General features: G+C 69.5%; 58 protein-coding genes and 3 pseudogenes (2 of these 61 running past the window's edge). 29 read left to right on the top strand and 32 right to left on the bottom strand.

All coding sequences use genetic code 11. From position 1 onward, the window contains the following. Positions 1-388 carry the 3' portion of a hypothetical protein gene (locus ACZ3TS_RS01485; protein WP_431033385.1) on the top strand. Its footprint begins 125 nt before the window's first position, so only the last 388 of its 513 coding nucleotides appear in the window; the start codon falls outside the window, past its left edge; the stop codon is at positions 386-388. 167 nt (positions 389-555) lie between these two features. Here ACZ3TS_RS01485 and ACZ3TS_RS01480 read toward each other — a convergent pair whose 3' ends face one another. Then, complete coding sequence (locus ACZ3TS_RS01480; protein ID WP_431033387.1) at positions 556-1,473, bottom strand: LysR family transcriptional regulator; 918 nt, start codon at positions 1,471-1,473, stop codon at positions 556-558. 268 nt (positions 1,474-1,741) lie between these two features. Between ACZ3TS_RS01480 and ACZ3TS_RS01475 the strand changes: the two genes are divergently transcribed. From ACZ3TS_RS01475 to ACZ3TS_RS01465, 3 genes are all read left to right on the top strand, one after another. Next, a complete protein-coding gene (locus ACZ3TS_RS01475) occupies positions 1,742-2,374 on the top strand; it encodes an NADPH-dependent F420 reductase (RefSeq protein WP_467612421.1) in 633 nt (210 codons plus the stop codon). Between the two features lie 91 nt (positions 2,375-2,465). After that, positions 2,466-3,401, top strand: a complete 936-nt coding sequence (locus ACZ3TS_RS01470) for an SDR family oxidoreductase (RefSeq protein ID WP_467612418.1) — start codon at positions 2,466-2,468, stop codon at positions 3,399-3,401. Positions 3,402-3,479: 78 nt separating this feature from the next. Next, on the top strand, positions 3,480-4,139 hold the full coding sequence (locus ACZ3TS_RS01465; RefSeq protein ID WP_467612617.1) for an NADPH-dependent F420 reductase: 660 nt from the start codon (positions 3,480-3,482) through the stop codon (positions 4,137-4,139). Between the two features lie 494 nt (positions 4,140-4,633). Here the strand turns inward: ACZ3TS_RS01465 and ACZ3TS_RS01460 are convergent, their stop codons facing one another. Then, positions 4,634-5,242 (bottom strand): TetR/AcrR family transcriptional regulator, encoded by a 609-nt coding sequence (locus ACZ3TS_RS01460; RefSeq protein ID WP_467612415.1) that lies wholly within the window; start codon positions 5,240-5,242, stop codon positions 4,634-4,636. A gap of 43 nt (positions 5,243-5,285) precedes the next feature. Between ACZ3TS_RS01460 and ACZ3TS_RS01455 the strand changes: the two genes are divergently transcribed. Then, on the top strand, positions 5,286-5,717 hold the full coding sequence (locus ACZ3TS_RS01455; protein WP_467612411.1) for a VOC family protein: 432 nt from the start codon (positions 5,286-5,288) through the stop codon (positions 5,715-5,717). A 25-nt stretch (positions 5,718-5,742) separates the two neighbouring features. Here the strand turns inward: ACZ3TS_RS01455 and ACZ3TS_RS01450 are convergent, their stop codons facing one another. Next, a complete protein-coding gene (locus ACZ3TS_RS01450; protein ID WP_467612408.1) occupies positions 5,743-6,672 on the bottom strand; it encodes a LysR family transcriptional regulator in 930 nt (309 codons plus the stop codon). A 71-nt stretch (positions 6,673-6,743) separates the two neighbouring features. Between ACZ3TS_RS01450 and ACZ3TS_RS01445 the strand changes: the two genes are divergently transcribed. After that, positions 6,744-7,631 carry an SDR family NAD(P)-dependent oxidoreductase gene (locus ACZ3TS_RS01445; protein ID WP_467612405.1) on the top strand — a complete coding sequence of 296 codons (888 nt, stop codon included), beginning with the start codon at positions 6,744-6,746 and terminating at the stop codon, positions 7,629-7,631. A gap of 62 nt (positions 7,632-7,693) precedes the next feature. Beyond that, the gene (locus ACZ3TS_RS01440; RefSeq protein WP_467612402.1) at positions 7,694-8,623 is read left to right on the top strand and encodes an SDR family NAD(P)-dependent oxidoreductase; all 930 of its coding nucleotides are present in this window, start codon (positions 7,694-7,696) and stop codon (positions 8,621-8,623) included. A 24-nt stretch (positions 8,624-8,647) separates the two neighbouring features. Here the strand turns inward: ACZ3TS_RS01440 and ACZ3TS_RS01435 are convergent, their stop codons facing one another. Beyond that, positions 8,648-8,980 (bottom strand): EthD domain-containing protein, encoded by a 333-nt coding sequence (locus ACZ3TS_RS01435; protein WP_467612399.1) that lies wholly within the window; start codon positions 8,978-8,980, stop codon positions 8,648-8,650. Positions 8,981-9,051: 71 nt separating this feature from the next. On the opposite strand from ACZ3TS_RS01435, the gene ACZ3TS_RS01430 reads away from it, so the two are divergent. Together ACZ3TS_RS01430 and ACZ3TS_RS01425 are read left to right on the top strand one after the other, a co-directional pair. Beyond that, entirely contained in the window at positions 9,052-9,675 is a 624-nt protein-coding gene (locus tag ACZ3TS_RS01430) for a TetR/AcrR family transcriptional regulator (protein WP_467612396.1), read from the top strand. 1 nt (position 9,676) lies between these two features. Further along, the gene (locus ACZ3TS_RS01425) at positions 9,677-10,030 is read left to right on the top strand and encodes a winged helix-turn-helix transcriptional regulator (protein ID WP_467612393.1); all 354 of its coding nucleotides are present in this window, start codon (positions 9,677-9,679) and stop codon (positions 10,028-10,030) included. Between the two features lie 40 nt (positions 10,031-10,070). Here ACZ3TS_RS01425 and ACZ3TS_RS01420 read toward each other — a convergent pair whose 3' ends face one another. Together ACZ3TS_RS01420 and ACZ3TS_RS01415 are read right to left on the bottom strand one after the other, a co-directional pair. Next, a complete protein-coding gene (locus tag ACZ3TS_RS01420) occupies positions 10,071-10,580 on the bottom strand; it encodes a nuclear transport factor 2 family protein (RefSeq protein WP_467612390.1) in 510 nt (169 codons plus the stop codon). Between the two features lie 69 nt (positions 10,581-10,649). Beyond that, on the bottom strand, positions 10,650-11,276 hold the full coding sequence (locus tag ACZ3TS_RS01415) for a TetR/AcrR family transcriptional regulator (RefSeq protein ID WP_069868099.1): 627 nt from the start codon (positions 11,274-11,276) through the stop codon (positions 10,650-10,652). Positions 11,277-11,345: 69 nt separating this feature from the next. Between ACZ3TS_RS01415 and ACZ3TS_RS01410 the strand changes: the two genes are divergently transcribed. After that, positions 11,346-12,329 (top strand): quinone oxidoreductase family protein, encoded by a 984-nt coding sequence (locus tag ACZ3TS_RS01410; protein WP_467612387.1) that lies wholly within the window; start codon positions 11,346-11,348, stop codon positions 12,327-12,329. A 684-nt stretch (positions 12,330-13,013) separates the two neighbouring features. Here the strand turns inward: ACZ3TS_RS01410 and ACZ3TS_RS01405 are convergent. Both ACZ3TS_RS01405 and ACZ3TS_RS01400 read right to left on the bottom strand, forming a co-directional pair. Beyond that, the gene (locus ACZ3TS_RS01405) at positions 13,014-14,516 is read right to left on the bottom strand and encodes a UbiD family decarboxylase (protein WP_467612384.1); all 1,503 of its coding nucleotides are present in this window, start codon (positions 14,514-14,516) and stop codon (positions 13,014-13,016) included. Then, a complete protein-coding gene (locus ACZ3TS_RS01400; RefSeq protein ID WP_467612381.1) occupies positions 14,516-15,115 on the bottom strand; it encodes a non-oxidative hydroxyarylic acid decarboxylases subunit B in 600 nt (199 codons plus the stop codon). Before ACZ3TS_RS01400 ends, ACZ3TS_RS01405 begins: the two co-directional genes overlap by 1 nt. 114 nt (positions 15,116-15,229) lie before the next feature. Between ACZ3TS_RS01400 and ACZ3TS_RS01395 the strand changes: the two genes are divergently transcribed. After that, positions 15,230-15,679: a MarR family winged helix-turn-helix transcriptional regulator gene (locus ACZ3TS_RS01395; RefSeq protein ID WP_467612378.1), complete on the top strand. Its 450-nt coding sequence runs from the start codon at positions 15,230-15,232 to the stop codon at positions 15,677-15,679. A gap of 783 nt (positions 15,680-16,462) precedes the next feature. Here ACZ3TS_RS01395 and ACZ3TS_RS01390 read toward each other — a convergent pair. Then, positions 16,463-17,497 (bottom strand): Lrp/AsnC family transcriptional regulator, encoded by a 1,035-nt coding sequence (locus ACZ3TS_RS01390; protein ID WP_467612375.1) that lies wholly within the window; start codon positions 17,495-17,497, stop codon positions 16,463-16,465. Positions 17,498-17,605: 108 nt separating this feature from the next. On the opposite strand from ACZ3TS_RS01390, the gene ACZ3TS_RS01385 reads away from it, so the two are divergent. The 4 genes from ACZ3TS_RS01385 to ACZ3TS_RS01370 all read left to right on the top strand — a co-directional run bounded on the left by ACZ3TS_RS01385 (position 17,606) and on the right by ACZ3TS_RS01370 (position 21,495). Then, entirely contained in the window at positions 17,606-18,766 is a 1,161-nt protein-coding gene (locus tag ACZ3TS_RS01385; protein ID WP_467612372.1) for an alpha-hydroxy-acid oxidizing protein, read from the top strand. A gap of 291 nt (positions 18,767-19,057) precedes the next feature. Next, the gene (locus ACZ3TS_RS01380; protein WP_467612369.1) at positions 19,058-19,984 is read left to right on the top strand and encodes a thiamine pyrophosphate-binding protein; all 927 of its coding nucleotides are present in this window, start codon (positions 19,058-19,060) and stop codon (positions 19,982-19,984) included. A gap of 97 nt (positions 19,985-20,081) precedes the next feature. Next, positions 20,082-20,843 carry an SDR family oxidoreductase gene (locus tag ACZ3TS_RS01375; RefSeq protein ID WP_467612366.1) on the top strand — a complete coding sequence of 254 codons (762 nt, stop codon included), beginning with the start codon at positions 20,082-20,084 and terminating at the stop codon, positions 20,841-20,843. Positions 20,844-21,093: 250 nt separating this feature from the next. Continuing rightward, entirely contained in the window at positions 21,094-21,495 is a 402-nt protein-coding gene (locus ACZ3TS_RS01370; protein ID WP_467612363.1) for a tautomerase family protein, read from the top strand. A 186-nt stretch (positions 21,496-21,681) separates the two neighbouring features. Here the strand turns inward: ACZ3TS_RS01370 and ACZ3TS_RS01365 are convergent, their stop codons facing one another. The 4 genes from ACZ3TS_RS01365 to ACZ3TS_RS01350 form a co-directional block, all read right to left on the bottom strand. Then, complete coding sequence (locus ACZ3TS_RS01365) at positions 21,682-21,912, bottom strand: hypothetical protein (protein WP_467612360.1); 231 nt, start codon at positions 21,910-21,912, stop codon at positions 21,682-21,684. Between the two features lie 234 nt (positions 21,913-22,146). Beyond that, positions 22,147-22,419 (bottom strand): DUF6510 family protein, encoded by a 273-nt coding sequence (locus ACZ3TS_RS01360; protein WP_467612357.1) that lies wholly within the window; start codon positions 22,417-22,419, stop codon positions 22,147-22,149. A gap of 31 nt (positions 22,420-22,450) precedes the next feature. After that, entirely contained in the window at positions 22,451-23,161 is a 711-nt protein-coding gene (locus ACZ3TS_RS01355; RefSeq protein WP_467612354.1) for a ferredoxin reductase, read from the bottom strand. 2 nt (positions 23,162-23,163) lie between these two features. After that, the gene (locus ACZ3TS_RS01350) at positions 23,164-23,763 is read right to left on the bottom strand and encodes a sulfite oxidase-like oxidoreductase (RefSeq protein WP_467612351.1); all 600 of its coding nucleotides are present in this window, start codon (positions 23,761-23,763) and stop codon (positions 23,164-23,166) included. A 246-nt stretch (positions 23,764-24,009) separates the two neighbouring features. Here ACZ3TS_RS01350 and ACZ3TS_RS01345 point away from each other — a divergent pair, with 246 nt between their 5' ends. Both ACZ3TS_RS01345 and ACZ3TS_RS01340 read left to right on the top strand, forming a co-directional pair. After that, positions 24,010-24,429, top strand: a complete 420-nt coding sequence (locus ACZ3TS_RS01345) for a hypothetical protein (protein WP_467612348.1) — start codon at positions 24,010-24,012, stop codon at positions 24,427-24,429. 91 nt (positions 24,430-24,520) lie between these two features. Continuing rightward, entirely contained in the window at positions 24,521-25,057 is a 537-nt protein-coding gene (locus ACZ3TS_RS01340; protein WP_467612345.1) for an NUDIX hydrolase family protein, read from the top strand. 22 nt (positions 25,058-25,079) lie between these two features. On the opposite strand, the gene ACZ3TS_RS01335 is transcribed toward ACZ3TS_RS01340, so the two are convergent. The 4 genes and pseudogenes from ACZ3TS_RS01335 to ACZ3TS_RS01320 form a co-directional block, all read right to left on the bottom strand. Beyond that, the gene (locus tag ACZ3TS_RS01335) at positions 25,080-25,922 is read right to left on the bottom strand and encodes a DUF427 domain-containing protein (RefSeq protein ID WP_467612343.1); all 843 of its coding nucleotides are present in this window, start codon (positions 25,920-25,922) and stop codon (positions 25,080-25,082) included. Between the two features lie 71 nt (positions 25,923-25,993). Next, the gene (locus tag ACZ3TS_RS01330) at positions 25,994-26,980 is read right to left on the bottom strand and encodes an aldo/keto reductase (protein ID WP_467612340.1); all 987 of its coding nucleotides are present in this window, start codon (positions 26,978-26,980) and stop codon (positions 25,994-25,996) included. A gap of 71 nt (positions 26,981-27,051) precedes the next feature. Next, positions 27,052-28,254: an SGNH/GDSL hydrolase family protein gene (locus ACZ3TS_RS01325; RefSeq protein WP_467612337.1), complete on the bottom strand. Its 1,203-nt coding sequence runs from the start codon at positions 28,252-28,254 to the stop codon at positions 27,052-27,054. Then, a pseudogene (locus ACZ3TS_RS01320) lies at positions 28,251-28,987 on the bottom strand (glycosyl hydrolase family 95 catalytic domain-containing protein); the annotation flags it as partial. The gene ACZ3TS_RS01325 and the pseudogene ACZ3TS_RS01320, both read right to left, overlap by 4 nt. A 1-nt stretch (position 28,988) precedes the next feature. Between ACZ3TS_RS01320 and ACZ3TS_RS01315 the strand changes: the two are divergent. Further along, a pseudogene (locus ACZ3TS_RS01315) lies at positions 28,989-29,529 on the top strand (GntR family transcriptional regulator); the annotation flags it as partial. A 28-nt stretch (positions 29,530-29,557) separates the two neighbouring features. On the opposite strand, the gene ACZ3TS_RS01310 reads toward ACZ3TS_RS01315, so the two are convergent. Further along, a complete protein-coding gene (locus ACZ3TS_RS01310; protein WP_467612334.1) occupies positions 29,558-30,127 on the bottom strand; it encodes an ester cyclase in 570 nt (189 codons plus the stop codon). 148 nt (positions 30,128-30,275) lie between these two features. Between ACZ3TS_RS01310 and ACZ3TS_RS01305 the strand changes: the two genes are divergently transcribed. Beyond that, complete coding sequence (locus tag ACZ3TS_RS01305) at positions 30,276-30,887, top strand: TetR/AcrR family transcriptional regulator (protein ID WP_467612331.1); 612 nt, start codon at positions 30,276-30,278, stop codon at positions 30,885-30,887. Positions 30,888-30,915: 28 nt separating this feature from the next. Continuing rightward, a complete protein-coding gene (locus tag ACZ3TS_RS01300; protein WP_467612328.1) occupies positions 30,916-31,365 on the top strand; it encodes a hypothetical protein in 450 nt (149 codons plus the stop codon). Between the two features lie 41 nt (positions 31,366-31,406). On the opposite strand, the gene ACZ3TS_RS01295 is transcribed toward ACZ3TS_RS01300, so the two are convergent. Both ACZ3TS_RS01295 and ACZ3TS_RS01290 read right to left on the bottom strand, forming a co-directional pair. Then, on the bottom strand, positions 31,407-32,144 hold the full coding sequence (locus tag ACZ3TS_RS01295) for an SDR family oxidoreductase (protein WP_467612325.1): 738 nt from the start codon (positions 32,142-32,144) through the stop codon (positions 31,407-31,409). 72 nt (positions 32,145-32,216) lie between these two features. Next, a complete protein-coding gene (locus tag ACZ3TS_RS01290) occupies positions 32,217-32,915 on the bottom strand; it encodes a TetR/AcrR family transcriptional regulator (protein WP_467612322.1) in 699 nt (232 codons plus the stop codon). 241 nt (positions 32,916-33,156) lie between these two features. Here ACZ3TS_RS01290 and ACZ3TS_RS01285 point away from each other — a divergent pair, with 241 nt between their 5' ends. From ACZ3TS_RS01285 to ACZ3TS_RS01275, 3 genes are all read left to right on the top strand, one after another. Then, the gene (locus ACZ3TS_RS01285; protein ID WP_467612319.1) at positions 33,157-36,927 is read left to right on the top strand and encodes a S8 family peptidase; all 3,771 of its coding nucleotides are present in this window, start codon (positions 33,157-33,159) and stop codon (positions 36,925-36,927) included. 122 nt (positions 36,928-37,049) lie between these two features. Then, positions 37,050-38,054, top strand: a complete 1,005-nt coding sequence (locus ACZ3TS_RS01280) for a helix-turn-helix domain-containing protein (RefSeq protein WP_467612316.1) — start codon at positions 37,050-37,052, stop codon at positions 38,052-38,054. Positions 38,055-38,359: 305 nt separating this feature from the next. Then, on the top strand, positions 38,360-38,770 hold the full coding sequence (locus ACZ3TS_RS01275) for a carboxypeptidase-like regulatory domain-containing protein (RefSeq protein ID WP_467612313.1): 411 nt from the start codon (positions 38,360-38,362) through the stop codon (positions 38,768-38,770). Here the strand turns inward: ACZ3TS_RS01275 and ACZ3TS_RS01270 are convergent. Genes ACZ3TS_RS01270 through ACZ3TS_RS01255 form a run of 4 tightly spaced genes read right to left on the bottom strand, consistent with a single transcriptional unit; the run spans position 38,754 to position 42,087 of the window. Continuing rightward, positions 38,754-39,551: an ABC transporter ATP-binding protein gene (locus ACZ3TS_RS01270; protein WP_467612310.1), complete on the bottom strand. Its 798-nt coding sequence runs from the start codon at positions 39,549-39,551 to the stop codon at positions 38,754-38,756. The two genes, ACZ3TS_RS01275 and ACZ3TS_RS01270, sit on opposite strands and share 17 nt — an antisense overlap. A 24-nt stretch (positions 39,552-39,575) precedes the next feature. Further along, on the bottom strand, positions 39,576-40,352 hold the full coding sequence (locus ACZ3TS_RS01265) for an ABC transporter permease (RefSeq protein WP_467612307.1): 777 nt from the start codon (positions 40,350-40,352) through the stop codon (positions 39,576-39,578). Beyond that, positions 40,349-41,122 carry an ABC transporter permease gene (locus ACZ3TS_RS01260; RefSeq protein ID WP_467612304.1) on the bottom strand — a complete coding sequence of 258 codons (774 nt, stop codon included), beginning with the start codon at positions 41,120-41,122 and terminating at the stop codon, positions 40,349-40,351. The genes ACZ3TS_RS01265 and ACZ3TS_RS01260 overlap by 4 nt, the downstream gene beginning before the upstream one ends. After that, positions 41,119-42,087, bottom strand: a complete 969-nt coding sequence (locus ACZ3TS_RS01255) for an ABC transporter substrate-binding protein (RefSeq protein WP_467612301.1) — start codon at positions 42,085-42,087, stop codon at positions 41,119-41,121. The genes ACZ3TS_RS01260 and ACZ3TS_RS01255 overlap by 4 nt, the downstream gene beginning before the upstream one ends. Positions 42,088-42,278: 191 nt before the next feature. Here ACZ3TS_RS01255 and ACZ3TS_RS01250 point away from each other — a divergent pair, with 191 nt between their 5' ends. Next, positions 42,279-43,121, top strand: a complete 843-nt coding sequence (locus tag ACZ3TS_RS01250) for an IclR family transcriptional regulator domain-containing protein (protein ID WP_467612298.1) — start codon at positions 42,279-42,281, stop codon at positions 43,119-43,121. Between the two features lie 232 nt (positions 43,122-43,353). On the opposite strand, the gene ACZ3TS_RS01245 is transcribed toward ACZ3TS_RS01250, so the two are convergent. From ACZ3TS_RS01245 to ACZ3TS_RS01220, 6 genes are all read right to left on the bottom strand, one after another. Beyond that, complete coding sequence (locus ACZ3TS_RS01245) at positions 43,354-44,274, bottom strand: lysylphosphatidylglycerol synthase transmembrane domain-containing protein (protein WP_467612295.1); 921 nt, start codon at positions 44,272-44,274, stop codon at positions 43,354-43,356. Between the two features lie 34 nt (positions 44,275-44,308). Continuing rightward, a complete protein-coding gene (locus tag ACZ3TS_RS01240; protein ID WP_467612614.1) occupies positions 44,309-45,796 on the bottom strand; it encodes a hypothetical protein in 1,488 nt (495 codons plus the stop codon). A gap of 190 nt (positions 45,797-45,986) precedes the next feature. Beyond that, positions 45,987-46,655 carry a response regulator gene (locus tag ACZ3TS_RS01235; RefSeq protein ID WP_467612292.1) on the bottom strand — a complete coding sequence of 223 codons (669 nt, stop codon included), beginning with the start codon at positions 46,653-46,655 and terminating at the stop codon, positions 45,987-45,989. After that, entirely contained in the window at positions 46,652-47,920 is a 1,269-nt protein-coding gene (locus tag ACZ3TS_RS01230) for a sensor histidine kinase (RefSeq protein ID WP_467612611.1), read from the bottom strand. The genes ACZ3TS_RS01235 and ACZ3TS_RS01230 overlap by 4 nt, the downstream gene beginning before the upstream one ends. A gap of 64 nt (positions 47,921-47,984) precedes the next feature. Next, complete coding sequence (locus ACZ3TS_RS01225; protein ID WP_467612288.1) at positions 47,985-48,824, bottom strand: ABC transporter permease; 840 nt, start codon at positions 48,822-48,824, stop codon at positions 47,985-47,987. Beyond that, complete coding sequence (locus ACZ3TS_RS01220) at positions 48,821-49,765, bottom strand: ABC transporter ATP-binding protein (protein ID WP_467612285.1); 945 nt, start codon at positions 49,763-49,765, stop codon at positions 48,821-48,823. Before ACZ3TS_RS01220 ends, ACZ3TS_RS01225 begins: the two co-directional genes overlap by 4 nt. 201 nt (positions 49,766-49,966) lie before the next feature. On the opposite strand from ACZ3TS_RS01220, the gene ACZ3TS_RS01215 reads away from it, so the two are divergent. The 5 genes and pseudogenes from ACZ3TS_RS01215 to ACZ3TS_RS01195 all read left to right on the top strand — a co-directional run. Then, positions 49,967-50,215, top strand: a complete 249-nt coding sequence (locus ACZ3TS_RS01215; protein ID WP_467612282.1) for a hypothetical protein — start codon at positions 49,967-49,969, stop codon at positions 50,213-50,215. Positions 50,216-50,301: 86 nt separating this feature from the next. After that, a complete protein-coding gene (locus tag ACZ3TS_RS01210) occupies positions 50,302-51,000 on the top strand; it encodes a response regulator (RefSeq protein WP_467612279.1) in 699 nt (232 codons plus the stop codon). Positions 51,001-51,012: 12 nt separating this feature from the next. After that, on the top strand, positions 51,013-51,861 hold the full coding sequence (locus ACZ3TS_RS01205) for an ABC transporter permease (protein ID WP_467612276.1): 849 nt from the start codon (positions 51,013-51,015) through the stop codon (positions 51,859-51,861). Positions 51,862-52,023: 162 nt separating this feature from the next. Continuing rightward, positions 52,024-52,308, top strand: a complete 285-nt coding sequence (locus ACZ3TS_RS01200; protein ID WP_467612273.1) for a hypothetical protein — start codon at positions 52,024-52,026, stop codon at positions 52,306-52,308. 250 nt (positions 52,309-52,558) lie between these two features. Beyond that, positions 52,559-52,757 (top strand): annotated as a pseudogene (locus ACZ3TS_RS01195) (sensor histidine kinase); the annotation flags it as partial. 323 nt (positions 52,758-53,080) lie between these two features. Here ACZ3TS_RS01195 and ACZ3TS_RS01190 read toward each other — a convergent pair. Both ACZ3TS_RS01190 and ACZ3TS_RS01185 read right to left on the bottom strand, forming a co-directional pair. After that, a complete protein-coding gene (locus tag ACZ3TS_RS01190; protein WP_467612270.1) occupies positions 53,081-54,358 on the bottom strand; it encodes a COG4705 family protein in 1,278 nt (425 codons plus the stop codon). 50 nt (positions 54,359-54,408) lie between these two features. Continuing rightward, positions 54,409-54,455, bottom strand: the final stretch of a protein-coding gene (locus ACZ3TS_RS01185) for a sensor histidine kinase (RefSeq protein ID WP_467612267.1). Its footprint extends 1,210 nt past the window's final position; the window shows 47 of its 1,257 coding nt (coding positions 1,211-1,257); its start codon lies beyond the right edge, outside the window; it ends in the stop codon at positions 54,409-54,411.

The following is a 54,455-nucleotide window of genomic DNA, read 5'->3' as shown; positions in this document are numbered from 1 at the left end:
CCAAGACGGGCCGCGGGCGGCGGCAGCAGCGACCGCCCGCAAAGAGGCGGCCCTCGAAGTCGAGAACCGCATGCTCCTGGAACAGAACGCCGCCCTGCAACGGACCCTTCACGAAGTCCAGAACGAGCTGCGCACGCTACGCGCCCACGAACTGGGCGCCCGCCTCCGCGACGGCCTGGACGCCCGCTCGCTGCGCGACACGGAGATGGAGGAACTGCGCGAGCAACGAGACGCCGCACTCGCAGCCAGCCGCCAAGCAGAGACCGCCATGCAGGCACTCCGCAACGTCAACCAGCGGCTGATGATCGAGAACAGCCGGCTGATCGCCGCAGATGCTCCAGAACCAACCCGAACAGCCGCAACTGCCCGCAAGCCGCCGGGCCCTTGAGAAGCCTGCAGCCGACCGACCTCTGACCCGCACCGCCGGCAGCCTCGAACCTGGCGGACGGAGTCGGTACGGATCTGACCGTATGACCAGGTGAGGCCCCTCCAACGCTCCGGAGAGGCCTCACCGGTACTCCCCAGCGCCTGATGAACGGGGGACAGTCGAACTACTCAAGCGTGCCTTGACCTTGAGACGACGTCGCCTCCACGCTGCCACATCTCGTAGTTCCCACATTCTGCCGTGATCTCGGCCGTCGACCGAGCCGCAGTGACGAAGTCATCTACTACCGGCGAGGTGTGAGACGCCGCCACCGCGAGGCACACCTGGTCGGGCACCAGATCCGGGATGGGCACATAGACGACGTCCGGATGCGAGTAGAACACGGACGCCGAACGGGCCAGGAACGAGATGCCCCGTCCGGCCGCGACATGCTCGAGCGTCTCGTCCACCCCGCGCACCCGGTACCCGGCATTGGGGAACGGGCGCTTGGTGGGCTGCGTGCTCCGGTCACCGAGCCAGATCAGCGGTTCCCCGGCCAGGTCGGCCTCGGTGACCTCCTCCTTGCCAGCAAACCGGTGTCCGGCGGGCAGTACCGCTACCCGAGGCTCGGTATACAGCGGGGTGACGCGCAGGCCGGCCTCGTCGATGGGCAGCCGCACGTAGCCGACATCGATACGGCCTTCGAGTAGCATCGCAGCCTGGTCGACCCCCTCGATCCGCTGCACGTCCACGACCACGTCCGGGTGCCGGTCTTCGAACGCACGGGCCGCCGGGGTAACGGCAACGCCGGCCCGGAAACCGACCACCAGCCGCCGCTTGCCGCCGGCGGCCGCGGACACCCGGCGGCGGACCGCACGGGTTGAGGCGAGCAGCGGACCGGCGTCGGCCAGCAGTTGCCGGCCCGCATCTGTCAGCTCCACGCCGTGGCGATCCCTGCTGAACAGCGAGGCGCCGAGATCCTGCTCAAGCGCACGGATCTGCCGGCTGAGCACGGGCTGCGCGATGTGCAGCTCATCGGCGGCGCGGCCGAAGTGCAACTGGTCGGCCACAGCGACGAAGTAACGCAGTTTGCGCAGGTCCAGATCCATGGCGCCTCCAGCCGGTGATGCCTCCAAGGTATCACCATGCCTAAAAGAAGTCTTGGACACCCACTCAGGCCAATGGCAACCTGAATAGGTACCTAATGGTCCGAGCGAATTCGGCACAAGAATTCGACATCGGAGGACCCAGGCCCAGAATGAGTACATCCGGAATTTAACGCCCCCCATCGCGTCATTCGACGGCGTCGACGACACAACCGTTAACAACGACGGGGTGGGCATGGCGTTCTATCCAGCTCCAGAAAGCAGGAACTCCATGAGCAGCATCAGCATTATCGGCCTGGGGAACGTAGCCCACGCCCTGGCCGCCCGGGCGCTCGCCGGAGGCAACGCAGTCGAGATCATCGGCCGCGACCCGGCCAAGGCCAAGGAATTGGCCGCTGCGCTCGGCGGCGCCACGGTCGGGACGGCCGGCACCGCCCCGGCCGGGGACATCGTTGTCCTCGCCGTGCCGTACGCCGGCGCGGCGGCGGTGGTGAGGGAGTACGGGGACACACTGCGCGGCAAGGTCATCGTCGACCTCACTAACCCCGTAGCCCCCGACCTGCAGGGCTTCGTCGTCCCCGACGACAGTTCCGGCGCACAGGAGATCGCCAAGACGGCTCCCGGCGACGCGCATGTTGTCAAGGCGTTCAACACTGTGTTCTCCCACGTTTTGGCGGTCGGCCCAGCCGAGGATCGCCCTCTGGACGTGTTCATCGCCGGCGACGACGCACAGGCGAAGGCACGCGTGTCGGCGTTCGTCGAGAGCCTGGGGCTGCGCCCCTGGGACACCGGGGAACTGTCCATGGCGCGGGCACTGGAGAACGTCGGCCTGCTGGAGCTGGGCCTCATGAACCACTCCGTCAAGCACGCCAATTTCTCCCTAGGCATCGCCCTTCTCGGCTGAGCACACCCCTTACCCCTACTTTTCGTGCCGCGTCACGCCAGTTCACTCGCGGCACGAAAAGACCCTGCACCTACCTCACAAGGACAGATAGATGCGCGTATTCGTCGCTGGAGGGACCGGCCATTCCGGTTCGTATATCATTCCCGAGCTCATCGCCGCCGGGCACGAGGTCACCGGCCTGGCCCGGTCGGACGCTTCCGCGGCGGCCCTGTCCGCGCTCGGCGCGAAGGTGCGTCGCGGCGACGTCCAGGATCTCGACGGGCTCAAGGAGGCAGCCTCGGACTCCGACGGCGTCATCCACGTCGCGCACAGGCAGGATCTGCTTCCCTCCGGCGGGATGGACGCCGTGGCCGCTGCGGAGGTCCCGATCATGCTCGCCTACGGCGAGGCACTGGCGGGAACCGGAAAGCCGCTGGTCACGGCGGGAAGCATCGGCTCGCCCGGGAACCTGGAGCGGCCGGTCACCGAGGAGGACCCGGCCCTCCCCGCCGGCGAGGAGCACAAAGGCACTCTGCGGATCCGCAACGTCGTGGAAAGGGCCGTTGTCGACCTCGCCGAGCAGGGGGTGCGGTCTTCGGTCGTGCGGATCGCCAACATCGCGCACGGCACGACCGATCGTGCAGGCTTCCTCCCCACGCTGATCGCGCTCGCGAAGCAGAAGGGGTTCGTCGGCTACCCCGGCGACGGCGCGAACCTGTGGAACGCCGTGCACATCCGCGATGCCGCCACCTTGTTCCGCCTGGCGCTGGAGAAGGGGTCAGCTGGCAGATACTGGCACGCGGTTGGGGACGGGGCCATCGCGTTCCGCGAGATCGCCGAGGGCATCGCCAGCCGTCTGGGCCTGCCCGCCGTGAGCGTTCCCAACGATGCCCTGATGACGCCAGGGTACTTCGGGTTCCTCACGAATATCGTCACGCAGAGCTACCCAGCGTCCAACCTCATCACCCGCCGGACCCTCGGCTGGGAACCCGCCCAGCCCGGCCTGCTCGCCGATATGGACAACGGCCACTATTTCCCCGCCGACTGACGGCTGGGACCCGGATCCTAGCGAGCCCGGCAACCGGCAAGTTCAACTCTTCTGAAGGACGTTGAGATTATGACGACTGTGGGATTCATCGGGAGTGGAAGCATCGGCAGGTCCCTCGCGCGACTCGCTGTCGGGGCCGGGCACCAGGTGGTGCTCAGCAACTCGCGCGGTCCCGAAACGCTCGTGGACACGGCCGCGGAACTGGGGCCGCGGGCGTCCGCCGCGGCGAGCGAAGAGGCCGCGGCGGCCGGTGACATTGTCGTGGTCACAGTACCGGTCAGCGCCTTCCCCCACGTGCCCGCCGCGCCACTGGCCGGGAAGACGGTCATCGACACCTGCAACTACGGCCCCGAGCGTGACGGGCGCATCCCCGAGCTCGACAGCAAATCCCTAACCTCAAGCGAGCTGCTCCTGCGGTACGTCCCCGACGCCCTGCTCGTAAAGGCGTTCAACAACATCTTCTTCAAGCACCTGATGTCACTCGCCCGCCCGGCAGGGGCGGCCGACCGCTCCTGCCTGCCGATCGCCGGAGACTCCGCCTCGGCGAAGGCGGCGGTGACCGAATTCATCGACTCCATCGGCTACAGCGTGGTAGACGCGGGAACGCTGGCCGACAGTTGGCGGCAGGCGACGGGCACGCCGGTGTGGGGAACACCGTACGGGCCGTACTCGAACGAGAAGGGCCAGCCGGTCGGCGAGGACGCCATCCGCGCGGCACTGGCCACTGCAACGCGGTAACCGTCGACGATCGCGGACCGTGATGTGGTCCGGCCGTGCCGTGCCCCTGCCCGGGAGATACCGGGTGGGGGCATATTTCGCACGCAAGGCATCGAATCCAGCGAAGGGCTTGCCCCTGCGTCTCGTCGCGCGGAGTCAGGTTCGACGTCGCTGGGCCAGGTCGCGGACTGCCAACGTGCCAGTGAGTCAGCCCTTACACCCACAGGTTAAGCATGCCGTGAACTGCTGCGACGAGCTGTTCCGGTACGCAGAAGCGCCCGTACGTCGAGTCGCTAGAGTGCTCGCGGTTCGTCCTCACCGACGAGCACCCGGCGTCCAAGAGCTGGTTCCTCTCTCTCGCTGCTTCGTCGAGCTCCTCACCCCGCAGTGTCCCTGAGGTCGTCTCGTTCGCCGATCCTGTGACTGTGCACTCCAGGCTTCGGTCCGAATACCTCGGTCGTGCTGAGGTCCAGTCCCTCGGCACGAACGACAGAAGCATCCGCGCCATGAAGAATTCAGCCGTTGTAACGCTGCGCGATGTCTCGGGCCGTACGGGCAGCCTTCTTCTCCGCGTCGGTGAGGGCTCCGTCGTTCGTGCCGAACAGGCCCTGACGAAGGAACACGGCAAGTCCGTGGGCGGCGCTTGCCACGCGCAGCAGCAAGTCGAAGGCGTTGTCCTGGCCCGGAGCCAGTCGGCCTGACACTGGCAGCAGGAGTCTGGCCACCTCGTCGCCGGCCGCGGCCAGGTCGGCGAACCGGGACTTGTCGAGGCCCGCATGGAAGGTGACGTCGAACAGGGCTGGCTCTTCCGCGGCGAATCGAACGTAGGCGGATGCGAACGCCGCGAGTTGCTCCACTGGGTCCTCGCTGGCGCCGAGGGCGGCGGCGAAACGGTCCTGTTGCTCGCGGTAGCCCTTCGTGGCGAGCTGCGCGAGCAGCGTTTCTCGGTCGGCGAAGTGCTTGTACGGCGCCGCGACACTCACTCCGGCCCGGCGGCTGGCTTCGGCCAGCGTGAAGCCGTGGGGGCCGCGCTCACGGATCAGCTCAAGAGCCGCTTGCAACAGGGCGTTGCGCAGGTCCCCGTGATGGTGGCCGGTGGGACGCCGCTTGACGGGAGAGCTCATAACGCTAAGGTTAACATCGCTTACCAGGTAAAAGGAATTAACCATGGAGGTTGCCATGACCCCCGTTCGTTTCCATCACATCAGCCTCTCGGTCGCCGACCTCTCCGCTCAGGAAGCCTGGTACGGCGATGCTTTCGGGCTCACGCACGTGGAGGAACGTCTGGAAATGCCGGAGGCGGGCGTCCGCACCGTCGTACTGAGCGACGCGGCCGGCCTGCGCGTGGAGTTTGTCGAACGTCCCGGGTCGAGCCCTGTCTCGCACGCCGATCCGTTCACCGCCACTGCCGCGCAGACCTTCACCCACCTCGCTCTGCAAGTTCCGAATCTCGACGCGGCATTCACGCGTCTGACCGCCGAATGTGGTGCAGGCCAGGTCTCGCCGCCCGCGCCAGGCGTGACCGAAGGCATGCGGTTCGCCTACGTCACCGACCCGGAGGGCAATCTCCTCGAACTGATCGAAACGTCACGGGGTTGATCTCTGTGAGTGGTCGGCTCCCGCGTCAGGACGTGGTGGGCGTATCCGAGTCGAGGACCGCCGCGCGCAAGGCGGCCGCCACGCGGGTCATCGACTCGGCCGGCGTCTGGGGGAGGCGAGCCAGCAGCAGTCGCCGCTGTTCCTGGGGGCCGCCGCGGACGGGCAGGACGCGGACGCCCTGAGGTGCGGCGGCAGCAAGCGACGCAGGCACCGTGGTGAGTCCGCAGCCCGCGGCGACCAGTTGAAGCTTGGCGAGCCAGTCGCGGGCGGTGTGCGCAATCTCGGGCCGCTCGTCCAGGCCGGGCCACACCCCCATCAGCCGGTCCTCGCCGGATACGGAACTCGCGATCCAGGTTTGCCCTCGCAGGTCGGCCACGTCGACGAAGTCGCCGCGGGCCAGCGGGTGCGTCGCGGGCACCGCAAGACACAGCGCGCGTTCGGTCAGCGTCTGCAGGGCGAGCGGGGGTGACTCGGCGTCCGGCGGGCGGAACGGCGGCGCCGACGCGAGCAGAGCCAGGTCGAGGCTGCCGGCCCGTAGGGCGCGCACCAGCGCCGGGGTGCCGCCTTCCCGGCCGACGATCCGAAGGCCAGGGTCCGTGCGGCGCAGGGCGGCCAGGGCGCGGGGCACCAGAACGGCGCCGGCGCTGGGCAGCCAGCCCAGTCGCACCGTCCCGGCCGGCTCAGGCAGGCCGGACAGTTCGCGCGCGGCCGTGTCGATCTCATCGAGTACGACAGTCGCGCGGCGCATGACGAGACGGCCGGCCGCGGTGAGCCGTACGCCCTCGCGCCGCCGCTCAAGCAGTTCCGCGCCCGCAGCCCGCTCGATCGCGGCGATCTGCCGAGATACCGCCGACTGCGTGTAACCCAGCGACGCGGCGGCTGCGGTGAAGGTTCCCTGCTCGGCGACGGCGCGGAAGACGCGCAGCGCGGTGAGTGACACGTCAGTGAAGTCCATGATGTTTACGCATACTAGCTGTGCTCAACTTTCGTTGGACTCATGGGCATGCCGTTCTTAGCGTGGGATGCATGAACGGTTCACGTATCGCTCTCGTCACGGGAGCCAACCAAGGACTCGGCCGCGCTCTCGTCGAAGGGCTGGCGGCTCGCATGCAGCCGGACGACCTGGTCCTGCTCACTGGCCGTGACCATCAGCGCGTAACAGTCGCGGCCCAAGAGGTCGGCCTGCTGCCCGGTACGCGCGCTCGCGTCGAGGGGCGCGTCCTGGACGTCACCGACACCGACGCCGTCGTTGGTCTCGCCGATGATCTGCGCACCCGGTACGGCGGGGCCGACGTCGTCATCTCCAACGCGGTCGCCCGGCTGCTGCCCGAGGAGTCGCAGGCCGAACGGGCCGACGAGTTCATCGACGTCTCGAACACGGCCACGCACACGATCCTGCGCGCCTTCGGCCCCGTCCTGCGGCCGGGTGGACGACTGCTCGTCGTGGCCAGCAGCTTGGGCACTCTCGGCCATCTCGACCCCCGCCTGCACCATCTCTTCGACGGCGCGAGCCTGGACCAGGTCGAGTACGCCGTGGAGTCGTGGCGCAGTGCCATCCACCACCGGACCGCGCAGGAGGCGGGTTGGCCGGTCTGGCTGAACGTGCCCTCGAAGGTGGCTCAGGTCGCGGCCGTCCGCGCGGTCGCCGCCGAGCGCCGTGCCCATGACCTCGCCGCCGGCACGCTGATCGCGTCGGTGTGCCCGGGCATGGTGGACACCGCCACCTCGCGCCCCTGGTTCAGCGACTACAGCCAGGCCCAGACGCCGGCCCAGGCCGCCGAAGCCGTACTCGACCTGGTCTTCACCGAACACGTCGATCCCGCTCTCTACGGCGAGCTGGTCCGCTTCGGCAAGGCCCTGGACTGGCACGACGGTACGCCTCCGGTGGAGCAGGACAGCATGGTCACGCCCTGAACCCACAGGACCACCACCACACACCTCAGTACGTGATGCAGTACCCGGCAAGGAGTTCACTCATGAGCACCATCACCACTCCCTTCGGATTCTCCAGCACGGCCGCCGATGTGGCGAAGGGGATCGACCTCACCGGCCGCCGCGCCGTGGTCACCGGCGCCTCGTCCGGTCTTGGCGCCGAAACCGCCCGCGTCCTGGCCGGCACCGGAGCGAGCGTCACGCTCGCCGTCCGGGACATGGCGGCGGGAGAACGCGTCGCCAAGGACATCACCGCATCGACCGGCAACCATGACGTGCAGGTCGCACACCTCGACCTCGCCGATCCGCAGTCCGTCACCGCCTTCACCGCCGCCTGGCAGGGCCCACTGCACATCCTGGTGAACAACGCGGGCGTCATGGCCAGTCCGGAGCAGTACACCGAACAGGACTGGGAGTGGCAGTTCGCCACCAACCACCTGGGCCATTTCGCGCTCGCCACCGGTCTGCACGCCGCGCTGGCCGCCGACGGCAACGCCCGTGTCGTCGTGGTGAGTTCCACCGGCCACCAGCAGTCACCCATCGTCTGGGATGACGTCAACTTCGCCTTCCGCCCCTACGACCCGTGGCTCGCCTACGGCCAGTCGAAGACCGCGAACGTCCTCTTCGCCGTGGAGGCGACCCGCCGCTGGGCCGACGACAACATCACCGCCAACGCCCTGATGCCCGGTGCGATCTACACGAATCTGCAGCGCCACACCGGCGGCCGGGGCAGCGGCAGGGTGCCCGCCGAGCTGATCAAGACGGTCGAGCAGGGCGCCGCGACCTCCGTGCTCCTCGCGACCTCGCCCCTCCTCGAAGGCATCGGCGGCCGGTACTTCGTCGACTGCAACGAGACCGAGGTCGTCGACCGGCGAACCGGCACCCTGCATGGCGTCGCCCGGTACGCCGTCGACGCGGACAACGCCCGGCGCCTGTGGGACCTGTCGGAGGGCCTGCTCGCCCAGGCGGTCTGAAGCGACCCCCTCTCCTCCGGACGTCTAGACCAACCGCACCTGCTTCTCCAGTACGGCCGAGTGAATACCGACGGACGTTTCGCGCATGTACGCCTTCCGCAGCTCGTGCGCCCGGCGGTACTCCTCCGTGCCGAGTGCCTCGCGCATCGTCGCCTCCGAATCGAAGCCGATCCGGACGATGGCGTCGATGGGCTCCTCCGCGTCGTCCTGCCCGGAGTCCGACAGGTAGTACTGCACGTACTCCCTCACCTGGGGCAGCGCCGCGTACGTCGGCCCGTATTCGTGCTCCATGAAGTGGCGGAAGTCCTCCGTGGACACCTCGGGCCGCTTGCGGATCACCGTCATGAGCGTGAGCATCGCCTTCTCCGATCACCTACTGAACACCTGTTCATTGGGAGCCTACAATGAACAGGTGTTCAATAGGGTGGGTGAGCAGAGCCCGAGGAACCGCCGAAACCAGAGACAGCCGCGACCTGCGTGCCGAACTCGTCGCCGCAGCTGTGGCCATGCTGGCGCAGCCCCAGCCCGTCGCGGTGCCGTCCCTGCGGTCCATCGCGCGGGCGTGCCGGGTCGCGCCGTCTGCGGTCTACTGGCACTTCCCCTCAGAGGCCGACCTGCGATCCGCAGTTCTCGACGCCGAGTACACCTCCCTGATCGAGGCCGTTGAAGCGGCGCTGGACAACGCGGCGACAGACGCCGACCGACTGGTGGTCGCCGGCGACGCCTATATCGCCTGGGCGCTGGAGCACCCGGGCGCCTACCAGCTTCTCTTCGAAAGCGGCGACGAACTCCCGGCAACCAGAGCCGAGAGGGGCCCCCGTCTGCAGAGGCGGATCGTCGACCTTGCGCGCCGGGTCGACCCGGACGCCCCCTTCGCCGCCGCCCTCCTGCTGTGGTCGGCTTGGCACGGGGTGGTCTCCCTGCGCCTACACAAGGACGAATGGGACTGGGGCATGACGGCGCAGGAGGCCAACCGCCGACTGGTGGCAGCACTCACCACCCACCCCGCCGAACCGGCGCTCTCGTGCCGTTCCGAGGACGAAAGTCAGTGACATGGAACAACGGGAGACCTCCACCGGGACATCGGCCCCGGACTGCTCCATCAGCCGGGTCGAGCACGCCCTGGGCGTCATCCGGGGCCGGTGGAAGCTGCTGATCATCCACCATCTCCTCGTCCGCCAGCCGCGCCGGTTCTCCGAGCTGGAACGGGCGATCGGGCAGGTGACCCAGAAGATGCTGAGCCAGCAACTGCGCGCGCTGGAGGCCGACGGCGTCGTACGCCGCATCGTCTATAACGAGGTGCCGCCGCACGTCGAGTACGAACTGACCCCGGCCGGACGCGCGCTCGCCTCGGCACTCGACGCCCTGCACGACTGGACGGTCCAGTCGTGCCACGCCGAAACGTAGAAAGGTCGGTGGTTTGGCCCTCCGGCCAGGCCGGGATCGGTCAGGTGGTCGGGAAGGTATCCATCCAGATGATCTCCAGGGTGCGGTGGGCGATCCGCCACCCCTCCGGGCGCCGTACGAGCCGGTCGACGAAGAACCCGGTTTGGATGAGGTTCCAGCCCTGACCGTCGGCGCCGCCCTTGTGGGTATGCAGGTGCTGGGTGCGCGCGAGGGCGGTGTCGCCGTCGATGTCGACGGTCGAAAAGCCTTGGAAGTGCTGCCACTTGAGCAGGCCGCTCATGGACCCGTCGGCGCCGCGCATCACGTCCACGAGGGTGCGGTAACCGATGTCCTTCAGCGCCGAACCGCCGGCTGCGGAGTAGTCGACGGTGGCCTCCGGGGCGAAGACGGTGTCCCACTGTTCGAGGACGTCGTTGTCGCCTCCCTCATGGAGGTCCTGGCCGAGTGCGTACCGCACCATGAGGTCCTGGATCTCGATCCGGTCCGCGAGGTACTGAAGGCGCTGGTCAGAAGCGTAGCCGGTGGCGACGTGTGGGGTGCTGTGCGTCATGCCTTCACGCTAGTTCGGCCGCCTGACCGTTCGTAAGTACGGACAAAAAAGTAAGTATCGGCGCGTGTGTCACCGCATGGTTGCGGCTGTGGTGCGCAGCAGGGCCAGCGTCGTGTCGAGCGCCGCCTCCAGGTGGGAGATGGCGCCAGTGGACATCAGGATGGTCACCCCGCCCTGCACCGCGGCGACGAGCGCAGCCGCGGTCCGGTCGGCGTCCAGATCCCCGCCGATCTCGCCGCTGTCCTGCAGGCGCCGGATCCCGCTACTAAGGGCCGCCTGCCACTGGCCGATGAGCTGGCTCGTGAGCGCCTTCGCCGCCGGGGTTGCGCGGCCCAGCTCGGTGATCAGCATGCCGAGCGGGCAGTTGACGCCCTGCCGCTCGTACCGCTGAACGACCGCGTCCCGCCAGCCCTGCCATGCCGACCACGTGCCCAGGTCGCTCAGGTGCGGTTCCTGGTCTTCGAGGACGCGCTCCGCCTCACGGGCGGCCACCGCAAGCAGCAACTCCTCTTTCCCGCCGGGGAAATAGTGGAAGATCTGGCTCTTGCTGGTCGCGGTGCGGGCGCGGATGTCGTCGAGGGTCGTCCCGGTGACGCCCCGCTCGCGGATCTCCTCGGCCGCCCCTTCCACAATGCGGCGCCGGGTGGCCGCACCCTTGCTGGTCAGGCGCGGCGCGCTTGCTCCTCCAACGGACATGAACCCTCCTCTACCTTTTCTGGACTTGCCGGTCCATTTTATACGAGGAAGAGTCGAGGCAGCAGAACGATGAGAAGGGTGCGCGAAATGCAAGCGATCGTCGTGGAAGAACTGGGCGGACCGGAACAGCTGCGGTTCACCGACCGACCCGTCCCCGAGCCCGGACCGGGCCAGATCCGGGTGGATATCGCCGCAGCCGGGGTCAATTTCATGGACACCGGCGCGCGTCGGCTCGGCGCCGCGACCGGCGTCCTGCCCTTTGTGCCCGGAGTGGAGGGCGCGGGCCGGGTGAGCGCGCTGGGTGAGGGGGTGAGCGATTTCGCTGTCGGTGACCGGGTGGCCTGGGTGTACGCCTACGGCTCGTACGCGGAACAGATCGTGTTGCCCGCCGCCGACGCGGTGCCCGTACCGGACGACATCTCCGACGAGGTCGCCGCGAGCCTGATGATGCACGGCATCACCGCCCACCACTTCGTCACCGAGGCCGCCGACGTCCAGCCCGGCCAGGTCGCCGTGGTGCACGCCGCGGCCGGCGGACTGGGCCAGAAACTGACCCAGCTCATCAAGGCGCGTGGCGGCAAGGTCATCGGCATCGTCTCCAGCGAGCAGAAGGCCAAGACCGCCCAGAGCAGCGGTGCCGATCACACCGTGGTGTCCACAGCTGACGCCTTTGTCGAGCCCGTGCTGGCGCTCACAGACGGTGCGGGCGTGGACGTAGTTTTCGACGGCGGAGGGGAGACCACCTTCCGTGCCTCGATGAAGGTCCTGCGCCGGCATGGGCTGTTGCTGTACTACGGCGCGGTTATCGGGGCGGTACCCGTGGTGAACATGCGCGAACTGCCCCACAGCATCAAGATTTCCTACCCGGTCTTCCGAGACCACATCCCCACCCGCGAGGCACTGCTGCGCCACAGTGCGAACCTTTTCGACCTGGTGCGGCGCAACGTCCTGATCCCGGAGATCGGCCGGCGCTATCCGCTTGAGGACGCCGCCCAGGCACACCGCGATATTGAGTCCCGGACGACCAGCGGCAAGCTCCTGCTCTTCCCGTGACAAGCGCCGACGAGCTGGGCCAGCGCCGCACCGTCACGCGGGCCGGTGGCGGTCGCCGCGGGGGCCCGGCACATTTCTGGTTGGGTGACCGGGCCCGTACGGTCGCGGACGCCGTCAGACCCGGGTACCCCGGGAGGAACCCGCAAGTCGGCCCAGTCCTGTGCGGGGATGCGGTAGTCGGCCTGAGCGAGACGGCGGTTGGCCAAATCCCATTGGTCACTCGACCAGCGGCCTCTCGTCATTTCTCTTTCACCCGGACGGCCTCCACCGCTCAACGAGGTGTTGGAACCCTGAGCCGTCCGCGCCGCCGCCCAGCCGATGAGCATTCTGATGCGGCGGCGGCCGTGAGGGTGGCCTAGAACTCAGCGGCCAGGGGGCTCCGTCGGCATGCTCAGCTACCGCGCCAAGACGGAGCACCTCAACGCCCTGCGGCGCGTACTCACCGAGGCGAGCCGCAAGGTTGCGCCTCATCGCGCCCTCTACGCACCATGCTGTGGCCGATCAGGGGGCGATCTGTGGAGTCGGCGCCGGCTGATATCCGTTGTGTCCAGGACGCTGTCCGGCAACAGCCAGCCTGGCCTTGACGGGAGGTTGAGGGTCCCGGCGAGGCCGGCAGCCGAGCATGACGGTCTTGTAAGGGGCCGCCTGGTCGTTGCGCCCCAGAGGCCAACGGCGCCCCAGGTGCTAGCGCGATGCGGCAGAGCCGGTGTCGCTTGCCGAGTCGGATTCGGCGGCGAGGACCTTGGCGCGCAGCTCTGCCGGGAAGACGCCGTCGAAGGTGGCGGGCGGGACGCGTCCGCTTCCCACCGCCGGGAGCAGGGCGTCGTGCACGACGACGGCTCCCCAGCCATTGTGCAGTTCTTCCTCGAGGAAGCACGGGTACCACGGCATGATCGGCCCGTGCCACTGTTCTTGCCGGAGTGAAGGATGCACCCTGGTGGCCAGCGCCCACAGGAGATCCGAGTCGTTCGATGGATCCACGTCGTCGTCGAGGACGTAGACGACCGGGGAGAGTCGGCCGACCCGGGTGCCTTTCAGTACCTCACCGATGCGGTGCACGAATCGCGCGGTGTCCATCCCCGGCATCAGGTCGCGCCAGTTCTGCGGGACCGTGATCACCGTCCAGAAGCAGGCGGCACCGAGCGGCAGCCAAGTGGTCGTGATCGGCAGCCCCGCCTTCCGCAGGACCGCGACAACCTCCGCGGAGATGCCGGCAGCCGGTGCGACGTGCGAGTCGTCGACAGGCCGCCCCGCAGCGGCAAGCGGCCAGACGGGGTCGTCCCGGTAGGTGATCGCCTCGATACTGAAGAGCGGCTGCGGTGACGTCTCGGGCAGTGCCCAGCCGTGGAACTCAGCGAACGGGCCCTCCACGGCATCGCGCGTTGCGGACAGGCGCCCCTCGATGACGACCTCGGCAGAGGCCGGCACTTCCAGATCGTTTGTCTCGCACTTCACCACGTCGACCGGCTTGCCCAGCACCGCTCCGAGATACGCTCCCTCGTCGACCTCGGCCGGGACGGTCATTCCGCCGACGATGGGAACGCCCGGGTCACCTCCCTGGACGAGGGCGTAAGGCATCGGCTCGCCGATGGCCTCCCACTCGCGCCAGATCATGCCGAGGTGCTGATTCGGTAGCACCAGTCCGGTCATGTGCCGGTCGTCGATCTTCATGATTCGGGAGATGGACCAGTTCGTCCATCGACCGTCCGGTGTCCTGGCGACGATCACACCCCACGTATTGACGTAGGGGCCGCCGTCGCTCTGGTGAACGAACGGGATCGGGAATCGATCGAGACGGGCTTCGGCACCCGTCAGGATGTTCTGCTTGCAGGGCGCCGAGTCGGCTGCCACCCGCCGCGGTGGGAGCAACTCCTTGGTGCCTGCCTCCCTGAGATGTTCGACCAGTTCGGCGGCGGTCGTCGTGTACGGCAGGCCGAGAGAAAGGGAGACCCGCGCCAGCGGATGCCCGGGAACGCTCGACAGGGCGCCCGGGGCTCCGATCATGCGGAACCCCTCATCGACTCCGCTGAGGTGCTCGAAGAACGGGGCGGGCCGGCCGTTCTCGGTGGACCGCCGTGTGACGGCCGATGCTTCCAGGTTCGGATCGATCACCCGTGAGATGCGTTGAATGTCGCCCAGCCCTTCGAGTGCGGAGATGTAGGACCGGAGGTCATTGATTTCGGACATCAGTGGCTTACGCCTTTCAGTTCGGAGGGTCGAGGCATTCCGTCCCAGCGCAGCGCCGATGGCACCTGGATATCCAGTTGATCCAGAACTCGGACGACGACATGCTCGACGAGCTCGTCAATGGTTTTCGGGCGGCTGTAGAAGGCCGGCATCGGCGGAACGATCCTTGCTCCCATGCGGGAGAGCGCCAGCATGTTCTCAAGATGGATTTCACTGAGCGGGGTCTCCCTCGGCACGAGCACCAAGGGACGCCGCTCCTTCAGAGTGACGTCGGCAGCTCGGGGGATGAGGCCGTCGGCATATCCGGTTCTGATTCCGGCAAGGGTCTTCATACTGCACGGCGCGATAATCATTCCGTCCGCCCGGAACGACCCTGACGAAATTGCTGCACCCTGGTCGTTCCACGCATAGGTCACGTCCGCCAGGTCGGTGACTTCACGGACCGACAGGTCGGTCTCCAGATGGATTGTCGCTCTGGCCCATTGAGACAGAACGAGATGAGTCTCCACGTCCGGCTGGTCCCGCAGCCGGCGAAGCAGCTCGACACCGAAGACGGCGCCGGTTGCCCCAGTCATCCCCAAGATCACCCGTCGCGGCACGGGAACCACCTTCCGTACACAGTAAGTCCGTACACGGATCAATGTAGGGTACAAGGATTCCGATTGCAAACAGTCCGTCCACCAACTAACAGTGCACGGATATAACCTGGACTCATGACGACCGGAGCGCGATACGACGGGACGCTGGAAGACGGCATGGCCCACCAGCTACGACGTGCCTCGCAGGCGGTGAACGCCTCGTGGCAGCTTCGCAGCAGCGACCTCACGCCTCCGCAGTTCGCCGTGGTTCAAGTCCTGGACGAGCGCGGAAGCCTCGACCAGAAGACCCTCGGCGCCCTCGCCGCAGTCGACCGGTCGACACTCACACCACTCCTCGACCGACTCTTGGCCCGTGGCCTGATCACCAAGAGCACGGATCCCCGCAATCGCCGCCGGCAACTGGTCACTCTGACTCCTGCCGGGCATGAACGAGCAGCCCTGGGCCGCCAGCAGTCACAGGAAACCAGCCGTTGGATCGAAGAACTGCTCGGGCCCGAGCGACTCGCGACCCTGACTCTGCTGCTCAAAGAGCTCGGCGACGCCGGCCACGATCAGCAGTCGTAGTCAGGGAGCAATCGCACACAAGCAAGCCCGGCGGCGCGAACAATCATCCGCTACGCCCATCTACACCAAGCGCACTGGCGATCTCGGCACCGCGGTCGATCTCGCTGCTGGAACTGGCCGTTGCCCGGGAGTAGTTCTCGAACTCCGCGACACAAGGGGACGGCAACGGGATATGCGGGTGCTGAAGCCGAAGTTTGCAGACCATCCCGGGGTCGGCCGGCGAAACCGGAATGGTCCTCGATGCCCTGTCAGTGCTTGGCCGGGGTCAGGGGGACGTGGCAGTGGCTGCTTAGATCAGTTGCCGGGCGTCCGCGTCGGTGCGGGCGATGCCATGGATGACGAGACGGTCTTGGCACAGTCCGCGCAGGCCAGACACCCAGAAGGGTGGCGCCTGCTCGAGCTTGCTGCGACTGATGGCCCAGCCGGACGTTGGCGGTCTCGACCGGACCGATCAGTGCCCTGTCCTCGCCCTGTGTGCGTGCGTCACGGCGAGTGCCGGACTGCTGGGCCTCGACGCGTAGCGTCATCATCGCGCGGCCACCTGGCAGGGCCGTACCGGGCCAAGGCCCACTTCGGTGCCGGTGCCGACGCTGTTGGGAACCGTTCGCGGCAGTGCCCAGCAGTCGCTGTGCAACTGCTCGACTTCATGGACGGCTACTGGGAGGGCTGGCTCCCCGATGGGGAGATTTCGCTGGTGTGAGGCAGGAGATCAGCTACCAAGTCCGGATTGATCAGACGGACTTCGTTGCCGCAGTACTGACGGCGAAGATGTCGGACACCTCGTCACATCGCCGGCTCCGCCCAGAGGTCGGGCGGGATGACGCCGACGGAGCGGCCGTGGGGGTCCAGGAGGTGTCCGAGCAGCTTGTCCTGGCGCAGGGTGATGACGCGGTCGACGATGTCGAGGCTGGGGTGAGCGATGGCGAGCCGGCTTTCCAGGCGCAGGACGTCGCTGACGGAGTGCAGGCTGGCCTGGAGAATGAGGTTGTGCGGTCCGCTGATGGCGGCGCAGTTGCGGGTTTCGGGCAGGCGGATGAGGGCCTGGCCGATCTCGGGGAGGTCGGCGGGTGGGACTTTGGCCCAGAGGGTGACCGATACGGGCCAGCCGCCGAGGGGGCGGGCGAAGTCGCAGCGGAACCGCAGGAGGCCGCGTCGGGTGAGCTGTTCGAGGCGGCGTTTGGCGGTGGAGAGGCTGACGCCTAGGTCGTTGGCCAGGGTCTGGTAGGGAGCGCGGCCGTCGTGGGCGAGCCGGGTGACCAGGGCGCGGTCGAAGGGGGTGATCTCGCCCGGGGCGACGGGGGTTTGGGCCGGGGGCGGGTCGGTCAGCTGGGCGCGCTGGTCGGGGGCGAGGGCGGCAATGCGCCATCGGCCGCCCTCGGTGAACATGTGGGTGACGATCCGGGCCTGCACGGTGGTGATACCGGGAAGGTGCGGGAGCAGGTCGAGGGTGTAGCGGGAGAGGGCCGGCAGGTCGCGGGTGGCGACGGTGGCGAGGATGTCGTGCCCGGTGGCCGCACGCTCGATCGTGAGCATGTGGGGGTGGACGCGCAGCGCCTGGGCGACCTGAGCGGTGGTCCCCGGAGCGCAGTCGATCACGACGAAGGCCACGCAGACCTGCTCGAACAGCCGTGGGCCGGGTGAGAACCCCACCCAGGCGGCGCCTTGGTCGGCCAGGCGGCTGAAGCGGCGAGCGACGGTGACCGGGTCGACCTCCAGGGCGCGCCCGAGCTTGGTCCATGAGGCCCGCGGCCGCAGCTGCAGGGCATTGACCAGCGCCAGCTCGTCCTCTGTCAGCAGCGTCGGTCCATCATCCTGCACAATCCCGCCTTGTGAGCCAGAATCCTGCGTTTGGCGCCTTTCGTGCATCACTCTCCCATTGTGGACCTCAAGGGTCCGCACCCGGTGAGCGTGAAGGAGGGCCGGATCATGGCTTACGCCGACTACCAGGACGAGATCTACCTCGACGGACTGCGCGGGGTGGTGCCGCGCTTCCCGATGACCTACGACGAGTTGGAGCCGCTGGCTAAGGCCGCGATGCCCGCCTCGGTCCGCTCCTACGTCGCGGGCGGCGCCGGTGACGAGCGCACCCAGCGGGCCAACGTCACCGCGTTCGAACGCTGGGGCCTCATCCCTCGCATGATGGTGGGGGCCACAGACCGGGATCTGTCTGTCGACCTGTTCGGGATGCGCCTGCCCTCGCCTCTGTTCATGGCCCCGGTCGGAGTGATCGGGCTGTGCGCGCAGGACGGCCACGGCGATCTCGCCACTGCCCGCGCCGCCGCCCGCACCGGCGTGCCGATGATCGCCTCCACACTGACCGTCGATCCGCTGGAGCAGGTCGCCGAGGAGTTCGGCGGCACCCCGGGCTTCTTCCAGCTCTACACCCCCACCGACCGGGAGCTGGCCGAGAGCCTGGTCCACCGTGCCGAGAAGGCCGGGTTCAAGGGCATTGTGGTCACCCTTGACACCTGGATCACCGGCTGGCGCCCCCGCGACCTGGCTACCAGCAACTTCCCTCAGCTACGCGGGAACTGCCTGACCAACTACACCAGCGACCCCGTCTTCCGCGCCCGCCTCGCCCGCAGCCCGGAGGACGACCCGAAGGCCGCGGTCGCCGAGTGGGTGAAGATCTTTGGTAACCCGCTCACCTGGGACGACCTGCCTTGGCTGCGCTCGATCACCAACTTGCCGCTGATCCTCAAGGGCATCTGCGACCCCGACGACGTCCGCCGCGCCAAGGACGCCGGCGTGGACGGCATCTACTGCTCCAACCACGGCGGACGCCAGGCCAACGGCGGCCTGCCCGCCCTCGACGTCCTGCCCAGCGTTGTCGAGGCCGCCGACGCCACGCCCGTCCTGTTCGACTCCGGCGTCCGCACGGGAGCCGACATCATCAAGGCCGTCGCCCTGGGCGCCACCGCCGTCGGCGTCGGCCGCCCCTACGCATACGGCCTCGCCTACGGCGGTGAAGCCGGCATCGTCCACGTCCTGCGGTCCCTGCTCGCCGAAGCAGACCTGATCATGGCCGTCGACGGTTACCCCACCCTCGCCGACCTCAGTCCCGAACCCCTCCGCCGCCTCACTTGACACCCGCCAACCAGCCGGGGCCAGATGCGCCGGCGATCCCTCGCTCACCGAGCGGTTCGCCCTGGCCCACTACCTCAGCGAACCGGGCCAAGTCCTCATGCAGGCCTGTCACCGAACGGACCACATTTCGCGACGGGTACCCCCTTGTCCAGCAGGATCAGATTGGCGCACCGGTTCTGGCGTCCCCACGACGCCCAGGAAGGCATTCGAGCCTTCCCCGTGAAGCGCTCACCCCTCTGGCAGGCCCGTTGAGCCCGAAGCCCAGCCCCAGCGAGAAAGTCGATGGCAACCATGACTGAGCAATCCACCGTTCGCAGCGTGACCTACGACCTGCTGCGGACCCTGAAACTCACCACGGTCTTCGGTAACCCCGGCTCCACCGAGCAGCCCTTCCTGCAGGATTTCCCCGAGGACTTCACCTACGTCCTGGCGCTGCAGGAGGCGTCCGTCATCGCCATGGCCGACACCTTCGCCCAGGTGACCGGCCGCCCCGCACTGGTCAACGTGCACTCCTCGGCCGGGCTGGGAAACGCGGTGGGCAACCTGGTGGCGGCCTACCACGGAAACACGCCCCTGATCATCACCTCGGGGCAGCAGCACCGGGAACTGGTGATCGGGGAGCCGTATCTCGGCAACCGCGAGGCCACCACCCTGCCCAAGCCGTGGGTGAAATGGTCCTACGAGCCGGCCCGCGCCGAGGACGTGCCGGAGGCGTTCATGCGGGCCTACGCGGAGGCGTTGCAGCCGCCGACGGGACCGGTCTACCTGTCGATTCCCATGGACGACTGGAAGCGGCCCCTGTCCGGGTTCACCCGGGTGCGGACCGTGAGCGACCGCGTCGCCCCCGACACCGAGCGGCTGCGCGGATTCGCCGATCGCATCTCCGCAAGCCGTCGGCCCGCACTGATCTTCGGGCCGGAGGTCGACCGCAGCGGCGGCTGGGACGGAGCCGTCGCACTGGCGGAGAAGCTGCGCGCTTCCGTCTATGGCGCCCCGCTGCTGGACCGCGCCTCCTTCCCCGAGGACCACCCCCTCTTCGGCGGCCCGCTCGGCATGTCGGTGAAGACCATCAGCGACCGCCTGACCGGACACGACCTGGTGGTCGTGATCGGCTACGATCCGGAACTGACCGTGGGAAGCCATTCGACCTGCTGGGCCACCGCGCCATCGACGTGGAGACCACCGAGGACCTGGAGCGGGAGTTCAAGGCGGCCCTGACCGCCGACACCACCACGGTCATCGTGGTCCCGACGCAACCCCAGAAGGCGATGTTGTAGGCCGTGCGGCCCGCACGATCGGAGAGGCGAAAGAAATCATGGACTTTGGGCTGAAGGACCGGGTGTACATCGTCACCGGTGGCACCCGCGGGCTGGGCAAGGCGGCCGCACGCGAGTTGGTGGCCGACGGTGCGAGGGTGGTCGTCAGCGGCCGCAGCGAGAAATCGGTGGCTGCCGCCGAGGCAGAGCTCGGCGGCCCGGGGCAGACGGTCGGCGTCGTGGCCGACAACGCCGACACGGAGACTCCGGACCGGCTGATCGCCGCGGCCCGCGATGCCTTCAAGCGGTTGGACGGGGTGCTCATCAGCGTCGGCGGGCCGCCGGCGGGTACGTCGGACACCATCGAGGACGACCAGTGGCGCGCCGCCTTCGAATCGGTCTTCCTCGGCGCGGTGCGGCTCTCCCGCGCCGTCGCGGCTGAGCTGGGCGAGGGGGGTGTCATCGGCTTCGTCCTCTCCAGCTCCGTGTACGAGCCGATTCCCGGCCTCGCGATCTCCAATGCCCTGCGGCCGGGCCTGGCCGGTTACGCGAAGAACCTCGCGAACGAGCTGGGCCCAAGGGGCATCCGCGTCGTCGGCCTCGTGCCCGCCCACATCGAAACCGACCGGGTGCGCGAACTCGACGCGCGGGGTGGAGACGCGGACGCCGCCCGCGAGCGCGCGACTGCCGGCGTACCGCTGCGCCGCTACGGAACCCCGGACGAGTTCGGCCGCAGTGCAGCCTTCCTGCTGTCGCCCGCCGCGTCGTATCTGACAGGCGTGATGCTGTCGATCGACGGGGGCGTGCGCAGAGGCTTCTGACCGAGGGCACGGCGAACGACACGACCGAGCGTGTGACTACCGAGGCGGTGCCAGGGAGCCAACGCCTGCATCGTAGCTCTCTGGGGGCCTCCGCGATTCGGACCGGACTGATACCTACACACACCCGAGGGAACGGATCTCTGGCCCGTTTTGAACCGAGAACCCTGGCTCAGGGTACGTCAACAACCACTGTCTGTTCACGGCCCGGCCGTCCTTCAGCCGCGATGCCCCGGACAGTTGAGGAGTCACCATGCCTATCTACACCTGTACTGCGGCCCGGGGATCGCTGACCAGCGAGTCGAAGGCCCTGCTGGCAGCCGAGATCACCCGGATTCACGTGGCCATCAACCACGTGCCACCGGCCTACGTCAACGTGGTCTTCTCCGAGCTGCCTGCGGACAGTGTCTTCGCAGGCGGGCAGCCGGCGACACCGCTGATCCTCACCGGCTGGGTACGGCGAGGCCATCCCCAGGAGGAGGCGACGCGACTGGCCGTGGAGCTGTCTTCAGCGATCGCCCGGGTCTCGGGCGTGGACGAGAGTCAGACCATGGTGGTGCTCCAGGACGGTCCTGCCCGGTCCGCTGTCGAGGGCGGTCGTGTGCTGCCCGAACCGGGCGAGGAAAAGGAGTGGTTGCGCCGGACCGGGGCCTGAACGGTCAACGGCTACGCCAAGAACCCCCTCGCAGAGGGCATCGAATCCGCGGGCTCCCGCCGCATCCGCGGCATCGCAGCACAGACGATCCTGCTCGCCTTCCAGCTGGCCCACGCCAACCGCCGCAAGATCAGAAGGTGGCTGGACACCCTCGCCCTCGGCGGGGGAACGCCCACGGCGCCGTACTCACCACCGCCGCCCGACCAGAGAGCCGCGAACCTGGACCCCGACCGGCCACCTGACACCGGCGGCATAGACCGAGCCGCTGGCGACGGCGGCCGCGAGGAAGGTGGCGGTGACCGCCCAGGCCGTGTCCGAGGCCGAGGCGTTCAGCAGCCGGGGCAGCTCGGGGACGATCGGGATCACCAGGGTCTGCATCAGCGAGACCACGATCCCGCCGAAGGCCAGGACCGCCACGACGAGATTCGTCCGCGGCGCGCCGTCTCGGCGGGCCGGAGTGGTGCGTGGGACATGGGTCGAGCCTCCGTAGGGGCACTCGGGTCTGCACGACTCCGCCTGATGGCAAGTCAGTTGATTGACTTAAGCAAGGAGATTCGGATTCCGTGCCCACGGATTGAAGGTTCGGAGCAGGACACCAGAGCAGGAGATCCCTTCCCCGACGAGACGGAACTCCTGGGCGGTGTGGGCCCCCTAAGCCGTCCGGAAGCGGAACGCGCCGGTGCCGCCGCCCACCGTGAGCCAGATGTGCTCCCCCTCCCTGACCAGCCGCAGAGCGATGTACGCGCAGCCGGGGCAGCGCGCGGTCAGGCCGGGCTCGGGTCCGTAGACGTGGAGCCCGGCGAGCGGACCGGACCGCGCGCATTCGGGACAGCGCCACCAGGCCGTGGTCGGTTCCACGGAGAGGATCTCGGACAGCGGGCCGGCGAGGCAGTTGCCGTCGAGGTGGGCGGTGACGTCTGCCATGAGGACCTCCCGTGCGGTCTGGGTCGTTGGGTCATCCGAAGCGCTCGGTGCGGATGGTGAGGGGGTCTCGGCCCATGTCAATCAGCAGGTCGGCGACGGCCTCGACGAAGCCGGTGGGCCCGCAGACGTAAACCGGGCCGGCCGGTTGCAGCCGGGCCGACAGCTCGTCGAGGTCGGCCGCCGTGACCCGGCCGGTCGGGCGGGTACTGTCCGGCGGGGCCTGCCGCGTGTACACGATGCGCACGTCGAGCCCGGCGTCCCGGTCGGCCAGGTACTCGCGGTACCAGACCTCGTCGGGCGTGCGCACCGAATAGAGCAGGTGGAACGGGCTGCGCGACCGCGCCTCGCGGTGAGCGCGGATCATGGCCGCGAGCGGAACGACACCGGAGCCTCCGGCCACCAGGAGCACCGGCTCGGTCTGCTCGGTGCGCCAGACGAACCAGTTGCCGAGGGGTCCGCGTACTTCCACATCCGCGCCAAGCGGCAGATCGTCTGCCAGGTAGGGCGAGACCTCTCCGTCGAGCACGGCCTGCACACCCAGCTCGATGGTCTCGCCGTCGGCGGGCGCGGCCAGGGAGTAGCTGCGCACCGCCTGATAGCCGTCGTCGGCGGTGAGCCGCACGTCGACGTGCTGGCCGGGCAGATGACCGGGCCAGCCGGGCACGGTGAAATCCAGGGAGCGGGCGGTCGAAGTCTGGGGGCGGCGCTCGACGAGCCGCGCACTGCGCCAGGCGATCCGCATGGTCAGTCGCCCCAGTTGCGCTGCTCGCGCCAGGGATCGCCGTAGTTGTGGTACCCGACCGACTCCCAGAAGCCCGGATCGTCCTCCAGGGTGAGCCGCAGTCCACGCACCCACTTGGCCGACTTCCAGAAGTACAGGTGCGGCACGAGCAGCCGGGCGGGTCCGCCGTGCTCGGGCGACAGGGGATAGCCGTCGTAGGTGTGGGCGATCCAGGCCCTGCCGTCGAGGAGGTCCTCCAGCGGGAGATTCGTCGTGTAACCGCCGTAGCTGCTGACGACGACGTAGTCCGCGGCCGTCTCGACATCCTCGAGGAACGCGTCGAGCGGCACCCCGCGCCAGTGCGTGTCGAACTTCGACCACCGCGTCACGCAGTGAATGTCCTGAACCGTCTCCTGCTGCGGCAGGTCCATCATCTGTTCCCAGGTCCAGCTGCGCGTGTCACCGAGTTCGGTCGTCACGGTGAAGGTCCAGTCCTCGGTGGACACCCGCGGCGTGGGACCGGCGGACAGCACGGGAAACGACTCGGTCGGGTACTGCCCGGGAGGCAGCCGCTCCGCCAGGGAACGGGCACGCCCACGAAAGCCCGGTGAGAAGGAATTCACAGCGTCATCTCCTGAGCCGCGAGGGTTCAGAACTCAGTGTCGGGGGACGGTGGCCGCCTGACCACTCGGAGACTCTAAAGACCCTCCACGCATGCCGGTAGCCCGGCAGCGCACAGGGTCGGCTCCCTCAGCGCACTGTCCGCGGAACAAACGGACGGAACCGTCCACCACGAACTCCAGCACCGTGTACCCCCACCACGACCCGGCCACGGGATCGTGAGGGGAACCGGCGGGTACTCCTCGGATGTGGAGCCCATTCCGCGTGCCGCCCAGCTGGAGGCGCTCACCGGCCTTCTCGACGAGGCGCTCGCGACCCAGGTCGCGACGGACCTCGTGGTGGCTGCCTGCGGCGAGCCGGGACCTGTGTCCGGACAGACCGCCCAGGACTGCGGCCGCCAGAGCGCCGCCCTGCACCGGCTGCTGGGACGCTTGCGGAACCTCCCGGTGACGGACCCCGACCTCGTGGAGGCAAAGCACCGTGCGGGCCGGTTGCTCGCCTATCAGCAGTGGATGGTGCGCCAGGCTCTGGATCTCGCCTTCACCAGCCACCCGGACGCACGGACGGAGGCCGCGCGACTCCGCCTGAACGGCCTGGGACGCCCGGCGGACGACCTGCGCCGCCTGCGCGACGTCCTGCGGAGTGGGACCGACGGTGGCGTGAAGTGAGTGCCGCACGTCTCCGTGCCCGTCCGTGTGAGTTGCGTCTGACCTGGAGTGACACGCGGACAACGCGAGGTGTTGACCGTACGATCGGGCAATGCCTGACACGACCGAAACCACGCCCGGCTGGCTCAGTCCCGACGAACTCGAGCTGGCGCGTGCCCGCATGCCGATCCTGTACGTGGAAGCCGTGCCGGTGCGCGTCGACGACAGCGGTGAAGTCACCAGCATCGGACTGTTGCTGCGGATCGGGCCCGACGGGACCGTCAGCCGCACGCTCGTATCCGGGCGGGTCCTGCACCACGAACGGGTCCGGGACGCCCTCCTGCGCCATCTGGAGAAGGATCTGGGGCCCGTTGCGCTCCCCCGTGTCCCGGCCTCTCTGCAGCCCTTCACCGTCGCCGAGTACTTCCCGACACAGGGGATCACACCGTTCCAGGATCCCCGCCAGCACGCGGTGGCCCTCGCCTACATCGTCCCGGTGGCCGGCGACTGCCGCCCCCGCCAGGACGCACTGGACCTCGTGTGGTTCAGCCCGCAGGAGGCCGCCTCGGCCGTGGTGCAGGACGAGATGCCGGGCGGCCAGGGCGTGCTGCTCAAGCAGGCCCTGGCCCACGTCGGCTGCCTGTCCTGACCGACCGGTCCGGCCCGGTGCCTCAGTCTCGGCGGCGCCGGGCCGACGGGCCCGACGACAGCATCTCGCTGAACGGACTCACCGGCCGTTCCACACGTTCACCGTCCACCGTGATGTCGACCGCCTCGTTGTAGAAGGCGACGAGTCCCACGATGGCGGCGACCGCGGGCAGCGGGGCCGGATAGCTCCAGGCGATGTTTGCCGGGACGTCCGCGCCGGCCCGGTACGACCAGTACTCGGCCATGCCCTTGTACGGGCAGCGGGTGCTGTGCTCCGTGGATGCGAACAGGTCGAGGCGGACGTCCTCGCGCGGGACGTAGTACCGCACCGGAAGGCCCGTCTCGAACAGCAGTACCGGACGGCGCGTGTCCGCGACGACCGTGCCGTCGATCTCGACCCGCACATGACGGCTGCTCGGCAGGGCGTCCACCCGCTTGTACGGGTCCCGCGGGTGGACGAAGACCTCTTCCTCCTCCTCGTACCAGTGGTCCAGGACACCGCCGCGACCCGGGAACCACTCGAAGGCGATGTGTCCTGCCAGGTCGTCGGCGGCGTACGTCCAGGCCGCGTTCCCCAGCAGCTGCCCGTCGACCTCGAGGTCGTAGAAGATCCGCGCTACGGCGTGGGCACCGGTCGGCGGGTTCTTCGCCGGGCGGAGCAGGTCTTCGCGGACCTCCTCGCGGGGGAACGCGTACAGCGGGACGGGCCGTCCGGGCTCCCAGACGAGGACCGGGTGCCGGCTGTCGACAACGGTGGCGTCGCCTTTGCGGCCGCGCACCCATCGCTCGCCGGGCTCCCAGTGAAGGCCCTCGGGGGTGGTCCGGACAGTGCGCGCGGTGGGCAGTCCGAGGGGGAACGCCGTCATGACCCCGCTCTCCTTCACGGTCACGGATGTGGATCGGGTCCCAGCCTAGGCACCCTCGCCGCCCCGGCGCCTCAGTGCGCCGCGTCCAGCCGTGCCCTCTGCTCCGCCGTCAGCTGGAGGTCGACCGCGGCCAGGTTCTCCTCCAGCTGCGCCACCGACGACGCCCCGGCCAGCGGGATCACCGGAAGGTCCGCACCGATCTGCCAGGCCAGCACCACCTGGTTGACCGTCGCCCCCATCTCCCGCGCCACCTCGCGCAGCACCGCCAGCCGGGCCTCGGTGCCGGGGTGGTCGTAGTCCGGCGGCAGGTGCTTGTCCTGGCGTACGTAGGCGCCCGTGAGGAGGGGTGAGTAGGCGACCAGGGTCAGCGCGGGCTCGGCCCGCAGGTAGCTCAGCAGTTCGGGGGTCGTGCCACCCAGGCTGCCGTCCGGGAAGAGGTCGCCGGGCATGTCGGTGCGGGGGCGCAGATGGCTGTGCTGGTACTGCAGTACCTCGTAGCCCGGCAGCCCGGCCTCGGCGGCGAGGGCGCGGGCGCGTTCCACCCGCCAGACGGCGTGGTTGCTCACGCCGAGCAGGCCGACCGTGCCCTCCGCCACCAGTTCGGCGAAGCCTTCCACGGTTTCGCGCAGCGGAACCGTTGGGTCCTCGATGTGCGCGTACAGCAGATCCACCCGGTCCACGCCGAGCCGTTCGCGGCTGCGCTCGGCCGATTCCCGGATGACCTTCGCGGACAGCCCCTCCGGGTTGTCGACGTAACTCGTGCCGGGTGCCAGCGGCCGTGCGCCGAGTTTGGTGGCGATGACGATCTCGTCGCCGACGCCGCGGCTGCGGCGCCAGCGGCCGAGCAGTTCCTCGCTTTGCCCGCCCTGGCTCCCGTCGACCCAGAAGGCGTAGTTGTCGGACGTGTCGATGAAGGTCCCGCCGGCCTCGACATAGCGGTCGAGCACGGCGAAGGACGTCTTCTCGTCCGTCCGGGAGCCGAACAGCATCGCGCCGAGCGCGAGCACGCTCACCTCACGGCGGGTCCTCGGATCGGTGCCGATCGTGCGGTACTTCATGGTGGTCCCTCCCGTTCGGACCCGCGGCTACGGGCCCGAACGGGAGTCTTCAACTTGGAGCGCGCTTCAAGTCAAGCGCGGCAGTCGAGGCTCTTGAGGTCGACCGCGTCGGCCATGGCCTGCATGCCCTTGTCATTGGGGTGCAGATGGTCGCCGCCGTCGAAGAAGGGCAGGATCCGTTCGTGGTCGTAGGGGCTGCGGAGGATTTGGTCGAAGTCGGTGACCGCGTCGAACTCCCCGCTGACCCTGATGAACGTGTTGACTTCCTGTCGTACGGCCTCGGCGGCCGTGTCCCACTCGGACCAGCCCTTGAACGGCGCGACGGTGGCGCCGACGACGCACTTCCCGGTGGCGTGGGCGCGGTCGATAATCTGCCGGTAGCCCGCGATCATGTCCTGGGCCGTGACGCCGGTGTGGGCCTTGATGTCGTTGACGCCCTCGAAGAGGAAGACCGTGCGGACTCCGGGATGCGAGAGGACGTCGCGCTGTAGCCGGTTCAGGGCGCTCTGGCCCGCGCCGTCCGCCAAGACCTTGTTGCCGGAGATCCCCTCGTCGGCGACCCCCTTGACCGCTGTGTTCGCCTTCCCGAGCCGGCGGGCGAGGTAGTCGGGCCAGCGGCGGTCGGTGTCGGACGTGGACGCCCAGCCGTCCGTGATGGAGTCGCCGAGCGCGACCACGGCGCCGGTGGCAGCGTCCGTCCGTACGGTGACGGCGTCGAGGTAGAACCAGGAACCGGTCGTCTCCGTCCAGTTGGCCGCGTTCTCCTCGGCGGTGTGGTCGCCGGAGGTCGCGTACGACGTCTGCATCGCCATCCCGTGCCCGGTCGCCGGACCCCCCGCGTCCGGGGAGTGGAGGCTGATGACCAGTTCGGTCGCTGCGGGCAGCCTGCCGAGCAGCGGGTCGCTGTACGCCGTGGCGCCCGCGGGCACCGTCACGGAGCGCGCGCCGCCGAAGGTCAGCCGCCGGTTGCTGCCGGGCACCAGTCCGGCGCCCTGCCGCCGACGCCCGGCGTAGACGCCGTCGAACGTCACCGGCCGGTCGCCGAAGGCGTTGGACAGCCGGATGCGCAGGTCGTCCCCGGCCACGCTGGTGTGCACGACCAGCCGATAGCTCCGGTCGGCGACGGCGTCCCCCATGCGGTCTGCGCTCGCTCCCCAGGTGATCACGTCGTGCCGGCCGCCGGACGCGTCCGCCGCCGCGGGCGCGACCTGGACGCAGGCTGCGAGCAGCAGCAGTACGAGCAGGCGGCGCGCCTGTGCGAACCGGGCCCTCACCGGGTGAAGTCCTTCAGCGTGACGGACTCGCCGGGCTTCAGGGTGAGCGTGCGGGACCTGCCCGCGTACGCCACGGTGGTGCTGCGGCCGCCGATGCTGCGGATCCGGGCCTCGCTTGGTGTCCCGTCCCGCCACCGCAGGTCGACGCCGAATCCGCCGCGCGCGCCGACTCCGGTGATCGAGCCGGACGACGCCCAGGCGTCGGGGAGCGCGGGGAGCAGCTCCAGATGGCCCGGGCGCGAGTAGAGCAGCATCTCGTTCATCGCCGGGTTGCCGAAGTTGGCATCGATCTGGAAGATGCCGTGGCCCTGCTCCACCTCGTAGATGTCGAAGAGGTTGAAGGCCGTACCGTTGCTGCCGTTCGTGGACGGGTGGAGGTTGGTCACGATCAGCTGGTACGCCTTCTCGGCGTTCTTCAGCCGGGCCCAGCACAGGCTGCGCCAGGCGTTGGCCCAGCCGAAGCTGTTCATGCCGCGGGCGGTGAGCAGGGCGATGGCACCGTCCACGATGTCGGCCGGAGTGGAGCCGTCGGGACGGATCCGGTCCCCGGGAAGAGTCCGACGAGCGGGGACCGGTGCCGGTGAGTGGCCTCGCCGAGGTTGTCGGGTGACATCCATTCCTCCAGCCAGCCCGTCTTCGGGCTCACCTCTGGGAGGTACAGCCGCTGCTGGAGCGCGGTGATCGTGTCCGCGCACCCGGTGTCCTTCTTCAATTCTGCCGCCGCTGTGCGGAAACCGGCGCTCGCCGCCTGCTTCGGTGTCTCGGCGACCCCCGTACGCGAAGCCATGCTCGATCTGGTCAAGGAGGGCCTGGTCGACACCGTCCCCAACAAGGGCTTCCGGGTCACCGCCGTCTCCGAGAAGCAGCTCGACGAGTACACCCATATCCGCTCGCTCATCGAGATCGCCACCACCGTGGAGCTGGCGGGGACGGCCGACCGGGTCTCGCTGGAGGCCCTGCGGCCGACGGCCCGGGAGATCGTCAGCGCCGCCGCGACAGGGGACCTCATCGCGTACGTCGAGGCCGACACCCGCTTCCACCTCGGCCTGCTCGCCCTCGGGGGCAACGCGCACCTCGCGAGGTCGTCGAAGATCTGCGCAAGCGGTCCCGCCTCTACGGGCTGACCGCCCTGGCCGAGGCCGGCCGACTGCTCGCCTCCGCCCAGGAGCACCTCGAACTCCTCGACGCACTGCTGGGCCGCGACGAGGAGGCGTACGGAAGGTGATGACCCGTCACCTCGGTCATGTGCGCGGACTGTGGGCCGCCCACGACTGAGCACCTCACACGCGCTGACCGCGCCGCGTCACGCCTGGACTTGGGCCGCCGCCTCGGCCGCCTGCGCCGTGACCTGGGCCGCCGCGCGGGCGGCCCGTCCGGTCACCCGCCAGGCGAGCATGCGCAGGGCGGTGGGCGGAGCCGGGGGAAAGACACCGAGCTGGCCGAGCATGGTGATGTCGTCGCGCACCGCCTCGTGCCCGACCACCTTGCCGTCACGGAGGTCGAGCACATGGATCTGCTCGAAGTCGATCTCGCGGCCGGTGGGCGGTATGGCCTGGTCGAGGGCGCCGTCCCGGAATCGGACGAACGCACCGGTGTGGCGGCCCTGCATGCGCAGCCGTACCCAGACCTGGTCGTCGTTGCGGGCGACGCCCAGGACGGGGAAGCGCAGATCGGTGAAGGCGAACCGCATCCACGCCCCCGACGCGAGGGTCCCGGCCGGCCCCGGGAGCGCGCAGGCCGAGGGAGCCACAGCCGCTTCGCGGTTGTGGAAGTCCTCGTGCACCACCTCGAGGGCCAGTTCCGGATCCCCGGTCGCAAGGACCCGGAAGAGCCCGTCGGCCAGGTCCGTGGCGTCCATACCCATGGCGTTCATGCCTTTCACCGGTCGTCCGCTGTACGCGGTGGGTCGCTGCGGCGGACAGGGCGGCCCTCAACCGCTGGGCTCGTCTGTTCGCGGAATTGAGGTTATAGCTCACCTAATCAATAGGGCAACCACGGACCACATTCATTAGGATGACCGCATGCCCTCACGTCGCCCCTACGTCTCCCCCCTGCGCGAGCAGGCGGCCGCGCGGACGCGTGCCCTGATCCTCGAGCGGGCCACGGAACTGTTCGCCGACCGGGGGTACGGCCGGGTGACCGTCGCGGACATCGCGTCGGCGGCCGGCGTCGCGCCCAAGACCGTCTTCGCGAGCGTCGGGAGCAAGGGCGACATCCTGGACCGAATCGTCGAAGAGGGCGAGACGGCCTCCGACTACGAGCGGACCCTGGCAGACCTGCTCGCCCTGCGGACACCGAAGTCGGTACTCGAGCGGCTGGCCCGGGGCACGCGCTATGGCAACGAGAGCCAGTTCACGGTGCACGAGGCGATCCACAAGGCGCTGCCCGTCCACGAGAACGGCGAGGCGCTCTGGGAGCGTTACACCGCTGCGTACCGCGACGCGCTGCACACCGCCGCCCGCCACCTGCACACCCTGGACCCGCCGCCCCCCTGTACCGTTGAGGAGACGGCGGGCCTGCTGTGGTTCTGGTTCGGCCCGTCGGGCTGGCGCACGCTCGTGGTCGAGAACGGCTCGTCGTGGGACCACGCCGAGGACCTCCTCCACCGAACGGCGGTCGCCACGTTGTGCTGAGGGAACGGCAGACCTCGGGGAGGGCTCGATGCGCATCGACTCGTTGCCTTACGTCGACGAGCAGGTGACGGACATCGCGGCCGGGCCCTACGAGGTCTGGCGGAGTCTCGGCGAGACGCTGGAGGGCTCCTTCTCCCGCCCCGGTGCCTTGGGCTACGCGCGCCTGGTGGGATGCGCCGACCGCGAGGCGTCCGGACCACGGCCCCTTGCCGAAGGCTCGGCGCTTCCCGGTTTCCGGGTCGCGGCCGTGCTTCCCGGACGAGAGTTGGTCCTCGTGGGGAGGCATCGCTTCTCGTCCTACGCACTCGTCTTCCGCCTCGAACGGGTCGGTCCGGCTCGATCACGTTTGCGTGCCGAAAGCCGCGCCGCCTTTCCCGGCCCGGCCGGCGGTCTCTACCGCGGGCTGGTCATAGGGACGGGTGGGCACGTGATGGGTATGCGGCGGCTGCTCTCCGCGGTCCGCCGTCGTGCCGAGTGACGCAGGCCCGGTGACGGTGCAGCGCACCGGCGACAAGGAGGTCAGGCCGCCCCGCCGTTGGCGAAGAGGACCTGACCGTTGATCCAGCGCGCCGGTCCGGCGAGGAAGGCGACGGCCTCGGCGATGTCCTCGGGAGTGCCCAGGCGTTCGAGCGGGGTGACCTTGGACAGGTTGTCGATCGTGGCCTGGTCCTTGCCCTCGAGGAACAGGGGCGTGGCAGTGGGTCCGGGGGCCACGGCGTTGACCGTGATGTCCTTGCCGCGCAGTTCGCGGGCGAGCACCAGGGTCATGGCCTCGACCGCTCCCTTGCTCGCGGCGTAGGCGCCGTAGGTCGGGAACTGGAGCCGGGTGACGGAGGTGGAGAAGTTGATGATCGCTCCGCCGCCGCGCACCCGGCGCGCCGCCTGCTGGGAGACCACGAAGGTGCCACGGATGTTGGTGCGGTGCATCCGGTCCAGGTCGTCCAGGTCCAGCGTCGCGATCGGGGACAGAAGCATGATGCCCGCCGTGTTGACGACGACGTCGATGCCGCCGAACTCCTGCTCCACGGCGTCGAATGCGGCTGACATCGCGTCCTCGTCGGCGACGTCCCCGCCGACGGCGACGGCCCTGCCGCCGGCCGCGGTGACCGCCGCTACCACCTCGTCGGCCCTGGCCTTGTTGCCGGCGTAATGCACGCCGACGGCGATGCCGTCCCGGGCCAGGCGCTCCACGACCACGCGGCCGATGCCGCCGGAGCCGCCGGTGACCAGGGCCACGCGCGTGTTGTCGTCCGTCATGGTGCTCTGTCCTTCGGTGAGGTGAGGGAAGGGGGGTTCGGTGCGCCCGCCGCGCCGGGGCGCCGGCGGATCTCAACCGGCCTTGCCGGAGGCGGGAATCCGCTCCAGCCACTGTCCGAGCAGGGCCGATTCGGCGGGGGTGAAGGGTTCCGGGGTGAGTTCGTCCAGTGAGGCGAGCAGGGTGGTGGCGGCGGCCGCCCGTGTGTCGTGGGCCGTGGTGTCCGCGCCGGGGTCGACCAGGACGGCCCGGTGGATCGCGTCGCGGACGAGGGTCGACAAGCCGGTGTCCGGATACAGCGCGGGCCGGGTGATCAGCGCGAGCGCCACTCCGATGTTGGCCGACATGACCATGCGGGCCGCGACGTCCGTCGGGACACGGAGGCGGCCCTGCGCGGCGAGCCGCTGGAGGACCTCGCGCAGGATGCGCATCGCCTCCTGCGCCGCCTCGGGCGCGGAGCGGAGAGCCGGGGAGAACATCAGCTTGTAAGCGTTGGGGTGGGCCAGCGCGAAGGCCGTGTGACTGTCCCAGCCGGCTCGCAGGTCCTCCAGCGGGTCGTCGGACTTCTCGGCGGCCCGTTTGGCTCCGAGGTACTGGTCCCAGACGTGGTCGACCGTGGCCGTCAGCAGTCCGTCCTTGTCGCCGAACAGCCGGTACAGCACCGGCTGTTGCACGCCGGCCGCCTCGCAGACCGCGCGGGTGGACACGTCACCGGTCGATGACTGCGCCAGCAGGGATGCCGTGGCTTCGATTATCGCCTGTCTCGTATCCATGTAGTCAACGATAACACCTGCTTGAAGCGTTGACAACAGATCCACCATATCGACGCTACGAGACGGGTGTCGGGCGGCACGCCGCAGCAGAACCCCGCCCGCGCCGAACGGTCGGGCCCCGTGTCGCCCTTGGGACATGTCCCACCTGTGCCACGGGAATCGAGTGACAGTCTCTTCGCCGCCACCGGATTCTTTCCAGCGCATGAACAACTCACCGCGTACAAGGGAAGGCACGGGACTGATGAGACCGATCCGCCTGATGGCGGCGATATCGGCGGGGCTCGCGCTGACTGCCGGTGCCGTGGTGCCGGTGTCCGCCGGGACCGGCGACGCAAGGGCCGTGGCAGACGCGCCCGCGGGGACGAAGGGCGCCACCGTGCGCCTGATCACCGGTGACCGGGTGACGGTCACCACGACCGCGGACGGTCGCCGGATCGCCTCGGTACGACCGGGAGCGGGACGGCAGGACATCCTCTTCCGCACCATCGAACAGGACGGGCATCTGACGGTCCTTCCCTCCGATGCGAGCGATCTGATCGCGGCCGGACGGCTGGACCGGAAACTGTTCGACGTGACCGCACTCGTCGACCAGCGGTACGACGAGGCCCACACCGACGCGCTGCCGCTCATCGTGGGACAGCCGCAGAGCGTGAAGGCGTCCGCCGCACGGGGTCTGACCGCCCTCGCCGAGGACGGCTCCCCCGTCCGCAGACTCAAAAGCGTCGACGCGACGTCCATGCGTGTGGCCGACGACGACCTCGGCCGGTTCTGGAAGCAACTAGCTCCCGACGACGGGGAGATGAAGGCGACCGGGCTGTCCACCACGCCCCGGGTGTGGCTCGACGGCCGTGTGGACGCGGCTCTGGACCGCAGCACCGCCCAGATCGGTGCGCCGGACGTGTGGCAGGCCGGCTACCAGGGAGAGGGCGTCAAGGTCGCCGTCCTGGACACCGGGGTCGACCAGTCGCATCCCGACCTGGCCGGGCGGATCGCGGAGGCCAAGGACTTCTCCGGCAGTTCGGGTACCGGGGACGTCTTCGGTCACGGCACACATGTCGCCTCCATAGTCGGCGGCACCGGCGCGGCGTCCGGCGGCAGCCGCAAGGGCGTCGCGCCCGCCGCCGAGTTGCTGGTCGGCAAGGTCCTGGGGGACGACGGCTACGGCAGCCAGTCCCAGGTGATCGCCGGCATGGAGTGGGCGGCGTCGGAGGGCGCCAAGGTCGTCAACATGAGCCTGGGGTCGGAACAGCCGTCGGACGGCACGGACCCGATGAGCCTGGCGCTGAACGAACTCAGCCGGAGCACCGGCACCTTGTTCGTCGTGGCGGCAGGCAACAGCGGCGAGCAGGGTGCGGGCTCCCTGGGCTCCCCCGGTGCGGCGGACGCGGCCCTGACGGTGGGTGCGGTGGACCGGGACGACTCGCTCGCCTCGTTCTCCAGTCGCGGTCCACGCATCGGCGACGACGCCGTCAAGCCCGATGTGACGGCGCCCGGCGTCGGGATCGTGGCGGCGAGGGCCGCGGGGACCACGATGGGTGACCCGGTCGACGCGAACTACGTGGCGGCGTCGGGTACCTCGATGGCCACCCCGCATGTGGCGGGAGCCGTCGCGCTGCTCGCCCAGCGCCACCCCGACTGGAGCGGCGTCCAGTTGAAGGACGCGCTGATCAGTACGGCCCGTACGATCGCCGGTCAGACGGTCAACGAGCAGGGCGGCGGCCGCATCGACGTGGCCGCGGCGGCGCTGGGACCGGTCACCGCCACCGGCACCGTCGCCCTCGGCCCGTTCTCGACGGGAACCGGAGACCCTCGTACGACGACCCTGGGGTACACGAACAGCTCCGACAAGGACCTCACCCTCGCGCTCACCCTCAAGCTGTCCACAGCCGGCGGCCGGACGCCCCCGCCAGGGGCAGTGGGGCTCGGCTCCGGCTCCGTACGCGTCCCGGCGGGTGGCACGGCCGAGGTCCCGCTCACGGTCGACCCGGCCCGTGTCCAACAGGGCAAGTACTACGGCTACGTGACCGCCGCCTCCGCCGACGGGAAGGTCTCCGTGCACACCACGGTGAGCCTGGTCGTGCGGGGCCCCACGCACCGGATCACCGTCAGGACCTACGACCGCAATGGCGAGCGCGTCCAGGCGCTGCCTACCATCTGGGGAGCCGACGGTTTCGTGGGCTACACCAGCACCGACCCGGCGGTCGCCGAGGTCGAGGAGGGCACCTACCAGCTGGACAACTCATGGCTGGACACGGTGAGCGACGGTCAGGAACTCCGCCAGGTGGTGCTCCCGGAGGTCAAGGTCACCAAGGACATGACCGTGACCCTGGACGCACGCAGGACCACCCAGGTGAACATCCGCACGCCCCGGCCCGCCGAACAGCGCGGCATCCTCAGCTACCAGACGTACCGGGAGCTCGACGGACACAGCGTGCTCCAGGGCACGATGTACTTCGACAGCGCCAAACGGCTGTACGTCAGCCCCACCACCAAGGTCACCGAGGGCACCTTCGAGTTCGCCTCACGCTGGCAGCTCGTCGCGCCCCTCCTGAAGGCGGCCGTGGCGAGCACCGGATCGGACCTCAACGCCTACTACATGCCCTCCTCGCCCCTCTTCGACCAACACGGCGCACGCCTGACCGCCGTCGACGCGGGTGACGCGGCCGCTCCTGACTTCAGCCGTGCCCGCGGCAAACTCGCAGTCGTCAACGACCCGACGGGCGCCTACGAACGGGACCTGGTGGCGCGGGCGGCCGCGGCCGGCGCACGCGCCGTCATGCTGATCCACTTCGCCGACAGCGGCTGGACGCGTTGGAGTCCCGACGGCGAACGCTGGGCCGTACCGACGGTACGGATCGGTGCTCGCACGGGAGCCGAACTGCTGGCACGCATCGGCCGCCGGGCCACCACGGTGACGTTCACGGGCACCGCACGCAGCCCCTACCTGTACGACGTCATGCAGGTCTCCGCGCAGCGGATTCCGCAGCACGTCGTGTACACCGTGTCCGAGCGCGACAGCGCGGTCGTCCGCACGACGTACGCCGACAACGGCGGCGCCGGGTGGGCGGGTGAACAGCGTTTCGGCTGGCGCCCGTACCAGAGCACCGCCTGGCTGCAGTACACCCGTGACGTACCGACCGGCTTCGAGCGCACCGAGTACATCAGCGCGGGTGACACCAGATGGCAGCACCTGGTGCACCGCACGACCACCTTCGACATCGACATGCCGCTGGCCGTCGGCATGCGGGACACACCACGGACCTACCGGGCGGGCGAACACACGCAAGAGGCCTGGCAGGGCGCGGTCGTCCGGCCGTCGATCCCCCGCGGCACCACGAGCCCGTCGGTGCGCAACGGAGACGTACTGCGGCTGCGGATCCCGGAGTTCACCGACTCGTCGGCGGGCCACTGGTCGCGGCTGGAAGTGGGCGGCGGTGGCGGTATCGGCACCTCCAGCGCGGCGCAGAACGGCGACACGGCCACCGCCGTGTTGTACCGCAACGGGACGAAGACCGCCGAGGCGGACAGTGCCTGGACGGACTTCGAGGTGCCCGCAGGCGCCGCCGACTACCGGCTCGACCTGACCACGTCCCGTGTCTCGGACGACTGGAAGTACGCGACCGCGACCGACACGTCCTGGTCGTTCCGCTCCACGACGACCACCGAGGCGACCGCTCTGCCGTTGCTCCAACTCGACTACGACATACCGGTGGACGCCCACAACGCCGTGCGCGCTGCACGGTCGCACTCCGTCGGCGTGACGGTCCGCGCCCCGGACGGTCTTCCGGCGCCGCGCGGTGTGACCGTACGGGTCGAGGCCTCGTACGACGACGGGCGCAGCTGGAGCCCTGCGGCGGTGAGCGAGCGCGGCCGGGACGCATTCCGAGCGGTCGTCACCAGGGCGTCGCGGATGCACGGCGACGCCTATGTGACGCTGCGCGTCACGGCGCGTGACGCCGCGGGCGACACCGTCCGGCAGACGGTGCGGCGGGCTTACCTGCAGCGGGGTTAGCCGCAGGTAGGACAGGCACGGTGGGTGAGTGGGCGGCGGTCGCGCCCGCTCACCCACCGCCTTGTCCGCCCCCATGCAGTACGGTGTTCAACCACCAAGCTGCCGGACTCGGGGAGGGCGCCGTGGCGCTGGAGCCCGCTGGGGTCTCGGATGTGGAGGAGTCCGTCTACCGACTGCTCGTGATGTCGGGCCGGGCCTCGGCCGCCGATGTCGCCCGCAGGACCGGGCTGGACGAGGCGAAGGCCGCCCGCATCCTGTACACGCTGACCTCCAAGGGCATGGCGAGCCATACGGACGGACTGCCACGGTACTTCCGGGCCACTCCCCCCGACGTGGCGCTCCTGCCGAGGCTGAAGCGCAACGCCGATGCGCTGGATCTCGCCCGGGCCGAGGCGACCAGTCTGCTCGAGGCCTACCGGGACACCATGCGCAGGCAGGACGCCGGTCAGCTGATCGAGGTCATCACCGGCGCCGAGGCGCTGCGCCAGCATCTGCGCCAGATCCAGGCGAGCGCCCACGACGAGCTGCTCTGGTTCTGCAAGGCCCAGTACGTGGCCATGCCCTCGGGCAGCAACACGGCGGAGTTCGAGGCCCTGGCCCGCGGGGTGCGCTACCGCGTCGTGTACGAAAAGGCGTTTTTCGACGACGAGGGTGCCGTCGACAACGTGGTGGCGGGGGTTCGCGCGGGGGAGATCGCCCGCGCCGTGCCGCATCTGCCGTTGCGCCTCGCGATCGCGGACCGCTCCATCGCCGTCTGTCCGCTGGTGCCCGGCGGCCCGCACGGCAGCCCGGAGGAGCCCACCGCCGCACTGGTACGGGACAGCAATCTACTGGCCGCCCTGATCGCCCTCTTCGAACGCTACTGGGAGGACGCAGTCCCCCTGGGCGTCGACAGCACGGGAACGGTCTCCGGTACCGACGGGGCGAACGGTCCGGACCCCCTGACCGCCACCGACCGGCGGCTGCTCGCCCTGCTGGTGGCCGGAGTGGCCGACAAGGCGATCGCGACCCAGATGGGCCTGAGCCGACGCACCGTGCAGCGCCGCATCCAGAACATGATGGAACTCGCCGGCGCGACCACCCGCATGCAACTCGCCTGGCAGGCGGCTCGCCGGGGCTGGCTGTGACGGCGCGTCCCTGACCTCCGGTTGCGAAGCGTCCGAGCGCCGACAGGCGCCCGCACGCCCGGCGTTCCATAGCCGAAGGAGCCGGCCGCCGCCGTTCGGCGGCCCCGAGCAAGCCTGCGCCGTCGCCGGGCAACTTCCAGCGTCCGGTTCAGACCCGTCTTCCCAGGGCGACGGTGAGGCGGCGTCGAACGTCCGGGGCGGCCGGCCACGTCGCCGTCGGACACGCCGGGGAAGTGCGGACGGCGAGGCGAGCCGACATGGTGTCCTCGCCGACAACACCGTCAGCGTAGGCCCAGGAGTGGCGCGTGTACGGCTCGCAGGCGCCACCTCCAACCGGCCACACTGGTGCTAGCGCCTGGCTCGTCGCGGGAGCCGCCCTCGTCGGGGTGGGCGTCCTGCGGGAACGCCGCTTGAAACGGGCCGCGGCCCACAACGGCAGCGAGGCGGAGCCGGAAGTCGCGGTGGAGGACCCCACCATCGAGGCGCCGGCCCCCCACGCGCTGCCCACCGGGCACACCGGAGACGCCCCGATGCTGCAGGGAGCGCTGGCCGAGGGACGCGGCCTACCGATCGCCGGCACCCGAGTGACCGTCACCGACTCCCGTGGACGCCAGGTGGCACGCGCACGCACCGACGATCATGGCGAGTACCGCCTGACCGGACTGCCGGAGGACTTCCTGTCCGGACGGTCCGCTCGGTTCAGTGAGGCGGAGTGACCGCGTCCCGCGCGGTCCCGCGCTTCGCCGCCTGGATCTGCTCGTACACATGCGTGCGCAGCTCGGCGAAGCGCGGGTCCACCCGGGTGTGCAACTGGTCGCGTTCGTCGGGCAGATCGACCTTCAGCTGTTCCTGTACGACGGTCGGGGAGGCGGACAGGACGACCACCCGCTGCCCCAGGTACACCGCCTCGTCGATGTCGTGCGTGACGAACAGGATCGTGATCCCGCGCTCCCGCCACAGTCCCCGTACCAGGTCCTCCAGGTCGGCGCGTGTCTGTGCGTCGACCGCCGCGAACGGCTCGTCCATCAGCAGCACGTCGGGCTCGTACGCGAGTGCCCGGGCGATGGCAACGCGCTGCTGCATACCGCCGGACAGCTGCCACGGATACGCCCCCGCGGCGTCCGTCAGCCCGACCGACTCCAGGGCGTCCGCCACCAGCTCCCTGCGCCGGGTCTTTCTCAAGCCCTTTTGTTTCAATGGGAGTTCGATGTTCTCGCCGACCCGCATCCAGGGAAACAGGCTGCGCCCGTACTCCTGGAACACGAACGCCATTCCGGGCGGCGGCCCGCTCACCGGTTTGTCCGCGAGCAGCACCTGACCGGCCGTAGGGGCGAGAAGTCCGCCCACGCACTTGAGCAGAGTCGTCTTGCCGCAGCCCGACGGGCCGACCAGGCAGACGAGTTCGCTCTCCTCCACGGTGAAGGTGAGGTCGCGCACCGCCTCCACGCGTCGGCCCGACCCCTCGTAGACCTTCCTCAGGCCGCGTACGTCGAGCATGGACCGCCCTTTCAGGATGTTCATTCAAGGCCGCCGGGTGGTTGCGCGCAAACCGTGGTACCAGCCGAGCACCCGGCGCTCGACCAGCCGGAAGACGACGGAGAGCAGGAAGCCCAGCAGGCCGAGGACGAGGATGCCGGTCCACATGTCGGGGATGGCGAAGCTACGCTGGAACTGGACGACGGTGAAGCCGATGCCGTCGCTGGCCGCGAACATCTCGCTGATGACCATCAGGATGATGCCGATGGACAACGCCTGGCGCAGGCCCGCGAAGATCTGCGGGCTCGCCGAGCGCAGCACCAGGTTGCGCAGCCGGGCGATGCCGGTGATGCCGTACGAACGTGCCGTCTCCAGCATCACCGAGTCGACCGCGCGTACTCCCTCGACCGTGTTGAGGAGGATCGGCCAGACGCTGCCGCTCGCGATCACGACGATCTTCATCGTGTCGCCGATGCCCACGAACAGCATGATGACCGGGACCAGCACGGGCGGCGGCACCGCCCGCAGGAACTCCAGGACCGGCTCGCAGAACGCCCGCACCCGCTGGTAGGAGCCGATGACCGTGCCGAGCCCGACGCCGACGACGGTCGCGATCGCGTATCCGGCCGCGAGGCGCAGGATGCTCGGCAGCACGTCCGTGCGCAGCCGGTCGGCCGTCCAGACGTCCGGGAAGGTCTTGAGGATCGTCCGCAGCGGCGGCCAGAAGGGGTCCGTGCTGCCGGCCGACGCGACCCACCAGACCACGACCAGCACCACCGGCAGCGCGAGGACGAAGAACAGCCGCAGCAGTACGCTCCTCACACCGCCACCTCCCCCCGCACCGACTGATGCCAGGCCAGGGCCCGCCGTTCCACGGCACGCGCGCCCACGTTGATGACCAGCCCCAGCAGACCGGTGACCACGATCAGCGCGTACATCTCCGGCACCGCCTGCGAGGTCTGTGCAACCGCGATCTGCTGGCCCAACCCCGGAGCGCCGATGACCAGTTCGGCGGTGATGGCAAGGATCAGCGCCACCGCGGCGGCCAGCCGCACGCCGGTCATGACATACGGCAGCGCAGTCGGCCACAGCACATGACGGACCCGCGCCCAGGTGCCAAGACCGTACGACCGCGCCGTCTCCTCGGCGACCGGGTCGACGTCCTGGACGCCGTACAACGTCTGGATCAGCACCTGCCAGAAGGAGGCGTACACGACGAGCAGCAGCACCGACTTCAGTTCGGTGCCGAAGACCAGCACGGCCAGCGGGATCAGGGCGACCGAGGGAATCGGGCGCAGGAACTCGATCGTCGAGGCCGTCGCCTCGCGCAGATACGGCACGACCGAGACGACCACGCCCACCACGACACCCGCGCCGACCGCGATCGCCAGGCCCAGCGCCCAGCCGGTGAGCGTGTCGCCGAGCGCCGACCAGAACGCACCATCGGTGAGTTCGTCCCACAGGGCGGAGGCGATCCGGCTGGTCGGCGGGAAGTAGGCCTCCTTGACGAGGCCGAGCCGCGGCACCCCCTCGCCCAGAGCGAGGAAAGCCGCGAGCCCGGCCGCGCCGAGGGTGATGTTCGTCCCCCTCACTGCAGCAGCGTGTTCAGGTCGGGCGTCTTCTTGAAGAAGCCGAACTCCTCGCCGAGCTTCGCCTGTGTCTCGATCGAGGAGCGGTTCGCCTCGGCCGGCCACTTGGGCAGCGTCACCCTGGCCAGCACCGACGCCGGGACCTTCGTGTAGGTGGCGACGATCTGGCGGACCTCGTCCGGGTGGGCGTCGGCGTAGGCGAGGGATTCGGCGGTGGCCGTCTGGAACTTCTTCACCACAGCCGGGTTCTGCTGCGCGTACTGCACCGAGGTGAAGTACGTCGCGACGGTGAGGTCCGGTGCCACGTCGACCAGCGACGAGGCCATCTCGCGGCCGCCCTGGTCCTTGATGGTGGTGAGCGCGGGCTCGACCGCCATCGCGGCGTCGACCTGACCCTTGTCGAGCGCGGCGGCCATCTGGTCGAAGGGGATCTCTACGAACTTCACCTTGTCCGGGTCGCCGCCCGCCTTCTTCACCGACTCCCGCACGGACAACTCGACGATGTTCTTGAGAGTGTTGACGGCGACCTTCCTGCCCTCAAGATCCTTGGCCGTCTTGATGGAGCTGTCCTTCTTCACCAAGGTCGCCCCGAAGTCCTTGCCCTGAACGCCCGTTGAGGCGACACCGTTGGAGACCGCCTTCAGGGCCACGCCGTTGGACTGGGCGAGCATCAGGGAGAACACGTTGGAGAACCCGAACTCGTACTGGCCGGAAGCCACCGCCGGCACGATGGCGGCCCCGCCCGAGGCGAGCGTCGGCGACAGTTTCAGGCCCTGCTTCTCGTAGAAGCCCTTCTTCTGGCCGAGATAAAGAGGCGCGACATCGACGATCGGGATCAGCCCCACCTTGACCGTGGTGGTGCCCCCGGACGACGTGCTCCCGCCGGACGAACCGCCGCCGGACGAACCACAGGCCGTCGCGGCGAGCAGAAAGGCACCGGCGGTGAAACCGGCGAGCAGGCGACGCATGACTCCTCCTGTGGGCCTGGCTCTGAGTGCTCCAACAGGCTGTGCGCAGACAGCACGACTGTGCTCAGCGAGAACGTAGAGCCACACCGAGCAGACGGTCAATGCCTCTGCTGCGTAACGGCGTTGACATCGTCCACGACGGGTTCATAGCGTGCGCAGAGCGCCCACTCGGAGCCCTCATGGAGGCGGCGATGGCCCGCACCGCACGAGCACCGCACTTCGTTCTGTCCTTCGAACGTGGCCTCGCCGTCATTCGGGCCTTCGACGCAGACCATCCGGCCATGACTCTGAGTGACGTAGCCCGCGCCTGTGATCTCCCCCGCGCGGCTGCTCGCCGCTTTCTGCTCACTCTCACCGATCTCGGATACGTTCACACCGATGGCCACCTGTTCCGGCTGACCCCCCGCATCCTGGAGCTCGGCTACTCGTACCTCTCCAGCTTCACCCTGCCGCAGATCGCCGAGCCTTACCTGGAACAACTGGTCGCCCAGGTCAAGGAATCGTCCTCGCTGTGTGTGCTTGACGGAGACGACATCGTCTACGTCGCCCGGGTCCCCACACACCGCATCATGTCGGCGACGATCACGGTGGGCACTCGTTTCCCGGCCCACGTCACCTCTGTCGGCCGTGTCATGCTTGCCGATCTACCGGAGGAGGAACTCGACCTTCGCATGGCTCGCGTCGAGTTCCAGTGCCTGACGCCTCGCACGATTGTCTCGCCCACCGCCCTGCGTGCCGAACTCTTCCAAGTACGACGGCAGGGGCACGCGATCGTCGACCAGGAACTGGAGGAGGGACTCAGGTCCGTGGCAGCCCCGGTACGGGACCGGGACGGCATGGTGGTGGCGGCCGTGAACATCGCTGTCCACGCGGGCCGCAATTCCGTCGAGTCCGTACGCCGCGACCTGTTGCCGCATCTGCTCGCAGCTGTCGCTCGCATCGAGGCCGACCTGCGTATCACCGACCAGACACGTGCCACTCCACCGGCCGCTGACGCACGGCTGTTGCCGGCGTCGTCCCGCAACGGCCCATGAGCGAGACCGTCACGCGCCGTCGGGTTGGAACAGGCTCATCTGGACGTGCGCCGGGTCCCGCTGGCCCATGTCTGCACCTGCGTCGCGACAGCGGTCTCCGCCAGAAGGGCGTCCAGGCTGGTAGTCACACACGCGCCAACGGGTTGCGCGGGCACGGGTACCGGCTGGAGCGGCAGCCGGATCCGCAGGGCCGAGAAACCGGACTCACAGGACCGGGAAGGATGAGTACGAGTCAGGCGGCCGGTTCACAGTGCCGAGCGGCGGGCCAGCAGAGCCAGGACCAGCAGCCCGGGGCCATCGGCAGCCACCCGGTGAGCAGGCGGTAGCCGAGTACCGTCGAGACCGCCGCCGGTCCCGGAGCGCCGGCCGCCGTGAGCGCGAGGATGAGCGCGGCGTCCAGCGAGCCCAGTCCGCCCGGCGTGGGCAGCAGCGCCGCCGCGCCACTGGCGACCAGGTAGGCCATGACGACCCGGCTGGTGGGGAGGCCGAGGCCGATCGCATGGACCACGGCAACGATCACACCGGCGTGCAGCAGAGCGAACGCGACCGACCCGCCCCACAGCGCACAGGCCCGCTCCCGGCTCCGGTGCACGTCGCGCACGTCGGCGAAGGCCCGGCTCACCGCTCGTCTGAGGCGGCGGCTGATCGCGACTGCCAGGACGACGGCTCCGGCTGCCACCGGCAGCAGGACCAGCACATGCGGGATCCGAGCCGAGAGATGGACCGTGCCGGGTGAGGCGACCAGCAGCGCTACACCCAGCGCGCACCGGACGATCCCGCCGACGGCGGCCTTCACCGCCAGCGCGGTCGCCGAGCGCCGGGTGGACAGCCCGCACCGCGTCAGGAACCGCAGGTTGACCACCGCCGCTCCGGCCCCCGCCGGAAGGAGGTGGTTGGCGGCGCCGGCCGCGAACTGCGCCGCCACCAGCCGCCCCCTGGGCAGCCGTTCGACCACCGCCCCCTGCTGCGCCACGGCCGCGCACACCCATGTGGCGACGGCGGCGAGGCAGGCGAGCACCACCCATTCCCCGTCGGCGGCGGCCAGCCGATCGGTGCCGCTGTCCAGCGTGGCCCGGTGCGCGGCGAGCATCCCGCCGGCAGCGGCAAGCACCACCAGGGTGATGCCCAGCTGGAGGTACAGGCGCCTGCCCACGGCAATCGGCAGGCTCTCGCCGCGGTCACGACCGTCACCTCCCCTGCCGTGCATCGGGTGCCACGTACGCCTGGAGAACGCCGACCCGCTCGTCGGGCCAGGTGCGTGCATACGCGGGTGCACGTCTCCCCGGTCGGGCGAGGACGGCGAAGGATGTGCGGTGGGCGGCACGCGTCAGTTCGGCGACGCTGGTGCTGGCGTCGTGGCCTGCCGTCTGTGCGGAGCCGCAACCGGTGTAGTAGGCGATCGGGACGGCGTCGTAACCGCTCAGCAGGCACGGCTGCCGTACGCCGAGCGCGTGGAGGGCGGTCGCGGTGCGGGCCCAGTCGAGACGGGAGGCGGCGGAGCTGTGCACGGTGTGTTCCAGGACGACGTACTGCACGGCCAGATGGCCTGCCAGGCCGACCGCCACCAGGCCGGCGGCCAGGGTGCGCGCGGTCCCACGGGCCGGGGCGGTGATCAGGTGGGCCAGGCCGTGGGCGACGGGGAGGGCGAGCAGGGCGTAGGCGGGCAGCAGGAAGCGGGGGGCCGCGTAGCCGATGAGGAAGAGATAGGGGACCGCGGCCGTGACGGCGCAGGCCCCCGGGAGCAGGACGGGCAGCGCGCGCCGGGCGCGGACGGCGACCACAGCGCCCAGGACGGCGAGGAGCGGCAGCGCGAACCACCACAGGGTCACCACCGGGCTTGGGGCCGAGCCGGTGCAGGGCCGGCACAGGGTACGTCCGCCCAGACTGCGCAACTGGTCGACCACAGCGAGGTGCCAGCCGAGGCCGCCCTGAATGGCAGAGGCGTCGGAGAGGCGCTGCCCGAGACCGCCGTAGCTCACGTATGCCTCGATCACCCATTCGCCGGCGCCCGCCATCAGGCCCACGGCCAGTACGGCGAGCAGGCGCGGGCGGCGCAGGGCGAGGACGAGCAGGGGGAGCACGACGTAGACCGCGTCCATCGGACGCATCCACGCCATCACCGCCGCGCCCGCGAACACACCCCACCAGGCCGCCCTGTCGCATGCGTTCGCGCGAGCGCGCAGGATGCAGCCCACGCAGGTCAGCGCGCCGATGGCGACCCAGTAGTTGGGCATGGCCTGGGGACCGTAGAACAGCGTCACCCACAACGAGGCGAAGAGGGCACCGGCCAAGGCCAGGACGCCGGGCCTGAAGTGTCCTCGCCAGACGCGCAGGGCGAAGTAGAGGGCCAGGCCGGAGAGGACGGCCAGGTAGATCCGGAGGAGGACGGTGGAGTCGGACCACGATGCGATCGGGGCGGCGAGGAGCGAGATGCCGCGGGAGCGAGGCGCACTGAAGTAGGCGGCAGGAACGTGGCCGCTGACCTGGCTGACGTAGACCGTCTCGTCCCAGCCGAGCCCGAGGTCCGGCCGTACGAGAACGAGCTGGGCGACCGTGAAGACGACCCCGACCGCCGCGAGCCAAGGATCCCCGCGCAGGCGACGAGGCTCGGCGGACTGCGCCGGAAGACTGGTGCGTGGGGCGCTGGTCTTCGTGGCGTTCGAGCCGTCGGCCATCTTGTACCTCTCGTCGTCGCACGCCATGGAGCCGGATCCTCCTACAACTGGTAGGAGACCACCCCACACTACGGCTTGTAGGGTTAGAGACGGGTGAGAAGACGCCTCCGCGCTTCTCCGCAAAGCGCCCGGCACGGCGGTCATGCCGCTGCAAGGCGTCGGAGCAGGCGATCTCACCTCTGCCTTCCGTTCAGCCGGTACCGGGGCGGGCGAGTCCCTGGTCATAGGCGAAGATCACGGCCTGGACGCGGTCGCGTGCGCCGATCTTGGCCAGGACACGGCCGACGTGCGTCTTCACGGTGGACTCGGTCACGACGAAGCGGGCGGCGATCTCGCCGTTGGTCCAGCCCTTGCCGATGGCGACGAGGATCTCGCGCTCGCGTTCGGTGAGGGCGGCCAGGCGCGGGTCCTCGCCCGGGTCACCTCTTCTGGTGGGCACGTGCCGGGCGTACTCGTCCAGGATGCGACGGGTGAGGGCCGGCGCGATCACCGCGTCGCCGCCGGCCACCGCGCGGATCCCGGCGAGGAGTTCCTCGGGGCGCGCGTCCTTGAGGAGGAATCCGCTGGCTCCGGCCCGCAGGGCGGCATGCACGTACTCGTCGACGTCGAAGGTGGTCAGCACGAGGACACGGGAACGCCCACCGGCCTCGGCGATCCGGCGGGTCGCCTCGATGCCGTCCATGCCGGGCATCCGTACGTCCATCAGCACGACGTCGGGACGCAGTTCGGCGGTCCTGCGGACGGCCTCGGCGCCGTTCGCGGCCTCGCCGACCACCTCCGTCTCCGGGATGGAGTCGAGCAGCACCCGAAAGCCGTAGCGCTGCAGCTCCTGGTCGTCGACGACGAGCACCGTGGTCACCGGGTGCCTCCCTGCGGTATCAGGTCGAGGGCCGCCTCCACGGCCCACCCCCCGTCGGCCGCCGGTCCGGCGCTCACGGTCCCTCCGTACAGCGCCGCTCGTTCGCACATGCCCACCAGTCCGTGTCCTTCCTCGTTCCATGGCCCGGGGTCCTTGGCCGGGCCGTTGTCGCGGATCCGGATGACGAGCCGTTCGTCCTCGACGACGACCGACAGGTTCACCCGGGTGCCGGCACCGGCGTGCTTCAGGGTGTTGGTCAGGGCTTCCTGGACGATGCGGTAGACGGTCAGCTGCATCCCGCGGTCCAGGGCGTCCACGTCGCCGACGGTCCGGTAGACGATCTCCAGGCCGGCGGTGCGTACGCTGGCGCACAGCGTCTCGATGTCCGCGAGGCCGGGCTGAGGGCTGAGTTCGGGTGTCCGGCGGGCGCCGTCCGACGCCTCGCGCAGGACGCCGAGCACCCGGCGCAGCTCGCCCAGGGCCGTCCGGCCGGTGTCGCCGATGAGCTGGAGGGCCTCCTTGGCGCGTTCGGGAGCGGTGTCGGTGGCGTACGCGCCGGCGTCGGCGAGGGTGATGATGACGGACAGGTTGTGACCGACGATGTCGTGCATCTCCCGCGCCACCCGGGCGCGTTCCGTGGCGGTCGCGAGCCTGATGCGCTGGTCACGCTCCGTCTCCAGCCGCGCCGCCCGCTCCCGCAGCCCCGCGAGCTGCGCCCGCCGGGTCCGCACCATCAGGCCGACGGCCAGGGCCGCGATCGCCGTGCTCAGCAGGAAGAACAGCGCGTCCCAGACCGACACGGCCGGCGACACGCGCACCGCGACCAGCACCATCCCCGCCGCCATGACCCCGCACGCCCACGGCAGCCGGCGCAGCTGCCCGTGCAGGGCCAGGCTGTACAGGGCCACGAACAGGGCGACGTCCGCGCGTAGCGCGGCACCCAGCGACCACTGCAGGACGAAGACGGCGGCGATGGCGACGAAGGCCGCCAGGGGCCGGCGCCGACGCCACAGCAGCGGCAGCACCAGACCGGCCTGCAGGGCCAGCACGGCCGCCAGGGGGAGCTGGGTGAAGGCGAACTGGAACCTGTGCCGGCCGTCACCGTCCCCCGCGCCGCCGTAGGGCAACAGGTCCGGCAGGCAGAACATGAGGAAGACCAGCGCCGCCACCGCGGTGTCCAGCACCCACGGGCGAGCCCGGTCCGCCTGCCGCAGCCGCTGGCCGACCCGGGCGAGCCGGGCGAGCCGGGCGACCAGCGGCCCCATCCCACTTACGTCGTCGGTGGTCGTGGTGGTGGTCAAAGTCGTCACCTGCCCATGGTGCAGGCGGTCAGACGTCGCTGCGCACCAGCCTGTACGCCGCCCCCGCCAGTGCGAGCACCGTCCAGCCGAGGAAGACCAGCAGCCCGGCGCCCGGCGACAGCGTGGTCGAGTCGTGGGTCAGGGCGAACATCGACTCACCCGCGTTGCTCGGCAGGTAGGGGCTGATGTCGTCCTGCCAGGAGCTGGGCAGCAGGGAGATCAGCCCGGGGACCAGCATCAGGGAGGCGACCAGTACCGAGATCCCACCGGCCACCGACCGCAGCAGGGCGCCCAGGGCGGTGCCGATCACGCCGACCAGGCCGAGGTAGAGCCCGGCGCCCAGCAGGCTCCGAACGACTCCCGTGTGCGTGAAACCCATGGCGGCGGGGGTGCCGGAGACGATGCCGCTGCCGAACCCGAAGGCGACGAACGCGCCGAGGGTGCCGACCACCAGCGCGACCAGCCCGAACACCGCCGCCTTGGTCCACAGCACGGGCAGACGGCGCGGCACGGCCGCGAGTGTCGAGCGGATCATGCCGGTGGAGTACTCCCCCGCCGTGACCAGCACGCCGAGCACGCCCAGGGCGAGCTGGGCGAAATTGGTACCGAAGAGGGACAGGCTCACGGCCGTCGCGGTGGCGAAGTCCCGGTCCTGGTGCCCGGAGCCGATGCCGGACTTGTAGTGGTTCGCCGCGATGAGTCCGAAGGCGACGAGGAAGAGCAGGCCGAGGCCCAGCGTGATCCAGGTCGAGCGCAGCGACCACAGCTTGGCCCACTCCGAGGCAAGCACCCGCCGTCCGGTCACCCGGTAGGCGGGCCGGGCCGGAGCGGCCGGGGGCGCCTCTACCGTCGTGGTGAGGGTGCTCATGCGGTCCTCCCGACGGTCTCAAGGGTCTCGACGGTCGTGGAGCCGTGGTACTCCACGGCATCCCTGGTCAGGTTCATGAACGCCTCCTCCAACGACACCGTCCGCGCCGTCAGTTCGAACAGCGCGATCCCGTGCTCGGCCGCCTTCAGGCCGATCTGCCGGGCACTCACCCCGGTCACCTGAAGCTCCTCGGAGCCGGCCCGTCCGGTGATCTCGACCCCGGGACCGGCCAGTACCTCCCGCAGCCGCGCCGGCTCCTGGGTGGCCACCTGCACCGTGTCGCCGCCCGCCTCGCGAACGAGGTCTCCCACGGTGGTGTCGGCCAGCAGCCGCCCACGCCCCACGATGATCAGATGGTCCGCGACCAGCGCCATCTCACTCATCAGGTGAGACGACACGAACACGGTCCGTCCCTCGTCGGCGAGCGCCTTCAGCAGGTTGCGGATCCAGAGCACGCCCTCCGGGTCCAGCCCGTTGACCGGCTCGTCCAGCATCACCGTCTGCGGATCGCCCAGCAGCGCCGCCGCGATACCGAGCCGCTGACCCATCCCGAGGGAGAAGGCACCGGCCCGCTTCTTCGCCACACTGCCCAGCCCCGCCATTTCGACGACCTCGTCGACCCGGCGCCGGGGAATCCCGTGCGTCAGCGCGAGCGCCAGCAGATGGTTGTAGGCCGAGCGGCCCGGGTGGATCGACTTCGCCTCCAGAAGCGCCCCCACCTCCTGCAGCGGCGCCTGGTGGCGGGCGTAGCGCTGTCCGTTCACCGTGACGGAGCCGCTCGTCGGGGCGTCGAGCCCGACGATCATGCGCATGGTCGTCGACTTCCCGGCGCCGTTGGGCCCCAGGAAGCCGGTCACCGTGCCCGACTTCACGGCGAAGTCCAGCCCGTCGACGGCCGTCTTCTCCCCGTACCGCTTGGTCAGCTGCTGTGCGTCGATCATGCGCGTCTCTTCCTGTCGGAACCGGCGCCCGTCTGTCGCCCCTGACGCCTCACCGACAACGCTAGGAGGCGAAACACCCCGATCCGGTGGTACCGCGGACCGATCCACGCCCGCGGGGTCGTACCGCGGTACTACACTCCACTGCACCCTCGGTCTCACCATTCAGGTCGCGTTCAGGCTCGGCGTCCCATCGTGCGGATCATGACCGCAAGGCACGTCCTCGACGACCAGCCCCTCACCCCCGTACACCAATTGGCGAACAAAGTGCCGGAGCTCACCGTCTACTTCTGGATCACCAAGATCCTGACCACCGGCATGGGCGAGACGGCGTCGGACCTCCTGGCCCGAACGCTCGGCCCGGTACCGGCAGTCGCACTCGGCGGCCTCGCTCCGGCCGCCTCCCTCGCCGTCCAGTTCGCCCTGCGCCGGTCCGTCGCCTGGGCCTACTGAACCGCCGTCGTCATGGTCAGCGTATTCGGCACCATGGCAGCAGACGTTCTGCGCGTCGGCCTCGGCGTGCCGTACACGGCGTCGACATGGCGACCGAACTCTGCCCCGGCGTCGTTCTCATCGACGTCCGCGGCCCGGCGTGGAGGGCATCGAGGCCCCACGCCGAGCGAACCGAAGGCGGCATCCGGAAACCTCGGCAGGCTGAGAGCAGGCTCAGAGGATCGTGTGGCATGGTCCGACATCCCATCTCGGGCCTGCACCCACAGGAGGGAGCGATGGATCGCAAAACCACCCCCATGCCGCTGTTGCGGCCCGACGGCGGTGCCGTACGGATCCTCGTCGTGGACGACGAACCCGACACGGAGTACGTGGTCAGCACGGTGTTGCGCCACCAGGGCTGGCAGGTCCGCAGCGCCGTGGATGGCGCCGGTGCCGTGGCCCAGGCCGAACGCTTTCGCCCCGACGCCGTGGTACTCGACGTGCTGTTGCCCGACCTCGACGGCCCCGCCGTGGCTCGGCGAATCCGAGCGCTCCTGCCTGAGGTCTCCGTACTCTTCCTAACCGCCTGCGATGTTGCGAACACCGGGATACCCGCGGGCGATGCCTACCTGGTCAAGCCGGTCGGTCTCGCACAGATCGTCGCGCGGTTGACCTCTCTGCTGCGCCAACACCTCCGCCGCAGAGGCCAGATGCAGGGACCAGGCCAGTGGACGATCAGCTGTCCCCCTGGCTGGGTGTGTCCGTCTAGCCAAACAGCCCGCAGACCCGCAGCCCAACAGCGATGAACGGTGAGACGCATGACCTCCGCCTCGACCAGCCTTCTCCCTGTCGATGCCAACCTCGGCTGGGCGCTGGCCGTGCTCCTCGCAACAGCTGTGGCGGTTACCGCCGCGGCCCGTTTGTCCCCCGATCAAGGCTTTGGCCGAGCTCGCGAAGTCCTGACTGCGGGAGTGCGGGCCGCCGTGCAACTCCTAGCCGTATCCGCGGTCATCGGATGGGTGGTGTCCTCCCGCGCCGGCCTGCCGGCGTACCTGATCCTGATGTACGCGGTCGCCGTACGCACTGCAGGCCGACGGATCACCGCGAACGGCTCCTGGTCGTGGGCAGCCGTGCCAATCGCAGCGAGTGTGGTACCAGCCATCGCCCTCCTTCTGGCCACCGGGCTCGTCCCGCCCCGCGGCATAGCCGTCCTCCCGATCACCGGAATCCTGATCGGAGGTGCCCTCACTGCGACCGTCCTGGCCGGCCGCCAGAGTCTCTCAGCGCTCGCGCAACGCCACGGTGAGGTCGAGGCCGGTCTGGCACTCGGAATGACGGAACGCGATGCCAGGATCGAGATCGCCCGGCCCGCCGCCTCCGACGCGCTGCTGCCGGGGCTCGACCAGACTCGTACCGTCGGCCTGGTAACCCTGCCCGGCGCTTTTGTCGGCATGCTGCTCGGCGGAGCCGACCCACTGGTCGCCGGAGCCGTTCAACTCTTCGTCCTCATAGCCCTGATGGCCATTCAAGCCGTGGCTGTGACGGTCACTCTTGAACTCGTGGCCCGTTGCCGCATCACCGCCGAGCAACCAGGCGGGCCCCGAGCGACACGCACCCGACGGTTCTCCGTGCACCGCCAGCGGACGCCGGTCACGCCACAACCGTGACACCGCTGCCGACCCCATGCACGGGACAGAAGCCACAAGGCCCGCGAGTCAACGCTCACTTGCCCCCACGCGTTCAGGCACGTCGCACGCATCGCCACACCAGCCCCTTCTACGCAGTGCAGGCTCCCGCCCATTGCCGAGCGGGCGCAGACGGAGGAGATGATGTACGACTCGAAGAGGCCCGTCGACCAGACCAAAGAGGAGGCCACGGCCCAGGCCGACCGAGTCGTGCAATGGCTGACCAGCCGCCTGGAAGTCGAGCAGGCGCTGCAGGCGCCCTTGGACTCGGACTTCGCTGACGCCGTTGAGGCGGCAGCAGCCCTGGCTACCGCCCATGGCCTTCAGCACGGCAAGCGTCGAACCAAAGCGTACGAGCCGAAGACCCCGCTTAGGGAATACGTCCGCTCACGGTGGAAGCGGCTCAACGGCCGGGGCGGACAGTCGTAGAGATCGCCGAGCAGATCCGCTTCCTGCTCCGCCACGGCTGCGCGAGCTGGCCAGTACTGCTTCAACAGGTACAAAGCGTTACTGGCCGCTCTGTTGGCACCGAAGGACGTTGTGCCTCGCGGTGCTGCCGCCGTCTTCAAGGCCACCTACCGGCAACAGGCCAAGGTGCACACCTGCCTGACAACCGTGTCGACGGGCCCGCTTCCCGACGTGCTGATCGCCATCCTCGCCGCCCGGACCGAGGACATGACGTATCGTCAGCCCGCTGCTGGCCAACGCGGTCCGCTACGCCGACTCCACGGTGACCGTGTCCGCACGGCCGATGGCGGGCGGGGTACCGGAGGAGTTCCTGGCTGAGCTCTTCCAGCCCCGGCCGCCACGCCGATCACGACGACGGGGACGACGGCGCGGGCCTCGGACTCCCGCTCGCGCGGCGCCTGGCCCAGGCCCGACCGTGCCACGGACTACCTGAACGCATCCTGACTGCCGTGCGGCATCCGCCGCCCCGCCGTCCGCGTCCGAGCAGCATCGTGCCATGACACCTCCCGGCCACGGCCTTCTCATTGCGGCGCTCCGCCCTTCCCCGTCCGCCTCCTGGAAGAAAACCGCCCTGAACCAACCCGCCAGCACCGTGCGCCGTCAAGGACGCGCAGCAGCTCGGGCAGCACCTGGTCGAAGGTGGGCGCGTCGGCGACCACTGCATCACGGATCCCGTGCCCCGCGAGAGCGTGATCGGCGGCGGCCTCAGGGGAGTCGCCGCCGATCAGGTCCGTCAGCGCATATCTGTGAGGAGGGTGTTGAGTTCAGCCTCCTGGTGGGCCGGCGACATCGGCGGGTTCGGGTGGTCGATGCCGAAGGTCTTCAGGACCTGGTCCATCTGGGCGTCGAGGAACGTCCAGCCGGTGTTGTCCAGCGGCTGCAGCGAGGCTTGGTCGGCATCCCAGAGGTCTCGCAGCGACTGGGCGGCTGCGTGGGCCCCGGTCGCGTTCCCCGACTGTGCGTCCTTGAGTGAGGTCGATGCGAGTGTCCTCAGTGCGTCGACCTTCGTGGACGGGAAGTTCTTCACGGCCTGGCCAGGGGCGAGTTGAGCGGTGGAGGTGGCGTCGGTCTCCGGCGCTGGGCCGACGTGCGGCTGGCTGTGCGCCCAGACCAGCAGGCCCCCGGTGGCGACGGCGAGGAGGCCGAAGCCCGCCAGCGCGATGCGCTCCCTCTGCGGGTTGGCGGTGATCTGCGGGGTGTGCGTAGCGTCGTAGGTCTCGGTCACGTCGGAGCGCGTCACCGTCAGGTAGATGACGGTCGCCAAGATCAGGCCAAGGAAGATCAGGCTGGTGGTGAAGGTGCCCAGCGCGAGGCCGGTCGGGTCGCCCGGGTTCTGCGCGACCTTCGGGGAGGCGAGCCAGTCGCCGATGTTGGCGCCCAGCGGGCGGGTCAGGATGTAGGCGAGCCAGAAAGACAGCACCGGGTTCGCGCCGAACTTCCACAGCAGCGTGATCGCCGCGATGAGGCCGAGCGGCAGCAGGACCGAGACTCCCGGGCTCCAGCCGGTGAGCTCGAGGGTCCAGTCGCCGGTCGCGGTGCCGAGCGCGAAGGTGACGAGCACGGCGAGCCAGTAGAACGACTCACGCGGCAGCGTCGTGACCGAGTGGATCGAGAGGGTGCGCTCGCGTAGCCACCACACGCCGAAGACCACGGCGAGCAGGACCGAGAACACGGCGGAGCTGATCCACAGCGGCACGTTGAGCTGGTCGGTCAGGATGTCGGTGTACAGCGTGCCCGTGACACTGACAACGACCACGGTCAGCCAGTACGGGAACGGGACGTACCGCTTCAGCCGCAGCTGGACGCCCAGAACCACCACGAACACCGCGGTGAAGATCCAGGCCGTGTTCACCAGACCGACGCCCAGCTTCATGTTGATCCAGTCGGCGAAACTCTCACCGACGGTCGTGCAAAGGACCTTGATCACCCAGAACCAGATGGTGACCTCGGGAACCTTGTTCAGCATCAGCCGCCCGCTGCGGTGCGTGCGGGCTTCGCTCGTCGTTGTCATGCGACGAGGTTGGCTCGGCCAACCTGCACACAACCTGACTACGTGATCGCCTAGGGTGTGGGGAAGGTCACCTCGACGCGACCGTGACCACCCGCGA

The sequence above is a fragment of the Streptomyces sp. NPDC022910 genome (genome assembly GCF_055561075.1).
This window is presented reverse-complemented; position numbering and strand designations above follow the sequence as displayed.

Coding starts and splice junctions, on each gene's coding strand:
- ACZ3TS_RS01480 (WP_431033387.1), bottom strand. CDS start 1,473: ATGGATCTGGACCTGCGCAAACTGCGTTACTTCGTCGCTGTGGCCGAC.
- ACZ3TS_RS01475 (WP_467612421.1), top strand. CDS start 1,742: ATGAGCAGCATCAGCATTATCGGCCTGGGGAACGTAGCCCACGCCCTG.
- ACZ3TS_RS01470 (WP_467612418.1), top strand. CDS start 2,466: ATGCGCGTATTCGTCGCTGGAGGGACCGGCCATTCCGGTTCGTATATC.
- ACZ3TS_RS01460 (WP_467612415.1), bottom strand. CDS start 5,242: ATGAGCTCTCCCGTCAAGCGGCGTCCCACCGGCCACCATCACGGGGAC.
- ACZ3TS_RS01455 (WP_467612411.1), top strand. CDS start 5,286: ATGGAGGTTGCCATGACCCCCGTTCGTTTCCATCACATCAGCCTCTCG.
- ACZ3TS_RS01450 (WP_467612408.1), bottom strand. CDS start 6,672: ATGGACTTCACTGACGTGTCACTCACCGCGCTGCGCGTCTTCCGCGCC.
- ACZ3TS_RS01445 (WP_467612405.1), top strand. CDS start 6,744: ATGAACGGTTCACGTATCGCTCTCGTCACGGGAGCCAACCAAGGACTC.
- ACZ3TS_RS01440 (WP_467612402.1), top strand. CDS start 7,694: ATGAGCACCATCACCACTCCCTTCGGATTCTCCAGCACGGCCGCCGAT.
- ACZ3TS_RS01435 (WP_467612399.1), bottom strand. CDS start 8,980: ATGCTCACGCTCATGACGGTGATCCGCAAGCGGCCCGAGGTGTCCACG.
- ACZ3TS_RS01425 (WP_467612393.1), top strand. CDS start 9,677: ATGGAACAACGGGAGACCTCCACCGGGACATCGGCCCCGGACTGCTCC.
- ACZ3TS_RS01420 (WP_467612390.1), bottom strand. CDS start 10,580: ATGACGCACAGCACCCCACACGTCGCCACCGGCTACGCTTCTGACCAG.
- ACZ3TS_RS01415 (WP_069868099.1), bottom strand. CDS start 11,276: ATGTCCGTTGGAGGAGCAAGCGCGCCGCGCCTGACCAGCAAGGGTGCG.
- ACZ3TS_RS01410 (WP_467612387.1), top strand. CDS start 11,346: ATGAGAAGGGTGCGCGAAATGCAAGCGATCGTCGTGGAAGAACTGGGC.
- ACZ3TS_RS01405 (WP_467612384.1), bottom strand. CDS start 14,516: ATGTCCGAAATCAATGACCTCCGGTCCTACATCTCCGCACTCGAAGGG.
- ACZ3TS_RS01395 (WP_467612378.1), top strand. CDS start 15,230: ATGACGACCGGAGCGCGATACGACGGGACGCTGGAAGACGGCATGGCC.
- ACZ3TS_RS01385 (WP_467612372.1), top strand. CDS start 17,606: ATGGCTTACGCCGACTACCAGGACGAGATCTACCTCGACGGACTGCGC.
- ACZ3TS_RS01380 (WP_467612369.1), top strand. CDS start 19,058: ATGACTGAGCAATCCACCGTTCGCAGCGTGACCTACGACCTGCTGCGG.
- ACZ3TS_RS01375 (WP_467612366.1), top strand. CDS start 20,082: ATGGACTTTGGGCTGAAGGACCGGGTGTACATCGTCACCGGTGGCACC.
- ACZ3TS_RS01370 (WP_467612363.1), top strand. CDS start 21,094: ATGCCTATCTACACCTGTACTGCGGCCCGGGGATCGCTGACCAGCGAG.
- ACZ3TS_RS01360 (WP_467612357.1), bottom strand. CDS start 22,419: ATGGCAGACGTCACCGCCCACCTCGACGGCAACTGCCTCGCCGGCCCG.
- ACZ3TS_RS01355 (WP_467612354.1), bottom strand. CDS start 23,161: ATGCGGATCGCCTGGCGCAGTGCGCGGCTCGTCGAGCGCCGCCCCCAG.
- ACZ3TS_RS01340 (WP_467612345.1), top strand. CDS start 24,521: ATGCCTGACACGACCGAAACCACGCCCGGCTGGCTCAGTCCCGACGAA.
- ACZ3TS_RS01335 (WP_467612343.1), bottom strand. CDS start 25,922: ATGACGGCGTTCCCCCTCGGACTGCCCACCGCGCGCACTGTCCGGACC.
- ACZ3TS_RS01330 (WP_467612340.1), bottom strand. CDS start 26,980: ATGAAGTACCGCACGATCGGCACCGATCCGAGGACCCGCCGTGAGGTG.
- ACZ3TS_RS01310 (WP_467612334.1), bottom strand. CDS start 30,127: ATGAACGCCATGGGTATGGACGCCACGGACCTGGCCGACGGGCTCTTC.
- ACZ3TS_RS01305 (WP_467612331.1), top strand. CDS start 30,276: ATGCCCTCACGTCGCCCCTACGTCTCCCCCCTGCGCGAGCAGGCGGCC.
- ACZ3TS_RS01300 (WP_467612328.1), top strand. CDS start 30,916: ATGCGCATCGACTCGTTGCCTTACGTCGACGAGCAGGTGACGGACATC.
- ACZ3TS_RS01295 (WP_467612325.1), bottom strand. CDS start 32,144: ATGACGGACGACAACACGCGCGTGGCCCTGGTCACCGGCGGCTCCGGC.
- ACZ3TS_RS01290 (WP_467612322.1), bottom strand. CDS start 32,915: ATGGATACGAGACAGGCGATAATCGAAGCCACGGCATCCCTGCTGGCG.
- ACZ3TS_RS01285 (WP_467612319.1), top strand. CDS start 33,157: ATGAGACCGATCCGCCTGATGGCGGCGATATCGGCGGGGCTCGCGCTG.
- ACZ3TS_RS01270 (WP_467612310.1), bottom strand. CDS start 39,551: ATGCTCGACGTACGCGGCCTGAGGAAGGTCTACGAGGGGTCGGGCCGA.
- ACZ3TS_RS01255 (WP_467612301.1), bottom strand. CDS start 42,087: ATGCGTCGCCTGCTCGCCGGTTTCACCGCCGGTGCCTTTCTGCTCGCC.
- ACZ3TS_RS01250 (WP_467612298.1), top strand. CDS start 42,279: ATGGCCCGCACCGCACGAGCACCGCACTTCGTTCTGTCCTTCGAACGT.
- ACZ3TS_RS01240 (WP_467612614.1), bottom strand. CDS start 45,796: ATGGCCGACGGCTCGAACGCCACGAAGACCAGCGCCCCACGCACCAGT.
- ACZ3TS_RS01230 (WP_467612611.1), bottom strand. CDS start 47,920: ATGGGGCCGCTGGTCGCCCGGCTCGCCCGGCTCGCCCGGGTCGGCCAG.
- ACZ3TS_RS01225 (WP_467612288.1), bottom strand. CDS start 48,824: ATGAGCACCCTCACCACGACGGTAGAGGCGCCCCCGGCCGCTCCGGCC.
- ACZ3TS_RS01220 (WP_467612285.1), bottom strand. CDS start 49,765: ATGATCGACGCACAGCAGCTGACCAAGCGGTACGGGGAGAAGACGGCC.
- ACZ3TS_RS01215 (WP_467612282.1), top strand. CDS start 49,967: ATGACCGCAAGGCACGTCCTCGACGACCAGCCCCTCACCCCCGTACAC.
- ACZ3TS_RS01210 (WP_467612279.1), top strand. CDS start 50,302: ATGGCGACCGAACTCTGCCCCGGCGTCGTTCTCATCGACGTCCGCGGC.
- ACZ3TS_RS01205 (WP_467612276.1), top strand. CDS start 51,013: ATGACCTCCGCCTCGACCAGCCTTCTCCCTGTCGATGCCAACCTCGGC.
- ACZ3TS_RS01200 (WP_467612273.1), top strand. CDS start 52,024: ATGTACGACTCGAAGAGGCCCGTCGACCAGACCAAAGAGGAGGCCACG.
- ACZ3TS_RS01190 (WP_467612270.1), bottom strand. CDS start 54,358: ATGACAACGACGAGCGAAGCCCGCACGCACCGCAGCGGGCGGCTGATG.